Annotated in this window: 52 protein-coding genes and 7 tRNA genes (2 of these 59 cut by a window edge); 17 read left to right on the top strand and 42 right to left on the bottom strand. The window is 72.3% G+C overall.

Features of this window, described 5'->3' with window-relative positions; translation table 11 throughout:
- Both PUR26_RS09330 and PUR26_RS09325 read left to right on the top strand, forming a co-directional pair.
- Positions 1–385, top strand: partial view of a peptidylprolyl isomerase gene (locus PUR26_RS09330; RefSeq protein WP_329871022.1) — the end only. The gene continues 395 nt to the left of window position 1, outside the view; the window shows 385 of its 780 coding nt (coding positions 396–780); its start codon lies off the left edge, out of view; its stop codon occupies positions 383–385.
- Positions 386–537: 152 nt separating this feature from the next.
- Complete coding sequence (locus tag PUR26_RS09325) at positions 538–1,767, top strand: DUF349 domain-containing protein (RefSeq protein ID WP_329871021.1); 1,230 nt, start codon at positions 538–540, stop codon at positions 1,765–1,767.
- Between the two features lie 235 nt (positions 1,768–2,002).
- On the opposite strand, the gene PUR26_RS09320 is transcribed toward PUR26_RS09325, so the two are convergent.
- From PUR26_RS09320 to pgsA, 15 genes are all read right to left on the bottom strand, one after another.
- Positions 2,003–4,492, bottom strand: a complete 2,490-nt coding sequence (locus PUR26_RS09320; RefSeq protein WP_329871019.1) for a RelA/SpoT family protein — start codon at positions 4,490–4,492, stop codon at positions 2,003–2,005.
- Positions 4,493–4,647: 155 nt separating this feature from the next.
- Positions 4,648–5,190, bottom strand: a complete 543-nt coding sequence (locus tag PUR26_RS09315; RefSeq protein WP_329871017.1) for an adenine phosphoribosyltransferase — start codon at positions 5,188–5,190, stop codon at positions 4,648–4,650.
- Positions 5,187–6,287, bottom strand: coding sequence for a protein translocase subunit SecF (secF, locus tag PUR26_RS09310; protein ID WP_329871015.1), 1,101 nt, complete (start codon positions 6,285–6,287; stop codon positions 5,187–5,189). The genes PUR26_RS09315 and secF overlap by 4 nt, the downstream gene beginning before the upstream one ends.
- A 1-nt stretch (position 6,288) precedes the next feature.
- Complete coding sequence (gene secD, locus PUR26_RS09305) at positions 6,289–8,055, bottom strand: protein translocase subunit SecD (protein ID WP_329871014.1); 1,767 nt, start codon at positions 8,053–8,055, stop codon at positions 6,289–6,291.
- Positions 8,056–8,199: 144 nt separating this feature from the next.
- A complete protein-coding gene (yajC, locus tag PUR26_RS09300; RefSeq protein WP_329871012.1) occupies positions 8,200–8,673 on the bottom strand; it encodes a preprotein translocase subunit YajC in 474 nt (157 codons plus the stop codon).
- 164 nt (positions 8,674–8,837) lie between these two features.
- Positions 8,838–9,932, bottom strand: a complete 1,095-nt coding sequence (gene ruvB / locus PUR26_RS09295) for a Holliday junction branch migration DNA helicase RuvB (RefSeq protein ID WP_329871010.1) — start codon at positions 9,930–9,932, stop codon at positions 8,838–8,840.
- Between the two features lie 35 nt (positions 9,933–9,967).
- Positions 9,968–10,585, bottom strand: coding sequence for a Holliday junction branch migration protein RuvA (ruvA, locus tag PUR26_RS09290; protein ID WP_329871008.1), 618 nt, complete (start codon positions 10,583–10,585; stop codon positions 9,968–9,970).
- Complete coding sequence (gene ruvC / locus PUR26_RS09285) at positions 10,582–11,115, bottom strand: crossover junction endodeoxyribonuclease RuvC (RefSeq protein ID WP_329871006.1); 534 nt, start codon at positions 11,113–11,115, stop codon at positions 10,582–10,584. The genes ruvA and ruvC overlap by 4 nt, the downstream gene beginning before the upstream one ends.
- A gap of 131 nt (positions 11,116–11,246) precedes the next feature.
- On the bottom strand, positions 11,247–11,999 hold the full coding sequence (locus tag PUR26_RS09280) for a YebC/PmpR family DNA-binding transcriptional regulator (RefSeq protein WP_329871004.1): 753 nt from the start codon (positions 11,997–11,999) through the stop codon (positions 11,247–11,249).
- A 62-nt stretch (positions 12,000–12,061) separates the two neighbouring features.
- Positions 12,062–12,664: a pyridoxal 5'-phosphate synthase glutaminase subunit PdxT gene (gene pdxT / locus PUR26_RS09275; protein ID WP_329871003.1), complete on the bottom strand. Its 603-nt coding sequence runs from the start codon at positions 12,662–12,664 to the stop codon at positions 12,062–12,064.
- A gap of 6 nt (positions 12,665–12,670) precedes the next feature.
- A complete protein-coding gene (gene pdxS, locus PUR26_RS09270) occupies positions 12,671–13,594 on the bottom strand; it encodes a pyridoxal 5'-phosphate synthase lyase subunit PdxS (protein WP_329871002.1) in 924 nt (307 codons plus the stop codon).
- Positions 13,595–13,759: 165 nt separating this feature from the next.
- Positions 13,760–14,299, bottom strand: a complete 540-nt coding sequence (locus PUR26_RS09265; protein ID WP_329871001.1) for a hypothetical protein — start codon at positions 14,297–14,299, stop codon at positions 13,760–13,762.
- 247 nt (positions 14,300–14,546) lie between these two features.
- The gene (locus tag PUR26_RS09260) at positions 14,547–15,707 is read right to left on the bottom strand and encodes a glycosyltransferase family 4 protein (protein ID WP_329871000.1); all 1,161 of its coding nucleotides are present in this window, start codon (positions 15,705–15,707) and stop codon (positions 14,547–14,549) included.
- Complete coding sequence (locus tag PUR26_RS09255) at positions 15,704–16,690, bottom strand: phosphatidylinositol mannoside acyltransferase (protein WP_329870998.1); 987 nt, start codon at positions 16,688–16,690, stop codon at positions 15,704–15,706. Before PUR26_RS09255 ends, PUR26_RS09260 begins: the two co-directional genes overlap by 4 nt.
- Positions 16,687–17,346, bottom strand: coding sequence for a phosphatidylinositol phosphate synthase (gene pgsA, locus PUR26_RS09250; protein WP_329870996.1), 660 nt, complete (start codon positions 17,344–17,346; stop codon positions 16,687–16,689). Before pgsA ends, PUR26_RS09255 begins: the two co-directional genes overlap by 4 nt.
- Before the next feature lie 242 nt (positions 17,347–17,588).
- On the opposite strand from pgsA, the gene PUR26_RS09245 reads away from it, so the two are divergent.
- Complete coding sequence (locus PUR26_RS09245) at positions 17,589–19,799, top strand: elongation factor G-like protein EF-G2 (protein ID WP_329870994.1); 2,211 nt, start codon at positions 17,589–17,591, stop codon at positions 19,797–19,799.
- 213 nt (positions 19,800–20,012) lie between these two features.
- Positions 20,013–21,650 carry a hypothetical protein gene (locus PUR26_RS09240; protein WP_329871070.1) on the top strand — a complete coding sequence of 546 codons (1,638 nt, stop codon included), beginning with the start codon at positions 20,013–20,015 and terminating at the stop codon, positions 21,648–21,650.
- A 33-nt stretch (positions 21,651–21,683) separates the two neighbouring features.
- Here the strand turns inward: PUR26_RS09240 and PUR26_RS09235 are convergent, their stop codons facing one another.
- From PUR26_RS09235 to PUR26_RS09220, 4 genes are all read right to left on the bottom strand, one after another.
- Positions 21,684–22,250, bottom strand: coding sequence for an HIT family protein (locus tag PUR26_RS09235; protein WP_329870992.1), 567 nt, complete (start codon positions 22,248–22,250; stop codon positions 21,684–21,686).
- An 84-nt stretch (positions 22,251–22,334) separates the two neighbouring features.
- On the bottom strand, positions 22,335–24,311 hold the full coding sequence (gene thrS / locus PUR26_RS09230; protein ID WP_329870991.1) for a threonine--tRNA ligase: 1,977 nt from the start codon (positions 24,309–24,311) through the stop codon (positions 22,335–22,337).
- A gap of 120 nt (positions 24,312–24,431) precedes the next feature.
- The gene (locus PUR26_RS09225) at positions 24,432–25,649 is read right to left on the bottom strand and encodes a hypothetical protein (protein WP_443077016.1); all 1,218 of its coding nucleotides are present in this window, start codon (positions 25,647–25,649) and stop codon (positions 24,432–24,434) included.
- Positions 25,649–26,245, bottom strand: coding sequence for a DUF4365 domain-containing protein (locus PUR26_RS09220; protein ID WP_329870989.1), 597 nt, complete (start codon positions 26,243–26,245; stop codon positions 25,649–25,651). Before PUR26_RS09220 ends, PUR26_RS09225 begins: the two co-directional genes overlap by 1 nt.
- A gap of 256 nt (positions 26,246–26,501) precedes the next feature.
- Here PUR26_RS09220 and PUR26_RS09215 point away from each other — a divergent pair, with 256 nt between their 5' ends.
- Complete coding sequence (locus PUR26_RS09215) at positions 26,502–27,224, top strand: 3'-5' exonuclease (RefSeq protein WP_329870987.1); 723 nt, start codon at positions 26,502–26,504, stop codon at positions 27,222–27,224.
- 121 nt (positions 27,225–27,345) lie between these two features.
- On the opposite strand, the gene PUR26_RS09210 is transcribed toward PUR26_RS09215, so the two are convergent.
- Positions 27,346–27,417: transfer RNA gene (locus PUR26_RS09210), tRNA-Val, on the bottom strand.
- Between the two features lie 39 nt (positions 27,418–27,456).
- Positions 27,457–27,906, bottom strand: coding sequence for an SRPBCC family protein (locus tag PUR26_RS09205; RefSeq protein ID WP_329871067.1), 450 nt, complete (start codon positions 27,904–27,906; stop codon positions 27,457–27,459).
- 112 nt (positions 27,907–28,018) lie between these two features.
- On the opposite strand from PUR26_RS09205, the gene PUR26_RS09200 reads away from it, so the two are divergent.
- On the top strand, positions 28,019–30,649 hold the full coding sequence (locus PUR26_RS09200) for an SCO7613 C-terminal domain-containing membrane protein (RefSeq protein ID WP_329870985.1): 2,631 nt from the start codon (positions 28,019–28,021) through the stop codon (positions 30,647–30,649).
- A gap of 53 nt (positions 30,650–30,702) precedes the next feature.
- Here PUR26_RS09200 and PUR26_RS09195 read toward each other — a convergent pair.
- Together PUR26_RS09195 and PUR26_RS09190 are read right to left on the bottom strand one after the other, a co-directional pair.
- Positions 30,703–30,777, bottom strand: a tRNA-Val gene (locus tag PUR26_RS09195).
- A 66-nt stretch (positions 30,778–30,843) separates the two neighbouring features.
- Positions 30,844–31,308 carry a TIGR02611 family protein gene (locus PUR26_RS09190; protein WP_329870983.1) on the bottom strand — a complete coding sequence of 155 codons (465 nt, stop codon included), beginning with the start codon at positions 31,306–31,308 and terminating at the stop codon, positions 30,844–30,846.
- A gap of 190 nt (positions 31,309–31,498) precedes the next feature.
- On the opposite strand from PUR26_RS09190, the gene PUR26_RS09185 reads away from it, so the two are divergent.
- Both PUR26_RS09185 and PUR26_RS09180 read left to right on the top strand, forming a co-directional pair.
- Positions 31,499–31,912, top strand: a complete 414-nt coding sequence (locus PUR26_RS09185; RefSeq protein WP_003959770.1) for an SsgA family sporulation/cell division regulator — start codon at positions 31,499–31,501, stop codon at positions 31,910–31,912.
- 231 nt (positions 31,913–32,143) lie between these two features.
- On the top strand, positions 32,144–32,704 hold the full coding sequence (locus tag PUR26_RS09180) for a CGNR zinc finger domain-containing protein (protein WP_329870981.1): 561 nt from the start codon (positions 32,144–32,146) through the stop codon (positions 32,702–32,704).
- 22 nt (positions 32,705–32,726) lie between these two features.
- Here PUR26_RS09180 and PUR26_RS09175 read toward each other — a convergent pair whose 3' ends face one another.
- Together PUR26_RS09175 and PUR26_RS09170 are read right to left on the bottom strand one after the other, a co-directional pair.
- On the bottom strand, positions 32,727–32,879 hold the full coding sequence (locus tag PUR26_RS09175; protein ID WP_329870979.1) for a hypothetical protein: 153 nt from the start codon (positions 32,877–32,879) through the stop codon (positions 32,727–32,729).
- Positions 32,880–33,090: 211 nt separating this feature from the next.
- Positions 33,091–33,534 (bottom strand): hypothetical protein, encoded by a 444-nt coding sequence (locus PUR26_RS09170; protein ID WP_329870977.1) that lies wholly within the window; start codon positions 33,532–33,534, stop codon positions 33,091–33,093.
- 192 nt (positions 33,535–33,726) lie between these two features.
- On the opposite strand from PUR26_RS09170, the gene PUR26_RS09165 reads away from it, so the two are divergent.
- On the top strand, positions 33,727–34,248 hold the full coding sequence (locus PUR26_RS09165) for a DsbA family protein (protein ID WP_329870975.1): 522 nt from the start codon (positions 33,727–33,729) through the stop codon (positions 34,246–34,248).
- 94 nt (positions 34,249–34,342) lie between these two features.
- On the opposite strand, the gene PUR26_RS09160 is transcribed toward PUR26_RS09165, so the two are convergent.
- The 3 genes from PUR26_RS09160 to PUR26_RS09150 all read right to left on the bottom strand — a co-directional run bounded on the left by PUR26_RS09160 (position 34,343) and on the right by PUR26_RS09150 (position 37,106).
- The gene (locus PUR26_RS09160) at positions 34,343–35,179 is read right to left on the bottom strand and encodes a GNAT family N-acetyltransferase (RefSeq protein WP_329870973.1); all 837 of its coding nucleotides are present in this window, start codon (positions 35,177–35,179) and stop codon (positions 34,343–34,345) included.
- A 62-nt stretch (positions 35,180–35,241) separates the two neighbouring features.
- Positions 35,242–36,054, bottom strand: coding sequence for an aminotransferase class IV (locus PUR26_RS09155; protein ID WP_329870971.1), 813 nt, complete (start codon positions 36,052–36,054; stop codon positions 35,242–35,244).
- The gene (locus PUR26_RS09150; RefSeq protein ID WP_329870969.1) at positions 36,051–37,106 is read right to left on the bottom strand and encodes a chorismate-binding protein; all 1,056 of its coding nucleotides are present in this window, start codon (positions 37,104–37,106) and stop codon (positions 36,051–36,053) included. Before PUR26_RS09150 ends, PUR26_RS09155 begins: the two co-directional genes overlap by 4 nt.
- A 145-nt stretch (positions 37,107–37,251) precedes the next feature.
- On the opposite strand from PUR26_RS09150, the gene PUR26_RS09145 reads away from it, so the two are divergent.
- From PUR26_RS09145 to PUR26_RS09125, 5 genes are all read left to right on the top strand, one after another.
- A tRNA-Gly gene (locus tag PUR26_RS09145) sits at positions 37,252–37,324 on the top strand.
- Between the two features lie 35 nt (positions 37,325–37,359).
- A tRNA-Cys gene (locus tag PUR26_RS09140) sits at positions 37,360–37,433 on the top strand.
- Position 37,434: 1 nt separating this feature from the next.
- Positions 37,435–37,506, top strand: a tRNA-Val gene (locus PUR26_RS09135).
- Positions 37,507–37,525: 19 nt separating this feature from the next.
- A tRNA-Val gene (locus tag PUR26_RS09130) sits at positions 37,526–37,597 on the top strand.
- Between the two features lie 38 nt (positions 37,598–37,635).
- Positions 37,636–37,710 (top strand) — tRNA-Val (locus PUR26_RS09125).
- 51 nt (positions 37,711–37,761) lie between these two features.
- Here PUR26_RS09125 and PUR26_RS09120 read toward each other — a convergent pair.
- From PUR26_RS09120 to PUR26_RS09105, 4 genes are all read right to left on the bottom strand, one after another.
- Complete coding sequence (locus PUR26_RS09120; RefSeq protein ID WP_329870967.1) at positions 37,762–38,046, bottom strand: TFIIB-type zinc ribbon-containing protein; 285 nt, start codon at positions 38,044–38,046, stop codon at positions 37,762–37,764.
- A 40-nt stretch (positions 38,047–38,086) separates the two neighbouring features.
- Positions 38,087–39,229 carry a phosphotransferase gene (locus tag PUR26_RS09115; protein WP_329870965.1) on the bottom strand — a complete coding sequence of 381 codons (1,143 nt, stop codon included), beginning with the start codon at positions 39,227–39,229 and terminating at the stop codon, positions 38,087–38,089.
- Between the two features lie 487 nt (positions 39,230–39,716).
- Positions 39,717–39,923, bottom strand: a complete 207-nt coding sequence (locus tag PUR26_RS09110; RefSeq protein WP_329870964.1) for a hypothetical protein — start codon at positions 39,921–39,923, stop codon at positions 39,717–39,719.
- A gap of 188 nt (positions 39,924–40,111) precedes the next feature.
- Positions 40,112–40,369, bottom strand: coding sequence for a hypothetical protein (locus PUR26_RS09105; RefSeq protein WP_329870963.1), 258 nt, complete (start codon positions 40,367–40,369; stop codon positions 40,112–40,114).
- Between the two features lie 230 nt (positions 40,370–40,599).
- Between PUR26_RS09105 and PUR26_RS09100 the strand changes: the two genes are divergently transcribed.
- On the top strand, positions 40,600–41,757 hold the full coding sequence (locus PUR26_RS09100) for a serine/threonine-protein kinase (RefSeq protein WP_329870962.1): 1,158 nt from the start codon (positions 40,600–40,602) through the stop codon (positions 41,755–41,757).
- Positions 41,758–41,819: 62 nt separating this feature from the next.
- On the opposite strand, the gene PUR26_RS09095 is transcribed toward PUR26_RS09100, so the two are convergent.
- From PUR26_RS09095 to PUR26_RS09055, 9 genes are all read right to left on the bottom strand, one after another.
- On the bottom strand, positions 41,820–42,638 hold the full coding sequence (locus PUR26_RS09095) for a TrmH family RNA methyltransferase (protein ID WP_329870961.1): 819 nt from the start codon (positions 42,636–42,638) through the stop codon (positions 41,820–41,822).
- A 115-nt stretch (positions 42,639–42,753) separates the two neighbouring features.
- On the bottom strand, positions 42,754–43,986 hold the full coding sequence (gene cobA, locus PUR26_RS09090; protein ID WP_329870959.1) for a uroporphyrinogen-III C-methyltransferase: 1,233 nt from the start codon (positions 43,984–43,986) through the stop codon (positions 42,754–42,756).
- 459 nt (positions 43,987–44,445) lie between these two features.
- Positions 44,446–48,078: a nicotinate-nucleotide--dimethylbenzimidazole phosphoribosyltransferase gene (gene cobT / locus PUR26_RS09085; RefSeq protein ID WP_329870957.1), complete on the bottom strand. Its 3,633-nt coding sequence runs from the start codon at positions 48,076–48,078 to the stop codon at positions 44,446–44,448.
- Positions 48,079–48,383: 305 nt separating this feature from the next.
- Entirely contained in the window at positions 48,384–49,622 is a 1,239-nt protein-coding gene (gene cbiE, locus PUR26_RS09080; protein ID WP_329870955.1) for a precorrin-6y C5,15-methyltransferase (decarboxylating) subunit CbiE, read from the bottom strand.
- A gap of 91 nt (positions 49,623–49,713) precedes the next feature.
- On the bottom strand, positions 49,714–50,415 hold the full coding sequence (locus PUR26_RS09075; protein WP_329871065.1) for a GNAT family N-acetyltransferase: 702 nt from the start codon (positions 50,413–50,415) through the stop codon (positions 49,714–49,716).
- Between the two features lie 308 nt (positions 50,416–50,723).
- Positions 50,724–51,581, bottom strand: coding sequence for a MetQ/NlpA family ABC transporter substrate-binding protein (locus tag PUR26_RS09070; RefSeq protein WP_329870953.1), 858 nt, complete (start codon positions 51,579–51,581; stop codon positions 50,724–50,726).
- A gap of 122 nt (positions 51,582–51,703) precedes the next feature.
- Positions 51,704–52,372 carry a methionine ABC transporter permease gene (locus tag PUR26_RS09065; RefSeq protein WP_329870951.1) on the bottom strand — a complete coding sequence of 223 codons (669 nt, stop codon included), beginning with the start codon at positions 52,370–52,372 and terminating at the stop codon, positions 51,704–51,706.
- Entirely contained in the window at positions 52,369–53,427 is a 1,059-nt protein-coding gene (locus PUR26_RS09060) for a methionine ABC transporter ATP-binding protein (RefSeq protein WP_329870949.1), read from the bottom strand. Before PUR26_RS09060 ends, PUR26_RS09065 begins: the two co-directional genes overlap by 4 nt.
- Positions 53,428–53,814: 387 nt before the next feature.
- The gene (locus PUR26_RS09055) at positions 53,815–54,462 is read right to left on the bottom strand and encodes an HAD-IA family hydrolase (RefSeq protein WP_329870947.1); all 648 of its coding nucleotides are present in this window, start codon (positions 54,460–54,462) and stop codon (positions 53,815–53,817) included.
- 72 nt (positions 54,463–54,534) lie between these two features.
- On the opposite strand from PUR26_RS09055, the gene PUR26_RS09050 reads away from it, so the two are divergent.
- Both PUR26_RS09050 and PUR26_RS09045 read left to right on the top strand, forming a co-directional pair.
- Entirely contained in the window at positions 54,535–54,894 is a 360-nt protein-coding gene (locus PUR26_RS09050; protein WP_329870945.1) for a hypothetical protein, read from the top strand.
- A 1-nt stretch (position 54,895) separates the two neighbouring features.
- The gene (locus tag PUR26_RS09045; RefSeq protein WP_329870943.1) at positions 54,896–55,324 is read left to right on the top strand and encodes a hypothetical protein; all 429 of its coding nucleotides are present in this window, start codon (positions 54,896–54,898) and stop codon (positions 55,322–55,324) included.
- A 162-nt stretch (positions 55,325–55,486) separates the two neighbouring features.
- On the opposite strand, the gene PUR26_RS09040 is transcribed toward PUR26_RS09045, so the two are convergent.
- Positions 55,487–55,619, bottom strand: partial view of a GNAT family N-acetyltransferase gene (locus tag PUR26_RS09040; protein WP_329870942.1) — the final stretch only. Its footprint extends 344 nt past the window's final position; 133 of the gene's 477 nt are visible here — the last part of the coding sequence; the start codon falls outside the window, past its right edge; it ends in the stop codon at positions 55,487–55,489.

Below are 55,619 nucleotides of genomic sequence, written 5' to 3'. Positions count from 1 at the left end.
CAAGTGCCACCGTCTGACCGTCGAGGGCATCTTCGTGCTCCAGTGCGGTGACCCCAAGGGCGACGGCAGCGGCGGGCCCGGGTACAACATCCCGGACGAGAACCTGGACGCGCTGGGGAAGGCGGGCGCCGACGGTTCGGTGACGTTCCCGGCCGGGACGGTCGCGATGGCCAACACCATGCAGCCCAACACGGGTGGCAGCCAGTTCTTCCTGGTCTACAAGGACACCAAGCTGCCTCCGCAGTTCACCCCCTTCGGCACGATGGACGCGGCCGGCCTGAAGGCCGTCCAGGAGGTGGCGAAGGGCGGTGTCGCGGGTGATGCCAAGGACGGGGCGCCCAAGAAGGCCGTCACCATCGAGAAGGCCACCGTCAGCAAGGCGTGAACCGTGAATTTCGGTCGCGCTGAGAGCGGACAGCCGGGCGGCCGGTCGCCTAGATTGGCGTTGTGCAGGGCGGGCACAGCCCGCCCCCAGGAAACTGTGGACGATGCCCAGGGGGCAAACCCCCCTCGCCGGCATCATGTGGAGGAGGCGCTGTGAGCAGCGACCCGTGGGGCCGCGTCGATGAGACGGGCACCGTGTACGTGCGTACAGCCGATGGCGAGCAGGTCGTCGGATCGTGGCAGGCCGGCACTCCCGAGGAGGCACTGGCCTACTTCGAACGCAAGTACGAGGGCTTGGTTGTCGAGATCGGCCTCCTCGAGAAGCGGGTGAAGACCACCGACCTGTCGGCCAAGGATGCGACGGCCGCGATCGATCACATCCGTCATCAGGTCGACGAGCATCACGCCGTCGGCGACCTCGACGCGCTCCGCAAGCGGCTCGACGCGCTGGTGGCGACGGTCGAGTCGCGGCGCGAGGAGCGCAAGGTCCAGAAGGCCAAGCAGACCGACGAGGCGCGGCAGGCCAAGGAGAAGCTGGTCGTCGAGGCCGAGGAACTGGCCCAGAGCGAGCAGTGGCGCGCCGCGGGCGAGCGGCTGCGGGCCCTCGTGGACACCTGGAAGGGCCTGCCCAGGCTCGACCGGAAGTCCGACGACGAGCTCTGGCACCGCTTCTCGCACGCGCGGTCGGCGTTCTCCAAGCGCCGCAAGGCGCACTTCGCGTCGCTGGACGCGCAGCGCGAGGAGGCCCGCAAGGCGAAGGAGAAGCTGGTCGCCGAGGCCGAGTCGCTCTCGGGCTCCACCGACTGGGGTACGACGGCCGCCCGGTACCGCGAGCTCATGGCGGACTGGAAGGCCGCGGGCCGCGCGCAGCGCGAGCACGAGGACGACCTGTGGAACCGCTTCCGCGGTGCCCAGGACGTCTTCTTCGCGGCGCGGGGCGAGGTCTTCGCCGAGCGTGACGCGGAGCAGACCGAGAACCTCAAGCTGAAGGAGGAGCTCGCGGTCGAGGCCGAGAAGCTGGTGCCGGTGAGGGACCTGAAGGCGGCTCGCGCGTCCTTCCGGACCATCAACGAGCGCTGGGAGGCCATCGGCCACGTGCCGCGCGACGCCCGGCCGAAGGTCGAGGGCCGGATGCACGCCGTCGAACGGGCGATCCAGGAGGCGGAGGAAGCCGAGTGGCGCCGTACGAACCCGGAGGCGCGCGCACGTGCCGCGGGTCTGACCGGGCAGCTCCAGGACGCCGTCGACAAGCTGCAGAAGCAGATCGACGCGGCCCGGGCGGCGGGCAACGACGCGAAGGCCGACAAGCTCGCCCGCGAGCTGGAGGGCCGCCAGGCGCTGCTGGACCAGGCGCTGAAGGGCCTTGAGGAGTTCGGCGGCTGATCGTCCCGGCCGCGCCCCGCCCGGTGGTCCGGGCAGGGCGCGGCACGTCGAAGGGGCTCCCGTACATCGCGTACGGGAGCCCCTTCGGCCTCTGCGGACCTGCCAGGGCCGGCGGGCCGCCCGGGCCCGGGCCCGGCGCGCGTGCGCCTTACCCGGGCCGGCGGGCCGCCCGGGCCCGGGCCCGGCGCGCGTGCGCCTTACCCGGGCCGGCGGGTGCCGCTCCGGCCCCGTACGGTCATGACGGCCGGCGGGCCGAGGTCACGCGGTAGACGTCGTAGACGCCTTCCACACCGCGTACCGCCTTCAGGACGTGCCCCAGGTGCTTCGGGTCGCCCATCTCGAAGGTGAAGCGGGAGGTGGCCACCCGGTCGCGGGAGGTCTGGACCGCCGCCGACAGGATGTTGACGTGCTGGTCCGACAGGACCCGGGTGACGTCCGACAGGAGCCGGGAGCGGTCCAGGGCCTCGACCTGGATGGCGACCAGGAAGACCGAGGACTGGGTGGGGGCCCACTCGACGTCGAGGATCCGCTCGGGCTGCTGGGAGAGCGAGTCCACGTTGACGCAGTCGGCCCGGTGAACCGACACGCCACTGCCGCGGGTGACGAAGCCGATGATCGGGTCGCCGGGGACGGGCGTGCAGCAGCGGGCGAGCTTGACCCAGACGTCCTCGACGCCCTTGACGACCACGCCCGGGTCGGCGTTCGCGCGGCGCTTGCTGCGGCCGCGCGAGGGCGGCGCCGACTCGGCGATGTCCTCGTTGGCGGCCTCCTCGCCGCCCAGGGCCTGCACCAGCTTCTGGACGACGCCCTGCGCGGCCACATGCCCCTCGCCGATGGCGGCGTACAGCGACGAGATGTCGGGATAGCGCATCTCGTGCGCCAGCGTGACGAGGGAGTCGCCCGTCAGGATGCGCTGGATCGGCAGGTTCTGCTTGCGCATGGCGCGCGCGATGGCGTCCTTGCCCTGCTCGATCGCCTCGTCCCGGCGCTCCTTGGAGAACCAGGCACGGATCTTGTTGCGCGCCCGGGGCGACTTGACGAAGCCCAGCCAGTCCCGCGAGGGGCCCGCACCGGCGGCCTTGGAGGTGAAGACCTCCACCAGATCACCGTTGTCGAGGGTCGACTCGAGCGGCACGAGCCGCCCGTTGACCCGTGCTCCTATGGTCCGGTGGCCGACCTCGGTGTGGACGGCGTAGGAGAAGTCGACCGGCGTGGCCCCCGCGGGGAGCGCGATGACATCACCCTTGGGGGTGAAGACGAAGACCTCGTTGCGGGAGAGGTCGAAGCGCAGGGACTCCAGGAACTCGCTGGGGTCCTCGGTCTCCTTCTGCCAGTCCAGCAGCTGGCGCAGCCACGCCATGTCGTTGAGGTGGTCGTCCTTGCCGGTCCGCTTCGGGACGTCGGTGCGCACCTTGGAGGCGCCGGCGACGGCCTCCTGCTTGTACTTCCAGTGCGCGGCGATGCCGTACTCGGCGCGGCGGTGCATGTCGAACGTCCGGATCTGGAGCTCGACGGGCTTGCCGTTGGGGCCGATCACCGTCGTGTGCAGCGACTGGTACATGTTGAACTTGGGCATCGCGATGTAGTCCTTGAACCGCCCCGGAACCGGGTTCCAGCGGGCGTGGACGGTGCCCAGGGCCGCGTAGCAGTCGCGGACCGTGTCGACCAGGACACGGATGCCCACCAGGTCGTAGATCTCCGCGAAGTCACGGCCGCGGACGATCATCTTCTGGTAGACGCTGTAGTAGTGCTTGGGCCGGCCGGTGACGGTGGCCTTGATGCGGGCGGCGCGCAGGTCGGCCTGGACCTCGTCGGTCACTATGGCGAGGTACTCGTCGCGCTTGGGGGCCCGCTCGGCGACGAGTCGGACGATCTCGTCGTACATCTTGGGGTAGAGGATCGCGAAGGCGAGGTCCTCCAGCTCCCACTTGATGGTGTTCATGCCCAGCCGGTGCGCCAGCGGGGCGTAGATCTCCAGCGTCTCGCGGGCCTTCTTCTCCTGCTTCTCCCGCTTGAGGTAGCGCATGGTGCGCATGTTGTGGAGGCGGTCGGCGAGCTTGATCACCAGGACGCGCGGGTCCTTGGCCATCGCGACGACCATCTTGCGGACGGTCTCCGCCTGCGCGGCCTCGCCGAACTTGACCTTGTCGAGCTTGGTGACGCCGTCGACGAGGAGGGCGACCTGGTCGCCGAAGTCCTTGCGCAGGGTGTCCAGGCCGTACTCGGTGTCCTCGACCGTGTCGTGGAGCAGCCCCGCCATGAGCGTGGCCGGGTCCATGCCGAGCTCGGCGAGGATGGTGGTCACGGCGAGCGGGTGCGTGATGTACGGGTCACCGCTCTTGCGCTTCTGCCCGCGGTGCCAGCGCTCGGCGACCTGGTAGGCGCGCTCGACCTGTCGCAGGGTCGACGTCTCGATCTTCGGGTCGTTGCTCCGCACTATCCGGAGCAGCGGTTCGAGAACGGGGTTGTACGGCGACGAGCGCTGCACGCCGAGCCGGGCGAGGCGGGCGCGGACGCGGTTGGAGGAGCCTCCCCCGGTGCGCGCGGGCGTGGGCGGGGTGGGCTTGGGGGCCGAGACGGGAGCCGGACCCTGCGCACGCTGGGGGCCGGCGGACCTGGTGTCGTCCTCCGCGGGCTTCTTCTCGGGCGTGGCCGGGGCCGCCGCGGCCTTGTCGGCCTGCTGGTCGGGCTGCGCGGCGGAGAGTGGCTGGACCTCGTCTGGCAAGAGCGCTCCTCGTGCGGTCCGGGTCCCCCGGTCAGGCCCGGACACCCATGGTATCGACCCCGGGCGACACGCTCTTCCCGGGACGGGCTCCGCACAACGCGGGACGGGCACCCGGTGTTCCCGGATGCCCGTCCCGTCGAGGGTCGCCGTGCTGGTCAGACCGTGATCAGAGCCTCCAGCGGGGCGCCGCGCAGAGCGGGCTCCAGCCGTTCGCGGCCGGCGAGGAAGCCCAGCTCCATGAGGACCGCGACACCCGCGACCTCGGCGCCCGCGCGCCGGATGAGCTCCAGCGACGCCTCGGCGGTGCCGCCGGTGGCGAGGACGTCGTCGATGACCATGACGCGGTCACCGGCGGCGAGGTCCTCGGCGTGCACCTCGATCTCGGCGCTGCCGTACTCCAGCTCGTAGGCCTGGCGCAGCGTGGCGCCGGGCAGCTTGCCGGCCTTGCGCACGGGCACGAAGCCGAGCCTGGCGGAGACGGCGACGGGCGCGGCGAGGATGAAGCCGCGTGCCTCCAGGCCGACGATCTTCGTGGCGCCGTGCCGGACGCACAGCTCGGCGAGCGCGCCGGTGAGGGCGGCGAACGCCTCCGGGTCCGCGAGCAGCGGGGTGATGTCCTTGAACACCACGCCCGGCTTCGGGTAGTCCTCGACGTCCCTGATGCGGCTGAGCAGGAGTTCCTGCGTGGTCACGGTCATCGGTTCGTCCCCGTGGAGCGGCCGCGGCGGGAGCGCTGCCCCACCACGGAACCGGCGGCGGCATCCTCGGGCACCGCGTCGTGGTCCCCGTCGGCGCTGCCGTCGGCATCCGGGGACTCACCCTTGGCGGCCGCGGCGGCACGCTTGGCCAGGACGCGCTTCCTGAGCGCCTTCATCTGCGGCTCGCGCTCCTTGAAGTCGGCGACGAGCGGCGTGGCGATGAAGATGGAGGAGTACGCGCCGGCCGCGAGGCCCACGAACAGCGACAGCGAGATGTCGTTCAGCATGCCGGCTCCGAGGAAGCCGCCGCCGATGAAGAGCAGACCGGCCACCGGCAGCAGCGCCACCACCGTGGTGTTGATGGAGCGGACCAGGGTGCCGTTGAGGCTGCGGTTGGCGATCTCGCTGTAGGTCCAGCGGGTCTGCTTGGTGATGTCCTTGGCACCCTCCTTGAGACCGTCGAAGACGACGACGGTGTCGTAGAGGGAGTAACCGAGGATGGTGAGCAGACCGATCACCGTGCCGGGGGTGACCTCGAAGCCCACGAGCGCGTACACCCCGACGGTGATCGTGAGGTCGTGGACGAGCGCGATCAGCGCGGCGAGTGCCATCCGCCATTCGAAGGCGATCGCCAGGTAGATCACCACGAGGATCATGAAGATCGCGAGACCGGTCCATGCCTTGTTGGCGATCTGCTCGCCCCAGCTGGGACCGACGAGGTCGGCGTTGATGTCCTTCGCCTGGACGTCCAGGTCCTCGGCGAGCTGGGCCCTGACCTGGTCGGCCTGCTTGGTGTCCAGGCTGCTGACCTGGATCCGCAGACCGCCGGTGCCCAGTTCCTGGACGATCGCGTCGTGGCCCGCGGCCTCTTCGGCGGCGGTCTCGGCCTGGGCGGCGGAGACGGTCGTCCTGGGCGTGGTGAAGACGGCGCCGCCCTTGAACTCGATGCCCATGTTGAGACCGCGCACCGCCAGGCCGACGATGGCCGTGATGGTGATCAGGATCGAGATGCCGTACCAGATCTTCCGCTTGGCCACGAAGTCATAGCCGACCTCGCCGCGGTAGAGCCGGGCGCCGAGACTGCCGAGCTTCGACATCTCACGCCTCCTTCGGGTCGGTGGGGGCGGAGACACGGCGGGAACGGCGCAGCGGGGGCTTGGCGCCGAGCCGCTTCGGGTCCAGGCCGGACCACGGGTGTCCGTTGCCGAAGAACTTCGTACGGGCGAGGAGCGTCATCACGGGCTTGGTGAAGAGGAACACCACGACCACGTCGAGAAGGGTCGTCAGGCCGAGCGTGAAGGCGAAGCCCTGGACCTTGCCGACGGTGACCAGGAAGAGCACCGCGGCGGCGAGGAAGGACACGAAGTCGGAGACCAGGATGGTGCGGCGGGCGCGCGGCCAGGCGCGCTCGACCGCCGGGCGCAGGGTGCGGCCCTCGCGGATCTCGTCACGGATGCGTTCGAAGTACACGATGAACGAGTCCGCGGTGATGCCGATCGCCACGATCGCACCGCAGACCGCGGGCAGGTTCAGGGCGAATCCGATGGCCGGACCGAGCAGAGCCATGATCGTGTACGTCAGGATCGCCGAGGCGATGAGGCTCAGGATGGCGATCATCGCGAGGCCCCGGTAGTAGACCACCAGGTAGATGATGACCAGGGCGAGACCGATCGCACCGGCGATCAGACCGGCCTGGAGCTGCTCACCGCCGAGGGCGGCGGTCACGGTCGTGACGCTGTCCTCCTGGAAGGAGAGCGGGAGCGCACCGTACGAGAGGATGTTGCCGAGGTCCTGCGCGGACTGCTGGGTGAAGCTGCCGGAGATCTCGGCGCTGGCGCCCAGCGTCTGGTTCACCTGGGGCGCGGAGACGACCTCGCCGTCGAGCACGATGGCGAACTGGTTCATCGGCGGGGCCTGCTGCGACAGCTTGCCGGTGATCTTCTGGAACTTCTTGGTGCCGGCGTCGGTGAAGTCCATGGTGACGATCCACATGCCGCGCTGCTGGTCCAGCACGCCCTTGGCGTCGTCGACGTCCTTGCCGTCCACCTCGGCGGGGCCGAGGATGTACTTCTCCCACTGCCCCACGGAGTTCTTGCCGCACGCGACGATCGTGTCGGTCGGCTTGGTGTTCTTGCCGGCGGCCGAGCGCTGCTTCTTGTCGGTGCAGTCCAGCGCCGTGAACTGCTGCTGCAGCTTGGCGGTCGCGGGGTCGGCGGAGGGCGTCGCGGGGGCCCCGGGGGTCTCGGACGCCTTCGGCGCGGAGGCGGAGCCGCTCGGGGTGGGCGCCTTCTTTAGCGCGTCGGTCACCGCGCGGCCCTGGGTGGTGGCACTCGCCGTGGGCGTGGTGGCCTTGTCCTTGCCGTTCTCGCCGTCACCGCCCTTGCCCGAGGCGGACGGGCTCGGGGAGGAGCCGGCCGAGGGTGACGATCCGGCGGACGGCGTCGTCGTCGGCTCGCTGCCGGCGACGGTCAGGACGGGCCGGAAGTACAGCTGAGCGGTGGTACCGACCTGGTCACGGGCCTGCTGCTCGTTCGTCCCCTTGGGGATGTTGACGATGATGTGCTCGCGGCCCTGCGTCTGTACCTCGGACTCGGAGACGCCCAGACCATTGACACGGCGTTCGATGATCCCGACCGCGGTGTTCATGTTGGTCTCGTTGACGGCGTCTTCCCGTCCGGGCTCGCTCTTCGCCTTGAGCGTGATCGTCGTACCGCCGGCCAGGTCGATGCCCAGTCGCGGTGTGACGTGCTTCGACGCGAACATCCCGCCGGTGAGCGCGACCATGGCGATCAGGAACAACGCCAGGGTACGCCCCGGCCTGCCCTGGCCCCCCGACGGCCCTCTGCCCTTCTTCGGTGCTGCCACCTTGTCGATTCTCCCTGTCCAACCGCCCCGCGCCGGGTGTGCGCGAGGCGGCCACGAAGTGGTGTGGGGACCTGCCCCCGCAGATGTGGACACGGTCCGGGGATCGCAGGACGCCAGTGGGCGCCCCGCGATCCCCGGTCGTGACTACTTCGCGTCGCCCGTACCGTCGGCCTTGCCGTCCTTGGGCTCGGCGTCGTCCGCCTCGGCCTTCTTGGACAGGTTCGGCCTGACCTCGCCGGCGGTGTCGTCGGCCTTGCCGTCCTCGGGCTCGGCGCCGGCCGGCCCGGTCAGCGAGGAGGCGTCGTCGGGAACGACCGGGCTGTCGGCCTGGAGGTCGTCGCCGTGCACGATGCGGTTGTACTCCTCGTCCTCGAGGACCGCCCCGATCGCGTTCTTCGCGTAGAGGGCGTGCACCCCCGGGGCGACCTCGAGGAGGACCGTGTCGTCACCGACCTCCTTGACGGTGGCGTACATCCCCCCGATCGTCCGTACGCCGGTGCCGGGCTGCATCTGATCGCGCATCGCGGCCGCCTGCTGCTGCTTCTTCTTCGCAGAGCGGGTCATCAGGAACATGGCCCCGATGAGGACGATGAACGGGAGGAGGGTCACGATACTCACGGGACGGAAATCCTTCGCACGGTCGCGGAGCTCCGCGGCCTGATCTTCGGGGGTGGGCATGCCGGCCTGAAGGGTCGGCATCGGCGGAGTCTAGGCGAGTCCGCATCGATGGAACAACGCCCAGCATGGCACCGCGGTTCCTGCCCCGGCGAGTCTCCTCGCCGTCACGCCCCGAACAACCCCTGTTGTCCGCTTCCTGGTGCGCCTGCCTGCGGCGGTACGAGTCCGAGATGCGCCCATGCGGCGGGGGTGGCGACCCGGCCGCGGGGCGTACGCGCCAGCAGCCCCTCCCGTACGAGGAACGGTTCGGCGACCTCCTCCACCGTTTCGCGCTCCTCCCCCACCGCCACCGCGAGGGTGGACAGGCCGACCGGCCCGCCGCCGAAGAGCTTGAGCAGCGCGTGGAGGACGGCCCGGTCCAGCCGGTCGAGGCCGCGGCCGTCCACCTCGTACACCGCGAGCGCGGTGGCGGCGATCTCCTCGGTGATCGCTCCGTCGGCCTTCACCTGCGCGTAGTCCCTGACGCGGCGCAGCAGGCGGTTGGCGATACGGGGGGTGCCGCGCGAGCGGCCGGCGATCTCGGCCGCGCCCGCGGTGTCGATGGCCACGTCGAGGAGCTGGGCGGAGCGGTGGACGACGCGCTCCAGCTCGGCCGGGGCGTAGAACTCCATGTGGGCGGTGAACCCGAAGCGGTCGCGCAGCGGGGGCGGCAGCAGTCCGGCCCTGGTGGTGGCGCCGACCAGGGTGAAGGGCGGCAGCTCCAGCGGGATGGCGGTGGCGCCCGGGCCCTTGCCGACGATGACGTCGACCCGGAAGTCCTCCATCGCCATGTAGAGCATCTCCTCGGCCGGCCGGGACATCCGGTGGATCTCGTCGAGGAAGAGGACCTCGCCCTCCTGGAGGGAGGAGAGGATCGCGGCGAGGTCTCCGGCGTGCTGGATGGCGGGGCCGGAGGTGATGCGGATGGGGGCGCCCATCTCGGCCGCGATGATCATGGAGAGGGTGGTCTTGCCGAGGCCGGGGGCCCCGGAGAGCAGGACGTGGTCGGCGGTGGCGCCACGGGCCAGGGCGGCCTTGAGCACCAGATCCAGCTGCTCGCGCACCCGCTCCTGGCCGACGAACTCCCCCAGCGACTTGGGGCGCAGCGCCGCCTCGACGGCCTGCTCCTCACCGTCCGCCGCGGCGCCGACGAGTCGTTCCTCGGCGCCCTCCCCGCCGTCCGTGGCCCGTGTGCGGCTGCCGGTGTCGTCCCAGTCCATCAGGTCTGCCTCGCGGTCTTGTCTGTCGGCGCTGTTCAGCGGGTGCGGTTGAGCGTCTGGAGGGCCGCTTTGAGGAGCCGGCCGATCTGGGGCTCGCCCTCGGCGGCCTCCGCCTGCGGCGCGACGGCGGCGACCGCCTCGTCCGCCTCGCGGGTGGCGTACCCGAGGCCGATGAGCGCGGCGTGCAGCTGGTCGCGCCAGGAAGCGGCGACCGCGGTGCCGGCGCCCTGCCTGCCGATGTGCGCGCCGGTCGGCGAGCCGAGCCGGTCCTTCAGCTCCAGCAGCAGCTTCTGCGCGCCCTTCTTGCCGATCCCCGGTACCGCGGTGAGGGCCTTCTCGTCACCGGTGGAGACGGCGAGGCGCAGCGCGTCGGGGGCGTGCACGGCGAGCATGGCCTGGGCGAGGCGCGGCCCGACGCCGCTGGCGGTCTGGAGCAGCTCGAAGACCTGGCGCTCGTCGTCGTCGGCGAAGCCGTACAGGGTCAGCGAGTCCTCCCGTACGACCAGGGACGTCGCGAGTCTGGCGTCCTGGCCGATCCGCAGGCCGGAGAGGGTGTCGGGGGTGCACTGGACGGCCATGCCGATGCCTCCGACCTCGATGACCGCGGTGGTGGGGGTGAGCGCGGCGACCGGGCCGCTCACAGAAGCGATCATGACGGACGGCCTTTCGATGCGTGGTGCGCGGCGACCGCCTGCTGGAGGCGGTTCTGGGCGGGGGCGCGCCAGATGTGACAGATGGCGAGGGCGAGGGCGTCCGCCGCGTCGGCGGGCCTGGGCGGTGCGTCGAGCCGCAGCAGACGGGTGACCATCGCCCCGACCTGGGCCTTGTCGGCCCGGCCGCTGCCGGTGACGGCGGCCTTGACCTCGCTGGGGGTGTGCAGGGCGACGGGGATGCCGCGCCGGGAGGCGCAGAGCATGGCGATCGCGCTGGCCTGGGCCGTGCCCATGACCGTACGCACATTGTGCTGGGCGAAGACGCGCTCCACGGCGACCAGTCCGGGCCGGTGCAGATCCAGCCATTCCTCTATGCCGCGCTCGATCGCGACGAGACGTGCGCCGATGTCCGCGTCCGCGGGGGTGCGGACGACGCCGACGCCGAGCATGGTCAGCGGGCGGCCCGCGACGCCTTCGACGACGCCGACCCCGCACCGGGTCAGCCCTGGGTCCACCCCGAGAACGCGCACTCCGCCCCTCCCTGGCCGTCTTCGTTCATGTGTTTGTGCAGGCTATCGGCCTCCACTGACAACGGCCGACAACGCGACGGGCCGACGGGGTTCTCCCGTCGGCCCGTCGTGTGTGCGTGGGTCGGCCGTGCTCAGGCGTCGACCTTCTCCATGACCTCGTCCGAGACGTCGAAGTTGGCGAAGACGTTCTGCACGTCGTCGCTGTCCTCCAGCGCGTCGATCAGCTTGAAGATCTTGCGTGCGCCGTCCTCGTCGAGCTCGACCTGCATGGTCGGGACGAAGTTCGCCTCGGCCGAGTCGTAGTCGATGCCCGCCTCCTGGAGGGCGGTGCGGACCGCGACCAGGTCGGTGGCCTCGCTCATGACCTCGAAGGACTCACCGAGGTCGTTGACCTCCTCGGCACCGGCGTCCAGCACCGCTCCCAGCACGTCGTCCTCGGTCAGCTCGCCCTTGGGGACGATCACGACGCCCTTGCGGTTGAAGAGGTACGACACGGAGCCGGGATCGGCCATGGAACCGCCGTTGCGGGTCATGGCGACCCGTACGTCGGAGGCGGCACGGTTGCGGTTGTCGGTGAGGCACTCGATGAGCACCGCGACACCGTTGGGGCCGTAGCCCTCGTACATGATCGTCTCGTAGTCGACGCCGCCCGCTTCGAGACCGCCGCCGCGCTTGACCGCGGAGTCGATGTTCTTGTTCGGGACGGAGCTCTTCTTCGCCTTCTGGATGGCGTCGACGAGCGTCGGGTTGCCCTCGGGGTCGACACCGCCGGTCCGGGCGGCGACCTCGATGTTCTTGATCAGCTTCGCGAAGAGCTTGCCGCGCTTGGCGTCGATCACGGCCTTCTTGTGCTTCGTCGTAGCCCATTTAGAGTGGCCGGACATCTGCCTGTCTCCTTCGCGTAACCCAATTCTGAACGAACCCCAGAGATCCTACCGGGATCCCGTCAGCGGGCCGCGCGCACCATGTCGACGAACAGGGCGTGCATCCGGTGGTCTCCCGTGAGCTCCGGGTGGAAGGACGTGGCCAGGGCGTTGCCCTGCCGCACGGCGACGATATGGCCGTCGTGCTCGGCGAGGACCTCGGTCTCGGCACCGACCGACTCGACCCAGGGGGCGCGGATGAAGACACCCTCGACGGGGCCGTCGGTGATGCCCTCGACCCGCACGGCCGCCTCGAAGGACTCGTTCTGCCGCCCGAAGGCGTTACGGCGCACGATCATGTCGATGCCGCCGAGGGTCTCCTGGCCCGAGCGCGGGTCGAGGATCTTGTCGGCCAGCATGATCAGGCCGGCGCAGGTCCCGTAGACGGGCAGACCGGCCGCGACGCGCTCGCGCAGCGGTTCCATGAGGCCGAACAGGACGGCCAGCTTGGAGATGGTGGTGGACTCGCCGCCGGGTATGACCAGGCCGTCGACCTCGGCCAGCTCCTCGGGGCGCCGGACCGGCCTGGCCACGGCGTCCGCCGCGGCCAGGGCGATCAGATGCTCCCGCACATCGCCCTGGAGGGCCAGTACCCCGATGACGGGGTTCACGGGGGTGGTGCTCATCGGTGCTTACCAGCCCCGGTTCGCGTAGCGCTCGGTCTCGGGGAGCGTGTCGCAGTTGATGCCGACCATGGCCTCGCCCAGGTTGCGGGAGGCGTCCGCGATGATCTTCGGGTCGTCGTAGAACGTGGTGGCCTTCACGATGGCGGCGGCGCGCTTGGCCGGGTCGCCGGACTTGAAGATGCCCGAGCCGACGAAGACGCCCTCGGCGCCGAGCTGACGCATCAGCGCGGCGTCGGCCGGGGTGGCCACGCCACCGGCCGAGAACAGGACGACGGGCAGCTTGCCGAGCTCGGAGACCTCCTTGACGAGCTCGTACGGCGCGCGCAGCTCCTTGGCGGCGGCGAACAGCTCGTTGTTGTCGAAGCCGCGCAGCTTGGCGATCTCGTTCTTGATCTGCCGCAGGTGACGGACGGCCTCGACGACGTTGCCGGTGCCGGCCTCGCCCTTGGAACGGATCATGGCCGCGCCCTCGGCGATGCGGCGCAGGGCCTCGCCCAGGTTGGTGGCGCCACAGACGAAGGGGGTGGTGAACGCCCACTTGTCGGAGTGGTTGACCTCGTCGGCCGGGGTGAGGACCTCGGACTCGTCGATGTAGTCGACGCCGAGCGACTGCAGGACCTGGGCCTCGACGAAGTGGCCGATGCGGGACTTGGCCATGACCGGGATGGACACCGCGTCGATGATCTCTTCGATCATGTTGGGGTCGGACATCCGGGCCACGCCGCCGTCCTTGCGGATGTCGGCGGGGACCCGCTCCAGGGCCATGACGGCCACGGCGCCGGCGTCCTCGGCGATCTTGGCCTGCTCGGCGTTGACCACGTCCATGATCACGCCGCCCTTGAGCTGCTCGGCCATGCCGCGCTTCACGCGCGCGGTGCCGACGGCCGGAGACTCGGAGGACTGCGGGGTGGTGGGAAGCGTGCTGGACACGGAAAAACCTCACTCGGTGAAGAACGGGGGCGTTTCGACTACACCGAGGAAACCGGTCCGATCAGTCCACAGCAAGGGCCAATGGTGAGGCCGTGGCTCGTTTTGCCGGCACGCCGCCGGGCCGGCCGCCGTACCGGCGCAAGGACCGGTGGAAGGGCGGAGGGGCTACGGGCGGTCCGCCAGGGCGACCGGCGGCTCGTCGTCCATCTCGAACGCCAGCGGGAAGGGGGCGTGGCCCGCCAGCCGGAACCAGCGCACCGTGCGGTGCCTGCGCAGGGCGCGGGCGGCGCGCACGGCGTCGTTGTGGAAGCGGCGGGCCATCGGCACCCGGCGTACCGCCGCCGCGAGCTCCCCGGCCGCCTCCTCGCCGCCCGGGGCCTCCCGTACGGCCTCCATCTGCTCGGGCTCCCCGAACACGGCCCGCAGTGCCTGGCTGAGCTCGCTCTCGGCCACCTCCCGCTGCTCCTCCTCCGCCTGCCGGGCCGCGTGCGCGGCCTGGTACAGCACGATCGAGGCGGCCGGGTCCAGGACCCCCGAGGTGGCCAGTTCCTGGGCGACCGAGGCGCGGCGCACGAGCTGTGCGTCGAGCGCGGCGCGGGCGGCGTCGATCCGGGCGTGCAGCCGGTCGAGCCGTCCGGCGGTCCAGCTCAGGTACAGGCCGATCGCGAACAGGGCGACGGCGATCCAGATGAGGGTTTCGATCACGGGCCGAAAGGCTACCCGGGCGCCGGCCCGCCCCCTGCCGCCGGAGCGTGCCGCGGCGACCGGCCGGGTCCGCTCCCGTACCGGCGCCGGGCCCGAGCGGGGCGCGAACCGGGTCCGGGTGCGCCGGAGCGGCTCCGACGAGGCCCGGCCGGCCGGGCGCCGGGGCCCCGTGCCGGCGCCGGGCCCGAGCGGGGCGCGAACCGGGCGCGCGCCGACCGGGCCGGCCCGCTCCGGCCCTTGGCCGCGCCTACTCCCGAGTCAGGCCGAACCGGGCCCGCAGCCCCAGGCGCTCGTCCGTCGCCACCGAGGCCGCGCCGTCGGTCACCGTCTCGTAGACCGCCAGGATGTCCGCGCCCACCGTCGACCAGTCGAAGCGGCGGACGTGCGCGCTGCCCCGGTCGTGCAGTTCCCGGCGCCGGTCCGGGTCGCCCAGCAGCCGGATCGCCGCCCTGGCCAGGGCCTGCGCGTCCTCGTTGGCGAACAGCTCGCCCGCCGCCCCCTGGTCCAGGACCTGCGCGAAGGCGTCGAGGTCGCTGGCGAGCACCGGCGCGCCCGCCGACATCGCCTCGACCAGGATGATCCCGAAGCTCTCCCCGCCGGTGTTGGGCGCCACGTAGACATCCACGCTGCGCAGCAGCCGCGCCTTGTCCGCGTCGCTCACCATGCCGAGGAACTCCACCCGTCGCCTCATCTCCACGGGCAGCGACGCGACGGCCTCCTCCTCGTCGCCGCGGCCGGCGACCAGCAGCCGGGCCCCGGGACGCGCCGTGAGGATCTCCGGCAGCGCCTTCATGAGGACGGGCAGGCCCTTGCGGGGCTCGTCGATGCGGCCGATGAACCCGAGCGTGTCGCCCTGCCACTCCGCCTTCGGCTCGGCCTTGGCGAAGAAGTCCACGTCGACGCCGTTGGGGATGACCACCGCGTCGCCCCCGAGGTGTTCGACCAGGGTCCGGCGGGCGTACTCGCTCACCGCGATCCGGGCGCTGATCTTCTCCAGCGCGGGCTGGAGGATCGGGTACGCCGCGATCATCGCGCGCGACCGGGGGTTCGAGGTGTGGAAGGTGGCGACGATCGGTCCCTGCGCCGCCCAGCAGGACAGCAGACCGAGCGACGGCGACGCGGGCTCGTGGATGTGGATCACGTCGAAGGTGCCGTCGTGCAGCCAGCGCCGCACCCGCGCCGCCGACAGGAAGCCGAAGTTCAGCCGGGCCACCGAGCCGTTGTACGGGACCGGGACGGCCCGGCCCGCCGACACCACGTACGGCGGCAGCGGCGTCTCGTCGTCGGCCGGAGCCAGTACGGAGACCTCGTGCCCGACCCGGATGAGATGTTCCGCCAGGTCCCGGATGTGGAACTGGACGCCGCCCGGCACGTCCCAGGAGTACGGGCAGACGATGCCGATCCTCACGCGCGACGCTCCCCGGGGGCGTCGCCCGGCGCGTCCTCGCGCGCCGCGCGCGTCCCGCCCGCGGAGCTCCCGGCCGGCTGCCCGGGCCCCTCCTCCAGGTCGGCGAGCCACACCCGCTGAAGCATGTGCCAGTCCTCCGGGTGTTCGCTGATTCCGGCGGCGAAGGCATCGGCCAGCGCCTGTGTCATCGAGGACGACTTCTCGGCCCGGGTCCCCGTCCCGGGTACCTCGACGGGCGGGTGCAACCGGCCCCTCATCGTCGTGGGGCTGTCGTACCAGAGGGTCGCCGGCATCAGCAGCGCCCCGGTCTGCTGCGCGAGCAGCGCGGGGCCCGCGGGCATCCGCGCCGTCTCGCCGAAGAACGTCACCTCGACGCCGGAGGCCGACAGGTCGCGGTCGGCCACCAGGCAGACCAGTCCGCCCGCCCGCAGCCGCCGGGCCAGTGCGCCGAAGGCGGCGCCGCCGGTGTGCGGCACCACCTCCATGCCCAGTGACTCGCGGTAGGCCACGAACCGGTCGTACAGCGTCTCCGGCTTGAGCCGCTCGGCGACCGTGGTGAAGGGCACGCCCAGCGCACGGGTCGCCCAGACCCCCGCCAGGTCCCAGTTGGCCAGGTGCGGCAGTGCCAGCACCACCCCCCTGCCCGTGGCCAGGGTGTCGGTCAGGCGGTGCGCGTCCTCTATGACGACGTCGTCCTTCACCCGCCGCGCGTCCCACGTCGGCAGCCGGAAGGACTCCATCCAGTACCGCATGTACGAGCGCATGCCGGCCCGCGACAGCTCGGCCAGCCGTTCCGGCGTGGCGCCGGGCACCACGCGCGCGAGGTTGGCCTCCAGGCGCAGCACGCCCTTGCCCCGCCGCTTCCACGTCAGGTCGGCGATCCGCCTGCCCAGGCCGGTGGCCACCGGCTCAGGAAGCTTCTTGACGGTGCTCCAGCCCAGCCCGTACAGCGAGTCGGTCAGCCGGTCCCTGGCCCCGCTCATGACGCGGCCCCGCTTCCCGGGGCCGCGGCGTCGGCCTCGGCGGCCTCGCGGCGCACCGTCACGACGCGCTGTCCGAGCGTGACCGCGCTGCCCACGGCGACGATCCACAGCGCGATCGGCAGCAGCACCTGGACGCCCGGGACGCCGAAGCCGTGCAGGCCGGCCAGACCGGCCGCGACCAGCGAGATCACCAGGCGCTCGGCCCGCTCGACGAGACCGTTGACCGCCACCGGCAGGCCGATCGCCTCGCCCCTGGCCTTGGTGTACGAGACGACCTGGCCGCTGGCCAGGCAGAAGATGGCCACGGCGCACAGCACGTTGTCGTCGCCCCGGCCCGCGTACCAGAGCGCGAAGCCGCCGAAGATCGCGCCGTCGGCCACCCGGTCCAGCGTGGAGTCCAGGAAGGCGCCCCACCGGCTGGAGATCCCGGCCTGGCGGGCCATGTTCCCGTCCACCAGGTCGGAGAAGACGAACAGGGTGATGACGATGGTGCCCCAGAAGAACTCTCCCCGGGGGAAGAAGACCAGCGCACCCGCGACGACACCGGCCGTACCGATGAGGGTGACGGCGTCGGGACTCACCCCGCGGCGGAGGAGAAACGCGGCGAACGGTGTGAGAACACGCGTGAAAAACGCACGCGCGTACTTGTTCAGCATGGCCTTCCCGAGGGTCGGTGGGCCGCGTGGCCCCAACGGCCACCGGCTGGCCCATCGTAGCCAGGCCCGCGGCGCTCCAGCGCCGGGCACCCGCGGGTGCGCGCGCGGCGTCCGACGTATGGACGCAACCTTGCTGGAGTGGAAAGCTCGAAAGACCACCGCGGGCCTCGCCGGAGCCGCTCGCGGCTCCCCGGCCCCGCGCCCCCACCTCACCGTGCACGATGCGATCGGGAGGAAGAATCATGGGTGACAAGGCGAACGCACACCCCGGAGCCGCCGGCAGGGCGATAACGGCCGACCAGCCCTCATCGGTACGGAACGTGGTGCTGGTCGGCCACAGCGGATCCGGCAAGACGACCCTGGTCGAGGCCCTCGCGCTGACCGCCGGAGCGGTCAACCGGGCGGGCCGGGTCGAGGACGGCGGCACGGTCTCCGACTACGACGAGATCGAACACCGCCAGCAACGCTCCGTACAGCTCTCCCTGGTGCCGCTCGAATGGGGCGGCTGCAAGATCAATCTGCTGGACACCCCCGGATACGCCGACTTCGTGGGCGAGCTCAGGGCCGGTCTGCGGGCCGCCGACGCGGCCCTCTTCGTCGTCTCCGCCGCCCAGGAGGCCGACGCGGTCGCCGGCTCCTGCCGCGCGGTCTGGGAGGAGTGCGCGGCGGTCGGCATGCCCCGGGCGATCGTGGTCACCCACCTCGACACGGCCCGCACCGACTTCGAGGAGCTCACCGGGGTCTGCTCCCGGATCTTCGGCGACGACGACCCCGACGCGGTGCTCCCGCTCTATCTGCCCGTCCGGGGGCCGGAGGGCCCCGACGGACACGCCCCGGCGACGGGTCTCGTCGGGCTGCTCACGCAGAAGATCTTCGACTACTCGACCGGGGAAAGAAAGGAAAACCCGCCGGACGACTCGCAAGTTCCCCTCATCGAGACGGCTCGTAACCGGCTGATCGAAGGAATCATCGCGGAGAGCGAGGACGAGACCCTCATGGACCGCTATCTCGGCGGTGAGGAGATCGACCTCGGCACGCTCATCGAGGACCTGGAGAAGGCCGTCGCCCGCGGCGCCTTCCACCCCGTGCTCGCCGCCGCGCACGCCGCTCCCGGCGCCAGGCAGGGCCTGGGCACGGTCGAGCTGCTCGACCTGATCACCCGCGGCTTCCCCAGCCCGCTGGAGCGCGAGGCGCCCCTGGTCACCACCCCGCAGGGCGCCATGCGCCCCCCGATCAGCTGCGACCCGGAGGGACCGCTGGTCGCCGAGGTGGTGAAGACCGCCTCCGACCCGTATGTCGGACGGATCTCGCTGGTACGGGTCTTCTCCGGCACCCTGCGCCCCGACGAGACGGTGCACGTGTCGGGGCACGGGCTCGTCGACCGGTCGCACAACGGGCACGCCTCCCACGACCTCGACGAACGGGTCGGCGCCCTCTCCGCCCCCTTCGGCAAGCAGCAGCGCCAGCTCGACCGCTGCATCGCCGGCGACCTCGCCTGCGTGGCCAAGCTGGCCCGGGCCGAGACCGGCGACACCCTCTCCGGCAAGGACGACCCGCTCCTCATGGAGCCCTGGGCCATGCCCGACCCGCTCCTGCCGCTGGCCATCCAGGCGCACAGCAAGGCGGACGAGGACAAGCTCTCGCAGGGACTCGCCCGGCTGGTCGCCGAGGACCCCACCATGCGCCTCGAACAGAACCAGGACACCCATCAGGTGGTGCTGTGGTGCCTCGGCGAGGCCCACATGGACGTCGCTCTGGAGCGGTTGCGCAACCGGTACGGCGTCCAGGTCGACGCCGTACCGCACCGGGTGTCGCTGCGCGAGACCTTCGGCGACAGCTCGGCGGGGCGCGGACGGCACGTGAAGCAGTCCGGCGGCCACGGCCAGTTCGCCATCTGCGAGATCGAGGTCGAACCGCTGCCCCCGGGTTCCGGCATCGAGTTCGTCGACAAGGTGGTCGGCGGGGCCGTGCCGCGTCAGTTCATCCCCTCCGTCGAGAAGGGCGTGAGGGCCCAGGCGGCGCGTGGCGTCGCCGCCGGGTACCCGCTGGTCGACGTGCGCGTCACGCTGCGGGACGGCAAGGCCCACTCCGTCGACTCCTCCGACGCCGCGTTCCAGACGGCCGGCGCCCTCGCCCTGCGCGAGGCGGCGGCGGACACCCGCATCCACCTTCTGGAGCCGGTCGCCGAAGTGCGGGTCCTGGTGCCCGACGAGTACGTCGGTCCCGTGATGAGCGATCTGTCGGGACGGCGCGGCCGGGTGGTCGGAACCGAACAGGCCGGCCAGGGGCGCACTCTCGTACGGGCCGACGTCCCGGAGATCGAGATCGGCCGGTACGCCGTCGACCTGCGTTCCCTCACCCACGGGACGGGCCGTTTCGACCGTAGCTACGCCCGTCACGAGGCGATGCCCCCGCAGGTCGCGGACAGGGTCCGCGAACGCGTCGCCCACTGAGGCCGGTTACCGGTGCCGTCCGTCCAACTCCACCGGGACGGACGGCATTCCGAGGTCCCCTGACGCGCGCCCCCTGCCCCCGATAGGCTGTAGTGCCCAGCTCAGCAGGTGTGCGGAGCGGGCTCGTTGGGAAGAGGCCGGAACAAGCCGCAGTGCCGCGGTACGACATCCGCGGCAGCGGCGGAACACGCGGCGATGGGGGCGGCAGTGACAATGGACAGTTTCGGCCCCGGGGCACAGGTCCCGCTCCAGGGGTCGGCCGGACAGACGGTGGCCACGCACGCGCTGGCCTCCGCCGCGTACCGCGACAGCCCGGTCGAGGAGATCCTCAAGGCGAACAACGAATGGCACGAATCGGCCGTCAAGAAGGGCAAGTTCTCCCTTCTCGAACCCAATCTGGGGGAGGCCTTCTCGCGTGCCGTGCAGGTCCGCATGCTGGGCGGTGGCCGCAAACCGCTGATCCAGTCCTTCGGCACCGAGCCCCAGCCCGTCGTCGAGCACTGCCTCGCCGCGACCGGCATCCGCAAGCAGCGGGACAGGACGCTGACCCTGATCACCCTGGTCTGCGGCGTCCTCTTCCTGCCGGGCCTGCTGATCTGGCTGGCCGTCTTCCAGTTGCGCCGCACCCTGGCCGGCGCCTCCGACAAGCGCGCGGGAGCTCTCGGCACCGCGCTCCTCGCCGCCGTCGGCTTCCTGGCCGTGATCTTCCTGATCAAGCTGCCCTTCACCGGCGTCCTGGCGGTCTATCTGCGCCTCATGGTCGTCGCCCCGGTGGTGGGCTGGTTCCTCGCCAAGCGGGTCTGCGAATCCACCGCGAAGGACCTGCGCGCGCGCTGGGACGGACTGCTCAGCGGCGGCGGCGTGGGCCCGAAGATCCCCGAGGCCGTCCCCCAGGACCCCAACGAGACGGCGGCCGAGGAGCTGCGCCAGTCCCTGGAGAAGCTCACCGCCGAACAGCGGTCCAACGTCGTCTTCTACGCGGGCCCCAAGGGGATACTCGGCATGGGCACCCGCTGGGGCGGCTGGCACCTCGCCGAGGAGCTCGTCCCCCAGGCCGGCAAGGAGATCCACGCCTTCCGCACCTGGGACGTCATCCGCCCCATCCACGACCAGCTGAAGATGCTGGAGCGCGGCACGCTCAAGACCGGCTTCCCCACCCCGTCCGTGAACCACTGGATCGTCTCGCCGGTCGGCGAAGGCGCCAAGGAGGTCGCCCGGCCGGAGGGCGAGAACATCGTCACCTACCTGGTGAAGCCGCACGAGATACAGCGCATCTGCAACGAGAACCAGTTCGGCAAGGGCAACCGCCACTACCTCGGCGTCCAGTTCACCCTCTGGGACGGCCAGCTGGTCCTGACGATGATGGTCACGGTCACGGCACTCCTGCACACGCTGCGCATCGAGGTCACCGGTCACGCCCTCGGCCCGGTCCACCCGCTCTTCACCACCAAGCCGTCGCCCAAGGTCAAGGAAGTGGCCAAGTCCGTCCGGTTCTGGGAGACCAAGGAGATCCCCCAGCCGCTGGTCGAGACCAACGAGGTCGTGCGGCTCGCCGTCCGCGCCCCGCTGACCTGGTTCCCGCCGGTCCTGGACTTCCTCGGCGGCAAGCTGGTCCTGCCGGAACCGTTCGGCCTGCGGCACGCCTGGGCCGACAAGCCCTGGCGCCACCGCTTCATGGCCGATGACGCGATCCGCGCCGCCACTCCCGTGATGCGGGCGGTGCACACCGCCACCATCAAGATGCTGGAGGAGCACGGCGTCGACACCGAGCGCTTCGCGAACCGCTCCATGGTGCTCAGCGGCTTCGTCCAGGACCCGGCTCCGAGGAAGGCCGACGTCTACGACGCCTGAGCGGCGGCGCGGGGGCCCGGACCGACCGCGAGGTCAGGCTCCCGCGCTCGGCCAGGCCTCCGCGAGCATCTTGCGGGTGTCCCCCAGGAGCTGCGGCAGGACCTTGGTGTTGCCGACGACCGGCATGAAATTGGTGTCGCCGCCCCACCGCGGCACGATGTGCTGGTGCAGATGGGCGGCGATGCCGGCGCCGGCCGCGGCGCCCTGGTTGAGCCCGATGTTGAAGCCGTGCGCGCCGGAGGCCGAGCGCAGCGCGACCATGGCCTGCTTGGTCAGCACCGCGAGCTCCGCGGTCTCGGCCTCGTCGAGCTCCGTGTAGTCGGCGACGTGCCGGAAGGGCACCACCATGAGGTGGCCGCCGTTGTACGGGTACAGGTTCAGCACCGCGTAGACCCGCTCACCGCGCGCGACGATCAAGCCGTCCTCGTCCGATGCGGACGGAATGGAGCAGAAGGGGCAGCCGTCGCCGGCCCCCGGGCCGGTCGGCTTGTTCTCCCCCTGGATGTACGCCATCCGGTGGGGCGTCCACAGGCGCTGGAACGCGTCAGGCGTCCCGACTCCGATCTGCTGCTCCGGCTCAGTCGTCATGCGGGCCAGCATATTCGCTGCCGATGACGGGGGAAGCGGCGAGGGGCGGCCCCGGATGGAACCGCCCCTCGGGACCCCGCGGGCGCGGGGATCCGCTCACACCTGTACGCGGCGCTCCACGACGTCGAGGAGCTTGGCCAGGGCCGCCTCGCGGGCGATCCCGTTCTCCTGGGAGCCGTCCCGGTAGCGGAAGGAGACGGTGCCCGCGTTCATGTCGTCGTCACCGACGATGATCATGAAGGGGACCTTCTGCTTCTGCTGGTTCCTGATCTTCTTCTGCATCCGGTCCGAGGAGGAGTCCACGTCGACCCGCAGGCCCTTCTTCCTGGCCTCGGCGGCGAACGCCTGGAGGTACTCCACGTGCGCGTCGCCGATCGGGATGCCGACCGCCTGGACCGGGGCCAGCCACGGCGGCATGGCGCCCGCGTAGTGCTCCAGCAGGACGGCGAAGAACCGCTCGATCGAGCCGAACAGCGCGCGGTGGATCATGACCGGACGCTGCTTGGTGCCGTCCGGGCCGGTGTACTCCAGGTCGAAGCGCTCGGGCAGGTTGAAGTCCAGCTGGACGGTCGACATCTGCCAGGTCCGGCCGATCGCGTCCTTGCACTGGACGGAGATCTTCGGGCCGTAGAAGGCGGCGCCGCCCGGGTCCGGGACCAGGGGCAGGCCCTGCTTCTCGGCGACCTGCCGCAGGGTCTCGGTCGCCTCCTCCCACACCTCGTCCGAGCCGACGAACTTGGTCTCGTCCTTGGTGGACAGCTCCAGGTAGAAGTCGGTCAGACCGTAGTCGCGCAGCAGGTCCAGGACGAAGGTGAGCGTCCGGTCGAGCTCCGCCGCCATCTGCTCCTTGGTGCAGTAGATGTGCGCGTCGTCCTGGGTGAAGCCGCGGGCCCGGGTCAGGCCGTGCACGACGCCCGACTTCTCGTAGCGGTACACCGTTCCGAACTCGAACAGGCGCAGGGGCAGCTCGCGGTAGGACCGGCCCCGGGCGTCGAAGATCAGGTTGTGCATGGGGCAGTTCATGGGCTTGAGGTAGTAGTCCACGCCCTCGTCGAGCTGCATGGGCGGGTACATGCCGTCGGCGTACCAGTCCAGGTGGCCCGACTTCTCGAACAGCTTGCCCTTGGTGGCGTGCGGCGAGTAGACGAACTCGTAGCCCTCCTCCTCGTGCCGCTTGCGGGAGTAGTCCTCCATGACCCGGCGGATGATGCCGCCCTTGGGATGGAAGACCGCGAGGCCGGAGCCGATCTCGTCCGGGATGGAGAAGAGGTCCAGCTCGTTGCCGAGCTTGCGGTGGTCGCGCTTCTCGGCCTCGGCGAGGAAGTCCAGGTGGGCCTTCAGCTCGTCCTTCGACGGCCACGCGGTGCCGTAGATGCGCTGGAGCATCGGGTTCTTCTCGCTGCCGCGCCAGTAGGCGGCGGCGTTGCGCATGAGCTTGAACGCCGGGATGTTGCGGGTGGTGGGCAGGTGGGGACCGCGGCAGAGGTCCTTCCAGCACAGCTCGCCGGTCTTGGCGTCCAGGTTGTCGTAGATGGTCAGCTCGCCGCCGCCCACCTCGACGTCGGCGCCGTCGTCGCTCGACGCGGAGCCCTTGATGCCGATGAGCTCCAGCTTGTACGGCTCGTCGGCCAGCTCCTCGCGGGCGGCCTCGTCGGTCACCACCCGGCGGGAGAAGCGCTGGCCGCGCTTCTGGATCTCCTGCATCTTCTTCTCGATGGCCTTGAGGTCATCGGGGGTGAAGGGCTTGTCGACGTCGAAGTCGTAGTAGAAGCCGTCCTTGACCGGCGGGCCGATGCCCAGCTTGGCCTCGGGGAAGAGCTGCTGCACGGCCTGCGCCATGACGTGCGCGGCGGAGTGGCGCAGGATGTTCAGGCCATCCTCGGAGGAGATCTCGACCGGCTCGACGCTCTCGCCGTCCTTGATCTCGTACGCGAGGTCCTTCAGCTCGCCCGCGACCCGCGCGGCGACCACGGTGCGCTCACCGGCGAAGAGGTCGGCGGCCGTAGTGCCCGTCGTCACCACGCGCTCTTCCCGCTCGGAATCGCGTTGGATGATCACACGGACGTCTGACACCGGTCTCTCCTGACTGAAGGGGAAGCGCCGCGTTGCTCGGCGACTGTTCGACTGGCCATGCTACCGAGCCGCCGCCCCGCCCCGCGAAACGGTTTCCCCCGCGTCCGGCGCGGGCCCCGCTCACTCTCCGGGTCCGCACGCCTCCCCGAAGAGTCCCAGGTTCTCGTGCAGGGATTTCATCAGCCGGTCCCGTTCCGCCTCGTCGACCTGCACCGGGACGACTCCGGAGGCGTCGGTGAGCCGCCGGAAGCCGCCCCGGCTCTCCAGCCGGCCCACCACCCGGACGGGCAGCCCGACCAGATGGGCGTGGCCGGCCGTGCGGTACGACTCCTCGTCCAGCGCCACCCGTACGTGCGGCACGTCGGCCCCCTCCAGCACCCGCAGGCGTACGGTCCCCCCGCCCCGCGGCCCGGACCTGCGCATCCGGACCACCGTGCCGGTGATCCCCACGTGCACGGACGGCTCGCCGCTGAGGTAGCGGACGCCCGCCTCGCGCAGGGCGGGCAGGTCCCCGGGCGAGAAGTCGACGGGTTCGGGGCGGGCGGCGCAGCCGTCGGGCACACCGGCGGCGGGGGCCCACTCCAGGGCGATCCTGGCACCCTCGGCGCCTCGTACGAGCGCGATCAGCGCGTCGGTCAGCTCCCGGCTCACGCCCGCCTCGACGGCCGAGTCGAAGACGTCCATCCCGCCGGTGGCGCGCCGGTAGTCGACGGCCTCCCGGGCGGCGTACAGCGCGTGGTAGAGCCGTACCGCGAGGCCCCGGCCGGGGTCCACGGGGACGAAGGCGGTCAGGCCCCGGCCGTCGGGGGCCGCCCCGACGAGGACGCCGTCCAGTACCGCCCGGGCCTGCCGGCGGTGGCGCGCACCGTGGTAGCCGACCCGGCCGCACACCGCGAGCGCCCCGGCCAGCAGGATCTGGCGGGCGGCGGAGCGCAGCTGTTCCTGCACGGTCCAGGGGACCGTCCCGGAGGCGCCCGGGGGGACGTCGCGCCACCAGCGGATCTCGTCGCTGGGGACGCTCAGGCCGATGAGGACCTCACGTGCCGAGGGCGAGCCACAGCGGGCGAGGGCGCTGAGCGCCTCGCCGACGAGGTCCTCGCAGTCGGGGAAGGCACGGCTCTCGGGGACGAGGAGGCTGGTGGCGTCGGCCCCCGGGCCCGGGGGGGTCCAGCGGTGGTAGCGCCCGGCGGCGCCGCCCCGTCGCCGCCAGCCGTGACGGCCCAGCAGGGCGCCGAGGACGCGGGGGTCGACCTGGCCGGGATCGGGGGTGCCGGTCCAGGCCAACGGGGTGTCGCTCGTGGGGTGTTGCCGCATGGGTTCGTCGATCGGCCGGTGCATCAGGGTCTCCCTCCCGCCCCGACCCGGGTCATGATCTCGCAGAGCGCCCGGTCGTCGAATATCCGCGAGGTGGGTACGCGCACGGTGGTGCGCCGCCTGCCGGTGACGGGATGCCCGGCGAGGTTGGTCCAGTAACAGCAGTGCCGCAGGTCGAGCCGGTCATGGCCGGCCCGCAGCCATTCGTCCTGGGTCCGGGGGACCAGCATGACGACGAGGATCTTGTGCACCGAGACGGGTGTGCGGGCCAGCTTCACCAGGTGGTCGTTGTCGAGGGTGAACGAGAAGGCGGCGCCCGGCGGGCGGGGCGGGATCTGGTACGTGCATTTGAGCTGCACCTTGATGGTGACTTCGTCGTCGACGACATGCCCGGGGGCACTGTGGCTGACGTGCCAGTCGATGCCGTTGTCCGGAAAGGGTTGTGACAGCGAGCATCCGGCCGCGGCGGCCACGGCGTGGAGGTAGCCCACCTGGAGGGTCTCCATGCACGCGGTGGTGGCGAGTGCGCCGCGCTGCGGTGCCGACTGCTCGGGAAGCAGTCCACCCCTGCGGCTTTCGGCGCGTGAGGTGCCCCCAGGTTCGGGCTGCGCGAGCGCCATGGCTCTTCGGGCCTCCCGGGCTGTTCGACGGGTTCACCGCGGTGGTCCAGCGGCGGTTCGAGATGAATAGGGGTGAATTGGGGTAAATCGGCGAGGTGTTCGCGGTGCTGCCACGGAGCTTTCGCGACGGAGCGTCATGCTTCGCGCTCCCCACCTGTGTTGTCACCGGTCGGCGTACGGCGCAAACAGCCCGGGTATCACCGTTTCGGGCAGAGGGATCGAGCCATCTGCCGGGTAGGCGCGAGGAGTTCGGAGTATGACGCTCTGGTACGAGGGGCCCCTGGCCGCATTTGACACGGAAACCACTGGAGTCGACGTCGAGGAGGACCGGATCGTTTCGGCCGCCGTGGTGGTGCAGGACACCGCGGGCGGGCGCGTGCGCACCAGCCGCTGGCTGGTGAACCCGGGAGTGCCGGTGCCACCCGGCGCCACCGAGGTGCACGGGCTGACGGACGATCACCTGCAGCGCAACGGCAGGTGGCCGGCGCCCGTGATGGAGGAGATAGCGCGGGTGCTGGCCGAGCAGTGCGCGGCGGGCCGGCCCCTGGTGGTGATGAACGCGCCGTTCGATCTGACGCTCCTGGACCGTGAACTGCGCCGCCACCGCGCCTCGTCGCTCTCCCGCTATCTGAGTGCTCCGCTGTGCGTGCTGGATCCGCGGGTACTGGACAAGCACCTGGACCGCTACCGCAAGGGACGCCGGACGCTGACCGACCTGTGCGCGCAGTACGAGGTGGCACTGGAGGGCGCGCACGACGCGGCCGCCGACGCGACCGCGTCGCTGGAGGTGGTGCGGGCGGTGGGGCGCAGGTTCGCCTCGCGGCTGGAGCGGCTGACGCCGGCGGAGCTGCACACCTTGCAGTCCGTGTGGCACGCGGCCCAGGCGCGCGGTCTCCAGGCGTGGTTCGCGCGCAACGGGTCGGAGGAGCGCGTGGATACGGCGTGGCCGTTGCGGCCGGAGCTCCCGGCGGCCGCGTGAGGCGCCGCGGCCGGAGCTTCCGGCGGCCGGGTGGGGCGCCGCGGCCCGGGATCCGCGAGGGCGGCCGTGGGGGCGGCATGCAAGAAGGCCGGTCCGTGACGCACGGACCGGCCTCTCCCGGTGGGCGATACTGGGTTCGAACCAGTGACCTCTTCGGTGTGAACGAAGCGCTCTCCCACTGAGCTAATCGCCCGGGAACGGACTGAACCATACAGGCCCCCGCGGGTTTCGTTCAAACCGATCGGAGGAGTCCGGCCAGGCCGCGGCGACCGGCCCTCATCATCAGGGCGTGGTTGGCGAGGAAGACCGGCCGGCCGGGCACGGCGAATCTGCGCATGAGCCGGCTGCGGACGTCGACCTCCTGCTCGTACAGGGCGCGCGAGCCGCCCTCGCCGTGGGCGGTGACCGTCCAGCGGGCCCATCCTTCGAGGTCGCCGCCGAGGGCGATCTCCAGCACGCGCGCGGCGGGGTCGTTGTGCCGTTCGGCGACGGTGACGACGAGGTCGTACGGGAGGAAGGAGCGGAAACGGGCCCGGCCGGTCCGCCCGTCGAGGCGGGTCGCCTCCCGCACCTGCGGCCACCAGCGGGGGTACTCGTCGGCGCGTTCCAGTACGGCGAAGACCGTGTCGGGCGGCGCGGGCAGGGCCCAGACGCTACGGAAACGGAAGTGGCACCAGTCCATGGTCCATACATGCTCCGGCGGGGCGTACTCATGCGGGGCGGCGGACATGAGTAGCGGATCTGAGTACGGGCGCGCATGCCGGGCGGTGTGGCCGCCACCACACTCCCCCCTCATGGAGAACGTTCCGCCGCCCGCCGAGGAGTTGGCGATCCTCGACCACGAGCTGGCCCTACTCGACGCACGCCGCGCACGATTGCTGGCCCGCAGGGCCTGGCTGCTGGGTGTGCTGAACGGGGCGACCGTGCCTCCGGCCCCCCTGCCCGCCCCCTGGCCGGACGGACCGAGGGGTTCGTCCACGGGCTCACCGTCGCCGTTCGCCGCTCCGCGGCCCGCGGAGACCACCGCGCATGGTGCGCAGAACGTCCTGCTCACCCTGGGCGGGGTGCTGCTGGCCGTCGCCGCGATCGCCTTCACCCTGTTCAGCTGGGGTCACCTGGGGATCGGCGGCCGCGCCGCCGTGCTCGCCACGGTGACGGTCGCGGCGCTGGCGGCGCCGGTGACACTGCTGCGGCGGGGGCTGGCCGCGACCGCGGAGTCGGTGGCGGCCCTGGGGCTGGTGCTGATGGTGCTGGACGCGTACGCGTTGCACCGGGTGGCGATGCCGGAGGTGGACGGCCCCGGGTACGCGGCGGTCGTCTCGGGCGTGCTCGCGGCGGTGTGGGCGGCGTACGGCACGAGGGTCGGCGCTCTGCGTCTTCCGCTGCCGGTGGCGGTGGGGACCGCGCAACTGACACTGCCGCTCGGAGCGCTGGCCTCGGCGGGCGGCGGGCTGACGGCGGGCTGGGCGCTGCTGGTGACGGCGGGGCTCGATGTGCTCGCGGTGCTCGCGGTGTGGCGTCGGCCGGGTGCCGCGCGGGACGTGGCGGGTGCGGGGGCGGTCGTCACGGGTGGCGGCGCTGTCCTGACGGGCACCTGGCTGTCGCTGGTCCAGGGGGGCGCCGCCCCGGCGGTGCTGCTGCTGGTGGCCTCGGCCGTGTCGGTGGGCGTGGCGTGGCGGGTTCCGGCGGTCGCGGTGGCCTGCGCTGCGGCGGGCGGCGCGGTGGCGGTGGCGGGCGCGGGCGGTCTGGTCCGGGAGGTCGCCCCCGCCCACTGGGGGGTGCCGGGCTATCTGCTGTGCGCGGTGATCCTGGCGGCGGCGGTGCGCGGTGTGCCGGCGCGCGGGGTGCGGCTCGGCCTGGCGGGGGCGTCGGCGGCCGTCCAGGGTCTGACCCTGGTGTGGGCGCTGCCTCCGGTGGCGGCCGCGCTGATGACGCCCGCGACGCAGGTGGCGCACGTCTGGTCGGACGTTCCCGTCCGGATTCCGGAGGTGCCCTGGACGTCACTGGTGGTGGTCCTGACGGTGGCCGGTAGCGCGGCGTTCGTCCGGATCGCGGCGGCCCGGTGCGCGGCCCTCGTACTGGCGTGTACGGCGCTGATGGCGCTGCCGGTGACCCTGCCCCTGCCGTACGCGGCAACGGTGGCGGCGCACACGCTGGTGGTGGCGGTGTCGCTGGTGGCCGCGGTCCGGCCCGCGGCACTGACGTGGCGCCTTCCCGCGCCGGCCGGCTCGGCGGGCCCGGATGGTGCCGCTGATACGCCTGATGCTTACGGCTCTGAGGGTGCCACTGGGGTGGCCGCTGCTTCCGGCACCGCCGATGCCTCCGGTGCTTCCGACGCGGCCGGCCCCGCTCTCGCCCAGCCCGGTCCGGACGCCCAGGCCGGCCCTCCCGCCGGGCCGCGCTCCGCGGTGGACGCGGTACGGATCACGGTTGTGGGGTGCGCGCTGGCGGCGGCGGTGGCGGTCGCGGTGTCGGCGCTCGCCGTGGAGACGGCGTCGCTCTCGGTGGCGGCGGCGCTGACCGTCCTGTTCGCGGGCGCCGCGCTCACGGCCCGGCCCCCGCACGGGGCGGACGCCGGGCCCGCCGCCGGCCTGCCGGAAGCGGCTCGGACCGTCCAGACGCTGCTGGCGTGCGTGACCGTCGCCGCGGCCACCGGCTTCGTGGCGGCTGCCGCCGTCTCCGCGGGGCTGCCGGTGCACGGCGTCGCCCTCGCCCTGCTCGCCGTGCCGGCGGCGACGGCCGCGCTGGGCGCGCGGCTGCGGCGCCACCCGGTCGCCCTCCCGGTCGAGCTGACCGGCGCGGGTGCCGCTCTGCTCGCGGTGGGTCTGGCGACGCCCCGGCCGGCCGTGCTGGCGCTCGTGCTGGGTCTGTGCGGTGTGATCGCCGCCGCCACGGCCGTACGCCCCGAGCGGCGCCCGGCCGCCGGCTGCGCGGCCACCGCGCTCCTCGTACTGGCGGCCTGGGTACGGCTGGCGGTCTGGGAGGTCTCGGTCCCGGAGGCGTACACCCTGCCGGTGACCGTGCCCGCGGTCGTGGTGGGCGCGCTGCGCCGTCGGGGCGACCCGGGGGCGTCGTCCTGGAGCGCGTACGGACCGGGGCTGGCCGCCACGCTGCTGCCGAGCCTGTTCGCCGCGTGGACCGACGCACAGTGGGTCCGGCCCCTGGTGCTGGGTGGTGTGGCGCTCGCGCTGACACTGGCCGGGGCACGGCTGCGTCTGCAGGCCCTGCTGGTCCTCGGCGGCGCGGTGCTCGCCCTGGACGGCCTCCACGAGCTGGCGCCGTACGTGATGCAGGTGGTCGGTGTGCTGCCCCGATGGCTGCCCCTGGCCGTGGCGGGTCTGCTCCTGCTCGGTGTGGGCGCGACGTACGAGCAGCGGCTGCGGGACGCCCGGCGTCTGCGGGAGGTCTTCGGCCGGATGCGGTGAGGAACGCCGAAGGCCCCGGAGACTGAATCGGTCTCCAGGGCCTTCGGTCCGGGTGGTGGGCGATACTGGGTTCGAACCAGTGACCTCTTCGGTGTGAACGAAGCGCTCTCCCACTGAGCTAATCGCCCGGGCGCACCGCAAACATTACCCCATGTCAGCGGGGCCCCCGACCACCCGCGGCCGGTGCCGGGGCGTCACTCGTTGATCTTCCAGGGCATCACGAGACCGAACTTCCACAGATAGATACCGACCAGCACCACCACGATCACGAAACCGATCGTGGTGAGGATGATGTTGCGCCTGCGCACCCGTGGGTCGAGGGCCCGCTGCGCCGCCTCCGTGACCTTGCGCTTGGTCCAGCGCAGCACGAGCTGGGCCCAGACGAACTCGGTGGCCCAGATCGCCATGCCGCCGAAGATCACCACCCAGCCGGGCCCCGGAAGCACCAGCATGGCCACACCGGCCCCGACGACCGCCAGACCGACGATGAACACGCCGACCTGCCAGCTGACGTGCAACGTCCGCCGCGCCTTGATGAACTGGGGCGCACGAGAACCGAGTACCGGTTCCGCGTCCGCGCCTTCCGTCACGTCCCCCGTCGCGGGTTCCTTGGCCACCGGCTGGGCGCCCCTTTCCCGCTCGTCACTCTCCGCATTCATGAGGCCCAACTTACCCGACAGCCCCCCGTCACCGAAATGGCCGTATAACCACCGGTTACATACCGCCGTACGAGGTACCTCAACAATCACAAAACAGACAGAGGGGTTTACAACGGCACCGTAGGTGGCATGTCGATTTCGCCGACGTGCGAATCCCCGAGCGCACACTGAGCGAAAGGCCCTGGCGCTTATGAACACCACGGTCAGCTGCGAGCTGCACCTGCGCCTCGTTGTGTCGAGCGAGTCCTCACTGCCTGTACCGGCGGGCCTGCGGTATGACACGGCCGATCCCTATGCCGTGCACGCCACCTTCCACACCGGAGCCGAGGAGACGGTCGAGTGGGTATTCGCCCGCGACCTTCTCGCCGAGGGGCTGCATCGGCCCACCGGCACCGGCGACGTCCGAGTCTGGCCGTCCCGCAGCCACGGTCAGGGCGTCGTCTGCATCGCGCTGAGCTCCCCGGAGGGCGAAGCCCTGCTCGAGGCCCCGGCGCGGGCCCTGGAGTCGTTCCTGAAGCGGACCGACGCCGCGGTGCCACCAGGCACCGAGCACCGTCACTTCGACCTCGACACGGAGCTCTCGCACATCCTGGCCGAAAGCTGAGCCAGGCCGAGAGCCGCACGGCGCCGTCCGACTCGGGGCGACGGCGCCGCGTGGACAACCGCATACCGCCACCACACGGCGGACGCCCACGCCGTCACCGCGCCTCCACCGCGGTGGCGGCGCCGGTGCGTTTCAGCCCGCTTCCGGCGCGATCCCGGCGCCGTGCGCCCAAGCGACTAGAGTCAGCGCAATCCGGCGGGCGCCCGCCCGCAGCAGGCCAGGGAGCGAATCGTGCTGATCCCCCACGACACCCGGATCGCCCTCGACACCGTCGTCGATCTGATGAACACCGCGCCGGAGGGCGAGCGGGGCGACGAACTCGGGGACATCGCGTCGTTGTACGCGTTCGTGCGGAGCCATGACATCAGCGGGGTCGGCGAGCTCGGCGCGCAGGACCTCGGGGCGGTACTGAACGTACGAAAACAGTTCGCCGACGTCTTCTCCGCGCCGAACACCCGGACCGCCTCCGAGCTGATCAACCGGCTGGTGGCCGCCGCGGGCACCACGCCCCAGCTCACCGACCACGACGGCTACGACTGGCATGTGCACTACTTCGCGCCGGGCGCGTCGGTCGCCGACCATCTGGCGGCCGACTGCGGCATGGCGCTGGCCTTCATCGTCGTGGCGGGCGAGCGGGAACGGCTGCGCCGCTGCGAGGCGCCGGACTGCGGGCGGGCCTTCGTCGACCTCTCCCGCAATCGCTCGCGCCGCTACTGCGACAGCCGTACCTGCGGCAACCGGCTGCACGTGGCCGCGTACCGGGCCCGCCGCAAGGAGGCCGCCGCCGACTGAGCGGCCCGCCCGGCGGCGGCGTTCACAGCACATAGAGATCGTGCACGGCGGCCATCAGCAGCAGACAGCCGATCACCGCCAGAAAGATCATCAGCGGCGGCTGGGAGAGCGCGAAAAGGCAGCCGCGCGGCTCTTCGGTGGGGGCGGGGGGGCGATCCCGCGAGGTATCCAGCATCTCGGCAGAGATGATGGCGCAGCAAAGTGACCAGTGATCACCGAACCCACCCCCACGGGTGCGTAGTTCATCACTTCCCGTGCCTGTGGGCCGATACGCGCTCCATGAGACGGCCCGACGTGGGATAAAGCGGGGTCCCGGTGGCGACTCCGGCCCTCGGCCCGGATCCGCAGACCGGGCCGGCAGGCGGCACCGCCGACCGCGGGCCGCCTCAGATGCCGTGCTTCTTGAGGATGGCCTCGATGTCGCTGAAGTCGTCGGCCTGGCCCGTGGCACCGGCACCCGGCTTCGCCGCCGGGCGGGCGGCCGGGGCCTTCGCACCGCCCCCCAGCGAGGGCGCGGACGCGGCGGGCGCGACCGCGGCGCGCCGCGTGGCCCGCGCCTCCTTGCGCGTGCCGCCCCTGCGCCGCTCGACGACCCGGGTCGCCCAGAGCAGCAGCCACGCCAGTCCCAGCACCCCGACACCGGCCCACGCCATCGGGCTGAACGCCGTTCCGGCCGCCCACTCGACCACGCCGGTCAGCACCAGCCCCACCGGCACGAGCGCGTACCCGGCGATACGCGCCGCCGCCACGAAGCGCTTGCGGTACGCCGTGATGGCGGCGATGCCCAGCCCGGCGGCGGACACCGCGGAGCAAATGGTCTCGGCAAGCATCCGGGCCTCCAGGCGGCGCGCTCGATACGTCCCTTCCATCCTGCACCGTCGCCTCCCGCGGCGGCCATGGTGCGGGGGTGATCTCAGGGAGATCTCCGGGTGGCTCCTCCCCCGCCCCCCCACCGGGCTCCCCCGGAACCGGACCGCAGGTCCCGGTTGGGGCAGTGGGGCTCCTGCTGGAAGACTGCCCCCATGAGCGACTCCACCACCGACAGCACCACCGCCCCCGTCGTCCTCGATGTGTGGTGCGAGCTCCAGTGCACCGACTGCCACGCCGCCCTCGACGACCTCCACGCCCTGCGCGCCCACTACGGGGACCGGCTGGAGGTGCGTCTGCGCCACTTCCCGCTGGAGAGGCACAAGCACGCCTACGCCGCGGCGCAGGCGGCAGAGGAGGCGGCGGAGCAGGGACAGGGCTGGCCCTACGCGGAGGCGGTCCTGGCCAGGGCCGAGGAGCTGGCGTCCCGGGGCGAGCCGCTCCTGCTGGATGTCGCGCGGGAACTGGGCCTGGACGCCGAGGAGTTCGACACGGCGCTGATCGACGGCCGGCATCTGCTGATCGTCGACGCCGACCAGGCCGAAGGCAAGGCCATCGGCGTCACCGGCACCCCCACGTACGTGATCGGCGGCGAGCGGCTGGACGGCGGCAAGAGCCAGGAGGGCCTGCGCCGACGCGTCATGGAGATCGCCGACGGCCTGCTGGCCCGGGCCTAGGGTGTGTCCGGGAGTATCCGTCCGCCCGCAGGGGCGTCGCGGCCCGGGCGGGACCTCCCGGACACGGCCCGGGGCCGGCGCCCCGCCCCGTGCCTCAGAGCAGCGGCTTGAAGCTGTTGACGTGGGTCGTCGCGTAGCCCAGGGACTCGTAGAGGCGGATCGCGGGAGTGTTGCCGGTGAAGACGTGCAGACCCAGCAGCCGCGCCCCCGAGTCCCGCGCGGTGCGTTCGGCGAGCAGCATCAGGGCCCGGCCGTACCCCTTCCCGCGCTGCTCCTCGACGACGTCGATGTCGTACACGAACGCGGACTGCTCGCCGGGCGTCAGCTCGCGCCGCCCGGTCCACAGGTGCCCGACGACGGTGCCGTCGCGCACGGCGACGTGGAGTCCGGCCCCCTCGGTCGCCAGCCCGTCGGGCAGGTTCTCCCGGGTGCTCGCCTCGGCCTTGGCCCGGGCCTGCTCCACCGGCACGCCGCGGTCGATCCAGCTCTGCGCGAAGCCTTCCCTGGACGCGGCTTCCCAGCTGTCGAACTCCTCCGGCGTCATGCGCCGCAGGACGACATCGGTGACCGGTGCGGGGCCGGCACCCAGCCGCTTCACCATGTTGCGGCTGCGCTCCCGGTAGCCGAGCGAGGCCGTCATCCGCAGGCCGACGGCGGCCTCGACCGGTACGGAGACCAGGACCTGGTCACAGCCCCAGCCGCGCAGCACCTCCTCGGCCGCGAGCGCGGCCACCGTGCCGCGGCCGCGGCCGCGGTCCGCCTCGTCGATGCGCAGGGAGCGGATCGCCCCCGCGCCGGGTCCGAATCCGGGCATGGTGCCGAGCTCGACCGCGCCCACGGGACGGCTGTTGACGCAGACGTCGTAGGCACGGGAGGTGGTGCCGTCGGTTGCGCGCTGAAGCGGCCCGGCCGGCCGCAGGGTGGTGGTCATCAGGGGAGTTCTACCCACCGTGCGGCCGCACGTCATCATGTTTTACGGACGGATCGTCCCCGCTACACGAGCGGCGCCCGCTCGGCGAAGACGCGCATGGCCTCGGCGGTCACCGGGCCGGGCGCGCCGGGGAGCCGGCGGTCGTCGACACGGTGGACCGCCTGGACGTCGCGGAGGGTGGAGGTCAGGAAGATCTCCTCGGCGTGCTCCAGGACGTCCAGGGGCAGGTCCGTCTCCTTCGCTCCGGTCCACTGCACGGTCAGGGCGCGGGTGATGCCGGCCAGACAGCCGGAGGAGACGGGCGGGGTGTGCAGTTGCCCGTCCAGCACCACGAAGACGTTGGAGCCCGTGCCCTCGCAGAGCTGTCCGACGGTGTTCCCGAAGAGCGCCTCCGAGGCGCCCCGCTCGTGCGCCCTGGCGAGGGCCACGACGTTCTCGGCGTACGACGTGGTCTTGAGCCCGGTCAGGGCACCGCGCTCGTTGCGTGTCCAGGGCACGGTGATCACGGCGGTGGTGCCGGGGCGCGGCGAGGTCTCGCCGACGGCCACGATGAGGCTGGGGCCCGCGTCGCCGCGGTCGGAGCCGAGCGGGGAGAGGCCACCGGTGTAGGTGACGCGCAGGCGGCCGAGCTCGACGGGGTTGGCGTCCAGGACGGCCGCGCAGGCCCGGCGCACCTCGTCGAGATCCGGGTCGGGCAGGCCCAGCCCCCGTGCGGAGCGGGTGAGCCGTTCCAGGTGGAGTTCGAGCGCGAACGGCTTGCCCCGTACCGCCTTGAGCGTCTCGAAGACGCCGTCGCCCACGGTCAGGCCGTGATCCAGGACGGAGACCCTGGCCGCGTCCGCGTCGTGCAGCCCGCCGTTGACCCACAGCTTCATTTCCCGATGGTCCTTCCGCTCGCCTCGTACGTTCCCGACGCTACCGCGAGCAGCCGGGCCGCCTTCAGCTCGGTCTCCTGCCACTCACGCTCCGGGTCGGACCCCCAGGTGATCCCGGCTCCGGTGCCGAAGCGCAGGACTCCCTCACCCTCGCTCCTGTCGATCCAGAAGGTGCGTATGCCCACCGCGAGCTCTCCTGCGTGGCGGTCGGCGTCCACCCAGCCGATCCCGCCGCAGTAGGGGCCGCGGGGCGCGGTCTCCAGCGCTTCGATGATGCGCAAGGCGCTGGATTTGGGCGCTCCGGTCACGGAGCCGGGCGGGAAGGTGGCGTCGAGCAGGGCCGGCCAGCCCGCCGTCGGCGCGAGCTCGCCGCGCACCGTGGAGACGAGGTGGACCAGCCCCGGGTGCTCCTCGACGGCGCAGAGCGAGGGAACGGTGACGGATCCGGTGGCGCAGACCCGTCCGAGATCGTTGCGGACCAGGTCCACGATCATCACGTTCTCGGCATGGTCCTTGGGCAGCAGGTCGGCGGCCGTCCTGCCGGTGCCCTTGATGGGCCCGGACTCGACGGTGCGCCCCTCGCGCCGCAGGTAGAGCTCGGGTGAGGCGGTGGCGATCTCCACGCCGTGCGCGGGCAGGCGAATCGTTCCGGCGTAGGGAGCGGGGTTGCCGCGCGCGAGCAGGGCGGTCAGGGCGTCCACATCGGCGGCGGCGTCGGCCAGCGGCGCGGACAGCACCCGGCAGAGGTTCGCCTGGTAGACCTCACCGGTCGCTATGTGCGCGCGGATCGCGCGCACCCCCGCCATGTACGCGGCGCGGTCGAGTGAGGACGTCCAGTCACCGGCCGCGGGCCCCCGCCATGCGCCGGGGACGGGCGCGGGTACCGGCGCCGTCCGGACATCCCCGAAGCGGGCGCACGTCAGGCGGCCCTCGAAATCCGCGGAGACGGCCCAGAAGCCGGAGGAGTCGAGGGCCTCGGGGTCACTGGTGACATCCCGCAGGTCGGTTGCGACGAGGCCGCCGAAGCGGGCCAGAGGAGCGAGGTTGTGCACGGGTGCGAGTCTAGGGCGGGGGCCGATGGGACGGTGCGCGCCGAGGTCAGCGCAGCACGCTGGGCAAACGCGTTTTTGTACTGGCCCGGGAATCCGCTAGAGTTCAACACGTCGCCGGGACGCGCAAGCGAAACGGAAACGACAAGCGGACGTGGCTCAGTTGGTAGAGCATCACCTTGCCAAGGTGAGGGTCGCGAGTTCGAATCTCGTCGTCCGCTCGAAGTGGGGGATCTTCCCGAACCCCTGCACTCCGGGTGGAGTGGCCGAGAGGCGAGGCAACGGCCTGCAAAGCCGTCTACACGGGTTCAAATCCCGTCTCCACCTCCAAGGACGATTAGCTCAGCGGGAGAGCGCTTCCCTGACACGGAAGAGGTCACTGGTTCAATCCCAGTATCGTCCACTGATCCGCAAGGATCCCCGCGCGATTAGCTCAGCGGGAGAGCGCTTCCCTGACACGGAAGAGGTCACTGGTTCAATCCCAGTATCGCGCACGCAGTACTCGCACCCGATGTTCCGGGTGCATCATCCCGCGCGATTAGCTCAGCGGGAGAGCGCTTCCCTGACACGGAAGAGGTCACTGGTTCAATCCCAGTATCGCGCACCACCAGGAACCCCCGATCGCTTCTCGCGGCCGGGGGTTCCGTCGTTCCTCCGGTCAGGAGGAGAAGAGCATCCGGCCGAAGCCGCGGTGGCCGTGCTGACCGTGCTGGCCATGGTGGCCCTGGTGCGGGGCACCCCAGGCCGGGGCGGCCGGTGCCGGGTAGGCCTGCGGAGCCGGCGGGGCGGGCGGGGCCTGCTGCACCCACTGGGACTCCAGACGGGTCAGCGCCTCCAGCTCGCCGTAGTCGAGGAATATCCCCCGGCAGCCGCTGCACTGCTCGATCTGGACGCCATTGCGGTTGTAGGTGTGCATGGGCGCATGGCACTTGGGACACTGCATGCTCGGCTCAACTCCTCGCCGTACGGATGGTGCCATCACCTTACGACGTGGCCATGGGTTCCAACTCGGGCGGGAGAGCGGCAATTCGGGCACAGGCGTCCACCACGGTCACTTCGACCTCATCCAGGACACGCTGCTCGGTCGCGCTCCTGGCGATGGCGAGCGCGGCGGTCTGCACGGTCAGGGCGCGGGCGGCGACGTCGAGTCGGGGCCAGGGGTCCGCCTCGGGGGGCACGGCGCGGCCGCCCTCGGCACGGTAGGCGTCCAGGAACCTCGTCCACACCCGCGGGGCGAGCAGTCCGGCCGCGTACCAGGCCGCGGGGCGGGCCAGGTCCCAGGTGGGGTCGCCCACGCCGAGGTCGTCGATGTCGATCAGCAGCCAGGGGCCCGTGGCGGCGGGGTGGCGGACGAGCTGGCCGAGGTGGAGATCGCCGTGGCAGAGCGCGGCGGCCGCCGGTGCGGGGGCGTCGCCGCGGGCCCAGGCGGGCAGTCCACGCCAGGCCGCCTCGACGGCGGTGGCGGCGGCCAGGAGCCCGGCCGGGGCCGGACCGGCGTCCGTGCCCGTGGTCGCCGCGGCCTCCGGTGTCCCGGCAGGGTGCGCTGCGCCCGTCGTGTCCCTCGCGCCCGGCACGCCCCTCGCGCTCGCGGTGTTCCGCGCGCTTGCGGTGTTCCTCGCGCCCGTCGTGCTTCCGGTGTCCGTCACGGCCCGGAGCCTGGCCATGGCGCGGGCGACCTTGGCGGGACCCCGCATCGGCGGTATCGGGCCGGGAAGCTCCGGCACCGGTACGGCGTGGAGACGGGCCAGCAGGGTCGCGGCCTCCTCCCAGGGGGCGGCGTCCGGGGCCTCAGGGTCGACGGGGGTGCCGTACGGCCAGGCGGTCACGGGGCGGCCGCGAACGTCGTCCACGGCCGCCGGGAGGGGCGGCAGCAGGATGCCGGCGAGCCGGGGGTGGGCGGCGAGGGCGAGGCGGGCGCGGTGCGCCCGTGCGTCGGTGCCGGGGGCATGGGCCTTGGCGACGGCCCGGCCGTGCCGCACGACGGTGCCGTCGGGCCGGTCGGCGAGAACGGCGCCGCTTCCCCCGCGGCCGCAGGCATGGCACGGCTCCCCCGCGTCGGCGGGATGCGCGGCGCCCCTGGCGACGCCGGCGAGCTCACGGAGGAAGGATGCGGTGGCCTGCTGCACGCCCGCGAGCCTACGCGCCCGCTCCCCGGGGCTGCCCGGCCCGGCGGGCGGCCCCTCGGCCGCGACCACACGGCACCCGGCGCACCCGGCGCGCTCGACCCCCGGCCGCCCCGCTCCGTCACCACCGCGGGCCGGGGGCACACCGTGGACGCACAACGCTCAGGAGCCGGGCGTGCGGATCACACCGGCGCCGGACACGTCCGGGTGACCGGGTCCGTGTGACCGTGCGACCGTGCGACCGCGCCGGTGTCCCCCAGGGGCGGGCAGCGCCCGTGTCCGGGGCGGTGGCGGAGCGGTGGCGGTGCCGGTGGCGCCCGCGCGGTTCCGGTGGCCGACGGGTGCCGCCGGGGCGGGGAGCGGGAAAAGCGTCGGCCGGTCAGCTCCCCAGCTGACCGGCCGACGCTGCCGTCCGCCGCACCCCCGTCCCCACGGGGTCATAGGCCGATGTCCCCCGACCCGGGCCGCTCTCCCGGGCTCGGGGCGCCGCTCAGCGCCCCAGCATCACGCCCACGGACGACGCCTGTGTGACCACCGCTTCCCAGCCGCCGAAGACGACCACCAGCAGCGCGGCCAGCGGGAGGACCATCGCGGTCGCCACCAGCGGGTGACGCCGGCCGGACGGACGGCCGCCGAACGAGGCGAAGGCCTTGCGTCCCTGCGTGCCGATCATCGTCCGCGGTGCCGTGTCCGCCATGGTCCCTCTCCTGTCATGTCTGGCAGCGGCGGGTGTCTGACCTCGGGGGACGAGTGCTGCACCCGCCGCTTGACCTCAACATTAGGGAAGCGGGAAGCCCCGGTCGTCATGCCCGCGTACCGATTGGCGGGCCTCCCGGAGGATGAGCCGCCGCCCCGTCGCGTACTCCCCTGGGTGGAGACGCCGCGCTACGGCTGGGGGACTTCCCTGAGGGAACGCTCCGAGGAGTCCTCCCTGGGCACGGGCTGTTCGACCAGTGCCAGCACTCGGTTGGCCATGAAGCGGGCCGTCCGCACCACGGTGCCGTTCCGGGTGACTTCGCTCACTTCCACCACCCCTCTGCGTACCGCCGTCTCCACCCTTCGACCGGCCCGGCCGGCCACCACCTCGTAGGTGCGAGTCGTGTCTCCCGCGTCCACGACTATCTCCACACGGTCACCCTTCATCGATCCAATCCCCCTTCTGCGACGGTCCATTGAGAAATCGCACGGGTCGGCAGGCGTGGATCCCCGGCCTCCTGACCACTCCTCAAGTTTCCCACCCGGCACTGACAATCGATCGGATCGCGAGGGCGCGGCCTATGAGCACGCCGGGGCGCGGGTACGTAAGCTGTGCCACGTCAAACGGACGACCGCGGCAGCGGGGTGGGGCCTCCCACCGTAGGTAGGGGACGGACATGGCGATGATGCGGCTCCGGCGCGAGGACCCGCGTGTCGTCGGCTCGTTCAGGCTTCACCGGCGGCTGGGCGCGGGCGGGATGGGGGTCGTGTACCTCGGTTCCGACCGGCGCGGGCAACGGGTGGCCCTGAAGGTGATCCGGCCGGATCTCGCCGAGGACCAGGAGTTCAGGTCGCGCTTCGCCCGCGAGGTGTCGGCCGCCCGGCGTATCCGCGGCGGGTGCACGGCGCGCCTGGTGGCGGCGGACCTGGAGGCCGAGCGTCCCTGGTTCGCCACGCAGTACGTCCCCGGCCCCTCCCTGCACGACAAGGTCGCCGAGGACGGCCCCCTCCTGGCGGCCGATGTCGCGGCGATCGGCGCGGCGCTCTCCGAGGGGCTCGTGGCGGTCCACGAGGCCGGCGTGGTGCACCGGGACCTGAAGCCGTCGAACATCCTGCTCTCCCCCAAGGGGCCGCGGATCATCGACTTCGGCATCGCCTGGGCCACCGGGGCGTCCACGCTCACCCACGTCGGTACGGCGGTGGGCTCCCCCGGCTTCCTCGCGCCGGAGCAGGTGCGGGGTGCGGCCGTCACCCCCGCGACCGACGTCTTCGCGCTGGGCGCCACACTGGCGTACGCGGCGATGGCCGACTCGCCCTTCGGGCACGGAAGTTCCGAGGTCATGCTCTACCGGGTGGTCCACGAGGAGCCGCAGCTGCACGGTGTGCCGGACGCGCTCGCGCCGCTCGTACGGGCCTGTCTGGCCAAGGACCCCGAGGAGCGTCCCAGCACCCTGCAACTGTCCATGCGGCTCAAGGAGATCGCTGCCCGCGAGGCCCAGGGCCTGCCGGACGGGCGTCCGCCCGCGCCGCGCCCCCAGCGGGCCGACGAACGCCCGACGGGCCGGCTCACCGAGCGGTACACGGAGCGGACCCCGCAGGACCGTACGCCCCCCCGCCCGCAGGCGTCGCGCCCGTCGTCCCCGCGCCACCCGTCACGGCCGGGCGGCCGTACGCCGTCCAAGCCGGGTGTACGGACCGGATCGGGTGTACGGACCGGAGCGAACGGGCGGATGCCGGCGAACCCGCGGCTGCTGCGCCAGCGGATCTTCGTCTTCGTCGTGGTGACACTGATCGTCCTGTTGGGGATCGCCGCGGCCCAGGGCCTGCAGGGCTAGGCCGTGTCGATCAGGCCGGATCGGTGTGGTGTCCCCCGCCCCGGCCGGGGCGGGACGGACCGTCAGCCCTGGGGTCGCCCGGTGGCCACCGCGTAGAAGGCGACGGCCGCGGCCGCGCCCACATTGAGCGAGTCCACCCCGGCCGCCATGGGGATGCGCACCCACTCGTCGGCCGCCCTCAGGGCCTTGGGGGACAGTCCGTCGCCCTCCGCGCCCAGCATCAGGGCGACGCGCTCCAGGCGGTGGGGAGCGGCCTCGTCGATCGAGACCGCCTTCTCGTCCGGGGTCAGCGCGAGCAGCCTGAAGCCCGCCGCGCGCACCGGTTCGAGATCGCGCGGCCAGGTCTCCAGGCGGGCGTACGGGACGGAGAACACCGCTCCCATCGACACCTTCACCGAACGGCGGTAGAGCGGGTCCGCGCAGTCCGGCGAGAGCAGCACCGCGTCCATGCCGAGGGCGGCGGCGCTGCGGAAGATCGCACCGATGTTGGTGTGGTCGTTGACCGACTCCATGACGACCACGCGGCGGGCCGTGCCGAGCAGCTCCCCGGCGGTCGGCAGCGGCTTGCGCTGCATGGAGGCGAGCGCGCCGCGGTGCACGTGGTAGCCGGTGACCCGCTCGGCGAGGTCGGGGCTCACGACGTACACCGGCGCGGGGGCCTCGTCGATGACGTCACGCATGACGTCGACCCACTTGGCGGAGAGCAGCATCGACCGCATCGTGTAACCGGCCTGCCCGGCGCGCCGGATGACCTTCTCGCCCTCGGCGATGAAGAGGCCCTCGGCGGGCTCGCGCCTGCGCCGCAGTTCGACGTCGGTCAGGCCGGTGTAGTCGCGCAGGCGCGGGTCGTCGGGGTCGTCGACGGTGATGAGATCTGCCACGGGGTGATACTGCCTTGTCCGGGAAAGAGGATGCCGGCGGGCGGAGAGAAGAGCGGTTCCCGCCGGTCACTTGCTGCTTCGGTCCGTGGAGGACCGGATGAGGTGGTGCGGCCGGTCACCGGACGTTCTTGTGCGGAGCCTCCGCCACGACGTCGCCGACCACGATCACCGCGGGCGGGCGGACGTCCTCGGCCCTGACCCGCTCCGCCACCGTCGCCAGCGTCGCGTCGACGCGACGCTGGGCCGCCGTCGTGCCTTCCTGGACCAGCGCCAGCGGCGTGTCGGGCGCCTTGCCGTGCGCGACGAGGGCCTCGGCGATGGCCCCGATCTTGTCGACGCCCATCAGGATCACCAGGGTGCCGCGCAGCTTGGCCAGCGAGGCCCAGTCGACCAGCGAACGCGGGTCGTCGGGCGCGACGTGGCCACTGACCACGGTGAACTCATGGGCGACGCCCCGGTGGGTGACCGGGATACCGGCCGCGCCGGGCACCGAGATCGAGCTGGAGATGCCCGGGACGACGGTGCAGGCGATGCCCTGCTCGGCGAGGGCCTGCGCCTCCTCCATGCCCCGGCCGAACACGAACGGGTCACCGCCCTTGAGGCGGACCACCGACCGGCCCGCCTTCGCGTGCTCGATCAGCGCGTTGTTGATGGCCTCCTGCGCCATGAACCGGCCGTACGGGATCTTCGCCGCGTCGATCACCTCGACGTGCGGGGGGAGCTCGTCCAGCAGGTCGCGCGGGCCCAGCCGGTCCGCGATGACCACGTCGGCCTCGGCGAGCAGGCGGCGGCCGCGGACCGTGATCAGGTCAGGGTCGCCGGGGCCGCCGCCGACCAGGGCGACGAAGGGGGTGCGGGAGCGGTGCTGCGGCGCCGCGAGGGAGCCGTCGCGCAGGCCCTCGACGATCGCGTCCCGCACGGCGGCCGAACGGCGCGGGTCGTGGCCGGTGAGCACCGCGACGGTCACGCCCTCGCTGCGTCCGGTCGCCGGGGTCCAGGCGGTGGCCGCTTCGGCGTCGTCGGAACGCACGCACCACGTCTTGGTGCGCTCGGCCTCGGCGGAGGCGCGGGCGTTGGCCTCGGCGTCGGTGGAGGCGATGAGGGCGTACCAGGCGTCGGCGATGTCCCCGTCCTCGTACCGGCGCCGCTCCCAGCGGATCTCCCCCGCCTCCGCCATGGCCTCCACGGAAGGGGTGGCGGACGGCGACACGAGGGTGACGTCGGCGCCGGCCGCGATCAGGGCGGGAAGACGGCGCTGGGCGACCTGGCCGCCGCCGATGACGACGACACGGCGCCCGGAGAGGCGAAGTCCGACGGGGTAGGCGGGCTGCTCGGCGTACTCGACCATGGCGGGGCGGGCTCCTCGGCGGGGCGTGCGATGTGCGGAGGCCGCTGCGACGGTGAAGCGGCTGGTGGAGCGGGGGTGGAACGTAGTCGACCACGATACGGGGCGGGGGTGGTCCGATGAAGGTTCGGGTGACGTCGGCAACATCTCTCCGGAGGGTCCGACTCCGGTCCCCTGGCCCGGACCGTCGCACGGTCATCGCCGTTCATCGCCCGGTCATCCCCGGTCGTGGTTCGTCGCGCCCCGGGCCGCCCGGCCGCCGGCCTGTGGGGCCTGCCGGGTCTCCGGGCCGCCGGGCCTCGGGAGGCGGCATGTGCTGGGGAGCGCACCGCGTGCGTACGGCCGGGGAGGGGCGGCGCCTGCCGGGCGCAGGCCGGGCCCCGGGGCGCGGCGTCGGTCCGGCGCGGCGGCTGTTCCCTCCCGGCCGCGCGGACGGACCGTGCGGCCGGGAGGGGCGAGCGGCTACTTCTCGGTGACGCCCGCGGAGTCGAACGTCGCCACCTCGTGCATGGCGCGGGCCGCGCTCTGCACCACGGGGAGGGCCAGGAGCGCGCCGGTGCCCTCGCCGAGGCGGAGGTCGAGGTCCACCAGCGGGCGCAGGCCCAGCTTGTTGAGCGCCGCCACATGGCCGGGTTCCGCGCTGCGGTGGCCCGCGATGCAGGCAGCCAGGGCCTCGGGGGCGATCGCCCGGGCGACCAGTGCCGCCGCGCCGGCCGAGACGCCGTCGAGGATGACCGGCGTACGCAGGGAGGCCCCGCCGAGGATCAGACCGACCATGGCCGCGTGTTCCAGGCCGCCGATCGCCGCGAGGACGCCGATGGGGTCGGCCGGGTCGGGCTGGTGCAGTTCCAGCCCCCGGCGGACGACGTCGACCTTGCGGGCGTGCATCTCGTCGTTGATCCCGGTGCCGCGGCCGGTGACCTCGACCGGGTCGACACCCGTGTACACGGAGATCAGCGCGGCGGAGGAGGTGGTGTTCGCGATGCCCATCTCCCCGGTGAGGAGGGCCTTGTTGCCGGCGGCGACGAGGTCACGGGCGGTCTCGATACCGACCTCGACCGCGGCCAGGACCTCCTCGTGGGTGAGGGCGGGGCCCGTGGTGAAGTCGGCCGTGCCCGGGCGCACCTTGCGCGGAAGGAGGCCGGGGGTGGCGGGCAGGTCACCGGCGACACCGACGTCGATGACGCAGACCTCCGCGCCGACCTGGTTGGCGAACGCGTTGCAGACGGCTCCCCCGCCGAGGAAGTTGGCGACCATCTGGGCCGTCACCTCCTGCGGCCATGCGGTGACGCCCTGGGCGTGCACCCCGTGGTCCCCGGCGAAGATGGCGACCGCCGCGGGCTCCGGGATCGGCGGCGGGCACATCCGGGACAGCCCGGACAGCTGCGCGGAGATGATCTCCAGCATGCCGAGCGCACCGGCCGGCTTGGTCATCCGCTTCTGCCGCTCCCACGCCTCGCCGAGCGCCTTCGCGTCCAGCGGGCGGATGTTGGCGACGGTCTCCTGGAGAAGGTCGTGCGGCTCCTCGCCGGGCAGCGCCCTACGGCCGTACGTCTCCTCGTGGACGACCCACGACAGCGGACGGCGCTTGGACCAGCCCGCCTGCATCAGCTCGGGCTCCTCGGGGAATTCGTCGACGTAGCCGACACACAGGTACGCGACGACTTCGAGGTGCTCGGGCAGTCCGAGGGCGCGGACCATCTCCCGCTCGTCGAAGAAGCTGACCCAGCCCACACCGAGACCCTCGGCACGGGCGGCGAGCCACAGGTTCTCCACGGCGAGGGCGGAGGAGTACGGCGCCATCTGCGGCTGGGTGTGCCGGCCGAGGGTGTGACGGCCGCCGCGGGTGGGGTCGGCGGTCACGACGATGTTCACCGGAGTGTCGAGGATGGCCTCGATCTTCAGTTCCTTGAACTGCTTGGCCCGGCCCTTGGGCAGCGACTTGGCGTACGCCTCGCGCTGACGCGTCGCCAGTTCGTGCATGGTGCGGCGCGTCTCGGCCGAGCGGATGACGACGAAGTCCCAGGGCTGCGAGTGGCCGACGCTGGGGGCGGTGTGCGCCGCCTCCAGGACGCGCAGCAGCACCTCGTGCGGGATCGGGTCGCTGCGGAACCCGTTGCGGATGTCCCGGCGTTCCCGCATGACCCGCAGGACGGCCTCACGCTCGGTGTCCTCGTACGCGGGGGCCGGGGCCCCGTTCCCGGCGGGCGCGACGGGCTCCTCGTCCCCGGCGCCCTCCGGCGCTTCGGCGTCCTCCACCGGCTCCACCGCGTCCAGCGCTTCCGGCTGCTCGGCCACGGCTTCCGCCGCCTCGGCAGACTCGACCGCCTCGGCAGACTCGACCGGCTGGGCCGTCTCGACCGGCTGGGCCGCCTCGGGGGCCGCCACGTGCTCCACCTCGACGGCGGACTCGACGGACTCGACCGCCTCGATGGACTCGGGCTCTCCCTCCTCGACCGTCCGCGCCGCCTCGACGGCCTCGGGCTGCTCCTGCGGCGCGGGCTGCTGCTCCTCGGCCTCAGGAGCCTCGGGCGTCTCCTGCGCCACCGGCTCGGGCGCGAACACGGCGGCGGGACCGCCGTCGCGCGGTGCGGGCACGGTCGCCACCGCGTCGGCCTGCGGTACGGGCTCCGCCTCCGGAGCCGCTTCCACCACCACGGCCCCCGGGGCGGTGTGGACCGCCTGCTCGACCGGCACGGCCTGCGCCTCGGGCAACGCGTGCCCGGCGACCGGCGCGGGCGGCTGCTCCACCGGTGCGACGGCGGGCTCCGCCTCGGGCGCGGCGGGCGCCTCCTCCGCTGCGTCCGGCAGGGCTGTCCCGGCCGGGACGGACTGCTCGACGGGCACGGATGCCTGGTCCACGGCCACGGCAGCGACGGCCTGCTCCGGAACGACCGTTTCTGCTGAGGCACCAAGCGGCATCTGAGGTTGCTGTGACTCGTGTGACTCATGCGTCACAGGGAACGGCTGAGGCTCAGAAGCGGCCTGAGGTTCGGGGGCCGCCTGAGGCTCATGGGCGGCCGCCTGGGGCTCTGGGGCCTGCTGCACGGCCGCGTCCACCTGTACCGCGGGCTCCGGCTCGGCCGCGACCGGCTCCGGATGGACCGCGGCCGGCTCCGGCTCGACCGCCGGGACGGGCTGGACGGGCTCCGGCTGGACGGGCTCGGGCTGCGCCACGGGAACCGGCGGCACCGCCTCCGGCTGCGCCGCCCACGGCTCCCCGGCCTGCGGCGGGGTCTCGCCGAGCTGCGGTCCGGCCGGTGCGGGCACGGGCTCCTCGCGGGGCACGTCCAGGTACTCCGGTCCGGCCGTGGCCGGAGCCGCGTGGTGCACCGGGGCCGGGGCTGCCGGCGCACCGGCCGGGCCGCGGTCGGCGAGCGAGCGCACGACGCCGACGGTGCCCTCGGGCATCGGGGGGCCCATGTGAAGCGGCCGTCGCGCGGGCGGCGCGGTCTGGGCGGGTGCGGGAGCGGGCGGGATGCGCACACCGTTGAGGTCGACCGACCCGGAGTCGCGGCCACCGGCCTCGTGGGCACCGGTCTCGTGCACGGCCGCCTCGTGGGTCCCGGGGGCGTACCCGGCTCCCTCGTACGTCGCGGCCTCGTAGGTCGCGGCCTCGGGCAGCGGGGACTCGTGGAACACGTGCGCGCCGGACTCGTGGAGCGCCGGCTCGTAGGCGTGCGGGGCCTGGGCGGCCTGCACCGGCTGCTCCTGCGTCCCGTGCTGGTCCGGCGTCATCTGCTGCTCCTGGATCACCTGCTGTTGCGCGAGCGGCTCCGCGGGCGGCTGGGCCATCCGCTCGTGCCCGGCCTGCTCGTACCCCGCCTGCGGATAGGACCCGTCGGCCGGGACATGGCCCGGGCCGGCGAAGGGCGCCGCCATCGGCATCGCCATGGGGGCCACCGGGGCGACACCGGCCTGCGGCTCGCCCCAGGCCCCCTGCGAACCGGGCATCAGCAGCAGATCGTCGTCCTCGGCAGCGCCTTCGGAGGGATCCAGGAAGGTGTACGCGCCCGGAGCGGGGATGCCCGGCTGCTCCACCATGCCTGCGGCCTCCGGCTGTCCCTCGCCCGGGACCTGGCCGGTGTCGGTCATGCGTACCCCTCGCCCATCGCTTGTGCTCCTTCAGACCTTCGCCCGCCAACAAGAACGAGCGTGCGCGCCGCGCGGCACGAACGGCGCGCGGACATCAAGCATTCTCGCGGCCATCGGACCTCGTGACAGCGAGATCCGCCACGGTCGGCTGTGGACTGCGCCACGTCGCGCATCCCCCGATTGCGCTTTACCACATGGTGACCTCGAAGGGAGGCCCCTCCTCCGGATATTGACGAACAAATCGCCGAAAGACCGGGTGCGGTACAACAATCGGCCAGCCTACCTGGCGTTGTGTAGCGGCAGGGTCACGGGGCGGGGGCCGGCCGGTGGCCGGAGAGCAGGAAGACCACCGCGCGCTCGCGTTCCGTCCAGGCGACGGGGTCGAGTTCGACGGACTGCAGCAGCGCGCACTCGACGGTGTATCCGCCGTCGGCGAGGGCGGCGCCGATCGCCTCGGCCTCGTCCCGGGTGGAGGCGTGCGCGACGATCCGTTCGGGGCGGCGGTCGGCGCAGGCCGTGACGACCGGCACGCCCCCTCCCCCGACCCGTACGACATCGGGCTCGGGCAGCCGCTCCAGTACATGGGGCGCCCGTCCGGCCACGGTCTGGACCTGTACGCCGAAACGCCGGGCCGCCGCCTCCGTGCGGGCCCGGGCGCCGGGGGCCTCGTCGACCGCGATCACGGCCGCGCCGAGCCGGGCGGCCTCGACGGCCAGCGCTCCCGATCCGCAGCCGACGTCCCAGACCAGGTCGCCGACGCGCGGTCCGAGCCGGGCCAGCTGGGCGGCGCGCAGGACGGCCGACTCGCCCGTGCCGGCGCCCGGTCCCCTACCGGTCCCCGTCCCGTGCTCGTCCGCGTACGCCCCCGGGGGCAGGCCCCAGCCGCGTACCGGACCCGGGTCACGGCCCATCAGCCAGCCCCCGGAGCCCTGCGACGCGGCGGTGCCGCCGATGACGATGACGACATTGGGGTCGCGCCAGGCGTGGTCGGCCGCCTTCTCCGAGGTGAGGACGGTGACCTGTTCGCGCTCGGTGCCCAGTTCCTCGCAGATGACGAAGGTGCGGTGGACGCCTTCGAGCAACAGGGCGAGTTCGGCGGGGCCTGCGCCCGGGGAGGTGAGGACGGCGACCTTGGGGTGGGCCCGGCACACATTGACGGCCCGGCGCAGTGTGCGGCTGTGGGCGACGACGATCTGGGCGTCGTCCCAAGGCATGCCGGCCCGGGCGAAGGCGGCGGCCACGGAGGAGACCGCGGGCACCACCTCGACCTCCAGGCCGTGTTGCGGGTGGCGCAGGGTGCGCACCACGCCGAAGAAGCCCGGATCTCCGTCGGCGAGGACCACGGCGGTACCGCGGTGGCCCGCGATGCGGCGGGCGGCGAGGTCGACACTGCCGAGCCGGATGCGTTCGGCGCCGGGTGGTATCTCCGGGAGCGCCAGGTGGTGCCCGGCCCCGGCCACCAGCGTGGCGGCCGAGAGGGCGGACCTGGCGGCGGCGGTGAGGGGCGAGCCGTCCCAGCCGATCACCGTGACCCGGTCGGCCATCTTCGTCTGTCTCCTGGGGTGGTGGTGCGGGTCGGGGCAGAGTGAGGGTACCTCCGCCACCTGAGGAGCGCGGTCTCCCGGGGGTGCGGAATCAGTTCCAGTCGGCGTACGAGGAGTACCCGGCGCCGGCCGGCCGGCCGTCGTTTCCCTCGAGGTCCTCCGGGAGGAGGCTCCACACGATCAGATCGGTCCTGATGTCGGTCCAGCCGCCGTCGGGATCGTCGTCCGGCCGGGTCCGCGCTATCCAGGCGTTGCGCAGGACGCCCTCGCTGATACAGCCGATCTTCTGGGCGACCTGCTGCGCGGCGGTGTTGTCGGCGGCGGTGCGCAGCTCCAGGCGTTCGAACCCCTGGTTGCGGAAGAGCCACTGGGCGACGGCGAGGACCGATTCGGTGGCGTATCCCTCACCACGGGCCCAGGGGGCGGTCACATAGGCGACCTCGGTGGCGCGGGCACGCCAGTTGGTGTGGCGCAGCCGGATGGCGCCGACGAGCCGCTGGGTGAGGAACTCGGTGACGGCGAGGGCGACGCCGTGGCCCTGGGTGCGTTGCGCGGGAGCGATCCTGCGCACCCATTCCTCGGAGTCGGCGGTGGTGTACGGGTGGGGTACGGGGGTCCAGGCGACGACCATCTCGTCGTTCATCATCTCGGTGTGCGCCGGGATGTCCGCTTCCTCGAAGGGGCGCAGCACCAACCGTTCCGTGCTGATGGAGATATCCGGAAAGGTGGTAGTCATGCGCAGCTCCATGCCGAAGACCGTCCGTAAAGGCCGTGAACGCACAGCATGCAGCATGGCGTACGCCGTGCGCATGGCCGGGTCGGCACGGCTGCGGCGGACGCGGAAGGCCCCCGCGCACCGGAGCGGTGTGCGGGGGCCTGCGGGACGGGGCGCGGGCTTCGGCGGCCGTCGGCGGCGGCGGGCGGGGGCCCTGTCCGCGCGTGCGGCCGGGCGTCCCCGCCACTCGGACGGCCTGCTCACGCCCGGCCGGTCATGGGACGCGAGCGCGGTCCGGCCGCCTGACCGGGCACCTGCTCGACGGCTGCCGGACCGCCGCTGCGGCCCCTCCGTGAGCGACTGCCCGGAGGGGACCGTCCGGGCGACTACTTGGGGGCGCCGAAGGCCGGGGTGACCGAGCCGGCGTAGGTGTCCTCGATGAACTTCTTCACCTCGGGCGAGTTGAGGAGCTTGGCGAGCTTCTGCACGCGCGCGTCCTTCTCGTTGCCCTCCTTGACGGCGAGGAAGTTGGCGTAGGGGTTGCCCTCGGACTTCTCCAGCGCCAGGGAGTCGGTGGCCGGCTTGAGCTTGGCCTCGATGGCGTAGTTGCCGTTGATCACGGCGGCGTCGACGTCGTTCAGGGCGCGGGGCACGGTGGCGGCCTCCAGCTCCTTGAACTCCAGGCCCTTCTTGTCCGTGATGTCGGACAGCTTGGCCTCGGCCCCGACACCGTCCTTCAGGGTGATGACGCCGTTGTCGGCGAGCAGCTTGAGCGCGCGGCCCTCGTTGGTGGTGTCGTTGGGGACGGCGATGGTCTGGCCGGCCTTGATGTCCTTGAGGGACTTGATCTTCTTGGAGTAGAGGCCGAGCGGCTCGAGGTGGACGTCGACGACCGGGACGATGGTGGTCTTGTTCTTCTTGTTGAAGTCGTCCAGGTACGGCTTGTGCTGGAAGTAGTTGGCGTCGACCTGGCCCTGCTGGGTGGCGGTGTTCGGCAGGACGTAGTCCGTGAACTCCTTCACCTCCAGCTTCAGGCCGGCCTTCTCGGCCAGGTTGTCCTTGACGAAGTTGAGGATGTCTGCGTGCGGCGTCGGGGACGCGGCGACGACGAGCGGCTTGGACTCGTCGGCCTTGCCGGAACCGGTTCCGGAGGACGGGTCGGAGGCCGTGCCGCAGGCGGAGAGGCCGAGGGCGAGGGCGGCGGTGGCGGCGGCGGCCGCGGTGAGCTTGATGTTCTTACGCACGAAAAGTGCCTCTTTCTGGTGGAGCGGACAGCGCCCGGACAAGGAGTGCGGGCTTCTTCGTGAACGAGGTGACGAAGTCTGGGGAGCCGTGGGCGGGACGGCCGGCCGTCGGGGGCCGGAGGTCAGGCGGTGCGGCCGCGGCGGGCCAGCAGCCGGATGATCCCGTCGCCGACGAGCTGGACGATGGTGACGATCGCGATCAGCACCACGACGGTGACCAGCATGAACTGGGTGTCGAAGCGCTGGTAGCCGTAGGTGATGGCCTTGGAGCCCAGGCCCTCGCCGCCGACCGCGCCGGCCATGGCCGAGTAGCCGACGAGGACGATCACGGTGGTGGTGACGGCGGAGACGAGTGACGGCAGGGCCTGCGGAAGCAGAACCTTGCGGATGATCGTCGAGACGGACCCGCCCATCGACTGGACGGCTTCCACCAGCCCGTGGTCGACCTCGCGGATGGCCGTCTCGACCAGCCTGGCGAAGAACGGGATGGCGCCGATGGCGAGCGGCACGATCATCGCGGAGGGGCCGATGAAGGTGCCGACCACGAACGTGGTGAAGGGGATCAGGGCGATCAGCAGGATGATGAACGGCAGCGAGCGGCCGATGTTCACGATCACGCCGACGACCTTGTTCACGACGGTGTTCTGGAGCAGCCCGCCCTTGTCGGTGAGGACCAGCAGGACGCCGAGCGGCAGTCCCCCGAGCACCGAGACGACGGTGGCCCACAGGACCATGTAAAGGGTGTCGATGGTTCCCTGCGACAGCAGGGGCTGCATCTCCGACCAGGTCACTTGGCACTCTCCTTGGCCAGCGTGCGGTTCTGGGCCGGCACCAGGGCCGGCTCGTCGTCGACGAGGTCGACCTGGAGGCCCTGCTCGCGCAGGAAGCCGACGGGTACGACGTTCTCCTCGTAGCGGCCGGGCAGCTCGATCCGCATCCTGCCGATCTGCCTGCCGGCGACGGTGTCCATCGCGGCGCCCAGGATCGAGATGTCGATGTTGTACGTCCGTGAGAGCTGCGAGATCACCGGCTGGGTGGCCGCCTCGCCGTGGAACGTGACGTCGATGACGGTGCGGTCCGGGCCGGAGGCGGTGCCGCCGACGGGGAAGAGCTCCTGGGCGAGTTCCGAGCCGGGCGTGGCCAGCAGCTCGCCCACGGTGCCGGACTCCACGATCCGCCCCTTCTTCATCAGTGCCGCCGAGTCGCAGATGGTCTTGACGACGTCCATCTCGTGGGTGATGAGCAGGACGGTCAGACCGAGCTGCTGGTTGAGGTCGCGCAGCAGCTGGAGGATGGAGCGGGTGGTCTCCGGGTCGAGGGCGCTGGTCGCCTCGTCGGAGAGCAGGACCTTGGGGTTGCCGGCCAGGGCGCGGGCGATGCCGACGCGCTGCTTCTGGCCGCCGGAGAGCTGGCCGGGGTACGCCTTGGCCTTGTCGGCGAGGCCGACGAGGTCGAGCAGTTCGAGTGCGCGGCGGGAGCGCTCGGCGCCGGAGACGCCGAGGATCTCGAGCGGCAGCTCGATGTTGTCCTTGACGGTGCGCGAGGACAGCAGGTTGAAGTGCTGGAAGACCATGCCGATACGGCTGCGGGCGGCGCGCAGGTCCTTGCCGGCCCGGCGGCTGCGGCCGGCCAGGGCGGTGAGGTCGGTGCCGTCGACCGTCACGGTGCCGGAGGTGGGACGTTCGAGGAGGTTGACGCAGCGGATGAGCGAGGACTTGCCGGCGCCGCTCTGGCCGATGACGCCGAAGACCTCGCCCTCACGGACGTGCAGGTCGACGCCGTCCAGAGCGGTGACCTGGCGGCCTCGCGACTCGTAGACCTTGGTCAGGCCCGAAGTGGTGATCACAGGGGTTTCCGTCACTGTCGAGTGCACGGCGCGGTGTCCGCCGGCACGGGGCATTCGTCGTTCCGACGCGCGGCACGGCTGTTCGGCGGGTGGCCGGGGGGCGGCACGTGCGGCGGGGCAGCCGGGTCCGGCTCCATGCGGGTGCTGGAATCGGGGCGCGGCTCGGCTGTCGGTCTCGCTTCGGGGCGCGAGGCTCAGGCAGGGGCCCTCAGAAGTCGCACATTCGACACATACAACGAGCACCGGGCGTCGTGATCGCCTCGGTCGCAAGGGTGCGGCTGCTCGTCGTGGTCATGTGTGCCAGTAAACCAGACGCCTCTTCGAACACCGACCCGCTGTCCGAATAGCGGACATAAAATGAACGCCATTCGGACAGCGGGGCGGGGGTCACTCGCCTGCGGTGATCTCCACCGCTCCGCCCGTGGCCTGCACGGACACCGCGGAGAGGTCCTCGACGACGACATCGGCCACGAGCTCGGCACGGCTGTGTGTTGTGGTCAAGGCCACGGTCCTCATACCGGCCGCGCGGCCGGCGGCCAGCCCGGCGGGGGCGTCCTCGAAGACCACGCACGCCGCGGGGTCGACGCCGAGCCTGCGGGCCGCGAGCAGGAACGGCTCGGGGTCGGGCTTGCCCCGGGTGATGTCGTCGGCGGCGACCATGACGGGGAAGTCGATGCCGGCCTCGCGCAGCCGAGCCTCGGCGAGCGGCCGGGTGGCGGAGGTGACGACGGCCCACCGCTCGCGCGGCAGCGCGGAGAGCAGCTCCTTGGTGCCGGGGAGCAGCTGGACGCCGCCGGGGACGTCCTCGACCTCCAGCTGTTCGATACGGGCCAGGGCCGCGGGTATCCGCCCGGCGGGCAGCAGCTCCGCGATGATCTCGACGGCGGGCCGGCCGTGCAGCTCGACGCGGGCGAACTCCTCGGCCGTGATGCCGTGCTCCTCGGCCCAGCGGGTCCAGCAGCGGTGGACGGATTCCAGCGACGAGACGAGCGTTCCGTCGTTGTCGAACAGCAGGGCCTGGGCGGAGATCTTCATGGTCCTCGACCCTACGTGCGGTGCACGGGGGCGGCCGCATCAGGTCTTTTGGTCCGTAATAGTCTCTGGCACATGCTTGACGCCCTGACGGTCGCGGTCTCCGTGGCCGCGCTCGCTCTCGCCGCCTGGTGCGGCTTCGCCGCGTACCGGGACCAGCCGACCAAGGACTGGCACTTCATCGGCATGGCCGTGGTGACGGTGCTCGCGCTGGGGCAGCTGGTGGTGGGCATCGTGCAGCTGGCGCGGGGCCAGCAGGCCGACGAGGGCACGGCGATCTTCGTGGCGTACCTGATCGGTGCGTTCTGCGCCGTTCCGGCGGCGGGCTTCATGTCGCTGGCCGAGCGGACCCGCTGGGGTTCGGCGACCGTGGCGGCCGGCGCGATCGTGCTGGCCGTGCTGGAGGTCCGCCTCTTCGACATCTGGAAGGGCTGAGATGACCGGGACGACCACGGACGAGGCACCGAGGACCCGGCTGGTCCAGGGGCCCGGCATGCTGCTGGTCTGGCTGTACGGGGTGATGTCGGTCGGGGCGGTGTCCCGGTCGGTCTACCAGATCGCGACGGAGTTCGACCGGGCGCCGCTGGCGTACTCGCTCTCCGCCGTCGCCGCCGTCGTCTACGCGTTCATCACGTACACGCTGGTACGGGGCGGGGAGACGGCCCGCAGGGCGGCGCTGGTGTGCTGTGCCGCCGAGCTGGTGGGCGTGCTCACCGTGGGGACGTGGACGCTGCTGGACCCTGCGGCCTTCCCGGACACCACGGTCTGGTCGGAGTACGGCTACGGCTACGTCTTCATCCCCGTGCTGCTGCCGGTCACCGGTATCGCGTGGCTGCGCCGGTCCCGCCGGACCACGGACCACTAGGGAGCGTCCGGATGCCGCCGGGCTCGCGTGCCCCCGGCGCCGGCCCGCCCCGGGCCCGAGGCCCCCGGGCCGTTCCCGCGGGTCCCGGCCGGACACCGGCACCCTCCGGGCACTCGGCTGTGCACTCGCCGGCCCGCGTGCTCGGCGCCCGGCCCCGGCTCGTCAGGCGGCCTTCTCCAGGGTCACCAGGGTGAGGCGCGGGCCCGCTTCGTACGTCGCGACGGCTTCGTACCCCTTCTTGCGGTAGAGCCGCAGGTTGCCCTCGCTGCGGTGGCCGGTGAAGAGCTGGAAGCGC

This window comes from Streptomyces sp. SP18CS02 (assembly GCF_036322365.1).
GTDB lineage: Bacteria > Actinomycetota > Actinomycetes > Streptomycetales > Streptomycetaceae > Streptomyces.
This window is presented reverse-complemented; position numbering and strand designations above follow the sequence as displayed.

Coding starts and splice junctions, on each gene's coding strand:
- PUR26_RS09175 (WP_329870979.1), bottom strand. CDS start 32,879: ATGCTGGATACCTCGCGGGATCGCCCCCCCGCCCCCACCGAAGAGCCG.
- PUR26_RS09205 (WP_329871067.1), bottom strand. CDS start 27,906: ATGGACTGGTGCCACTTCCGTTTCCGTAGCGTCTGGGCCCTGCCCGCG.
- PUR26_RS09075 (WP_329871065.1), bottom strand. CDS start 50,415: ATGCTGCATGCTGTGCGTTCACGGCCTTTACGGACGGTCTTCGGCATG.
- cobA (WP_329870959.1), bottom strand. CDS start 43,986: ATGGTCGAGTACGCCGAGCAGCCCGCCTACCCCGTCGGACTTCGCCTC.
- PUR26_RS09185 (WP_003959770.1), top strand. CDS start 31,499: ATGAACACCACGGTCAGCTGCGAGCTGCACCTGCGCCTCGTTGTGTCG.
- PUR26_RS09110 (WP_329870964.1), bottom strand. CDS start 39,923: ATGGCGGACACGGCACCGCGGACGATGATCGGCACGCAGGGACGCAAG.
- ruvA (WP_329871008.1), bottom strand. CDS start 10,585: ATGATCGCTTCTGTGAGCGGCCCGGTCGCCGCGCTCACCCCCACCACC.
- PUR26_RS09315 (WP_329871017.1), bottom strand. CDS start 5,190: ATGACCGTGACCACGCAGGAACTCCTGCTCAGCCGCATCAGGGACGTC.
- cobT (WP_329870957.1), bottom strand. CDS start 48,078: ATGACCGACACCGGCCAGGTCCCGGGCGAGGGACAGCCGGAGGCCGCA.
- pdxT (WP_329871003.1), bottom strand. CDS start 12,664: ATGAGCACCACCCCCGTGAACCCCGTCATCGGGGTACTGGCCCTCCAG.
- PUR26_RS09055 (WP_329870947.1), bottom strand. CDS start 54,462: ATGAAGATCTCCGCCCAGGCCCTGCTGTTCGACAACGACGGAACGCTC.
- PUR26_RS09155 (WP_329870971.1), bottom strand. CDS start 36,054: ATGAAGCTGTGGGTCAACGGCGGGCTGCACGACGCGGACGCGGCCAGG.
- PUR26_RS09235 (WP_329870992.1), bottom strand. CDS start 22,250: ATGCTGGCCCGCATGACGACTGAGCCGGAGCAGCAGATCGGAGTCGGG.
- PUR26_RS09165 (WP_329870975.1), top strand. CDS start 33,727: ATGAGCGACTCCACCACCGACAGCACCACCGCCCCCGTCGTCCTCGAT.
- PUR26_RS09160 (WP_329870973.1), bottom strand. CDS start 35,179: ATGACCACCACCCTGCGGCCGGCCGGGCCGCTTCAGCGCGCAACCGAC.
- PUR26_RS09045 (WP_329870943.1), top strand. CDS start 54,896: ATGACCGGGACGACCACGGACGAGGCACCGAGGACCCGGCTGGTCCAG.
- PUR26_RS09200 (WP_329870985.1), top strand. CDS start 28,019: ATGGAGAACGTTCCGCCGCCCGCCGAGGAGTTGGCGATCCTCGACCAC.
- PUR26_RS09100 (WP_329870962.1), top strand. CDS start 40,600: ATGGCGATGATGCGGCTCCGGCGCGAGGACCCGCGTGTCGTCGGCTCG.
- PUR26_RS09255 (WP_329870998.1), bottom strand. CDS start 16,690: ATGAGCGGGGCCAGGGACCGGCTGACCGACTCGCTGTACGGGCTGGGC.
- PUR26_RS09105 (WP_329870963.1), bottom strand. CDS start 40,369: ATGAAGGGTGACCGTGTGGAGATAGTCGTGGACGCGGGAGACACGACT.
- PUR26_RS09245 (WP_329870994.1), top strand. CDS start 17,589: ATGGGTGACAAGGCGAACGCACACCCCGGAGCCGCCGGCAGGGCGATA.
- secF (WP_329871015.1), bottom strand. CDS start 6,287: ATGTCGAAGCTCGGCAGTCTCGGCGCCCGGCTCTACCGCGGCGAGGTC.
- PUR26_RS09190 (WP_329870983.1), bottom strand. CDS start 31,308: ATGAATGCGGAGAGTGACGAGCGGGAAAGGGGCGCCCAGCCGGTGGCC.
- PUR26_RS09225 (WP_443077016.1), bottom strand. CDS start 25,649: ATGCACCGGCCGATCGACGAACCCATGCGGCAACACCCCACGAGCGAC.
- PUR26_RS09050 (WP_329870945.1), top strand. CDS start 54,535: ATGCTTGACGCCCTGACGGTCGCGGTCTCCGTGGCCGCGCTCGCTCTC.
- PUR26_RS09215 (WP_329870987.1), top strand. CDS start 26,502: ATGACGCTCTGGTACGAGGGGCCCCTGGCCGCATTTGACACGGAAACC.
- pgsA (WP_329870996.1), bottom strand. CDS start 17,346: ATGCTGAACAAGTACGCGCGTGCGTTTTTCACGCGTGTTCTCACACCG.
- cbiE (WP_329870955.1), bottom strand. CDS start 49,622: ATGGCCGACCGGGTCACGGTGATCGGCTGGGACGGCTCGCCCCTCACC.
- PUR26_RS09240 (WP_329871070.1), top strand. CDS start 20,013: ATGGACAGTTTCGGCCCCGGGGCACAGGTCCCGCTCCAGGGGTCGGCC.
- PUR26_RS09220 (WP_329870989.1), bottom strand. CDS start 26,245: ATGGCGCTCGCGCAGCCCGAACCTGGGGGCACCTCACGCGCCGAAAGC.
- PUR26_RS09170 (WP_329870977.1), bottom strand. CDS start 33,534: ATGCTTGCCGAGACCATTTGCTCCGCGGTGTCCGCCGCCGGGCTGGGC.
- ruvB (WP_329871010.1), bottom strand. CDS start 9,932: ATGGACTGGGACGACACCGGCAGCCGCACACGGGCCACGGACGGCGGG.
- PUR26_RS09120 (WP_329870967.1), bottom strand. CDS start 38,046: ATGCAGTGTCCCAAGTGCCATGCGCCCATGCACACCTACAACCGCAAT.
- PUR26_RS09280 (WP_329871004.1), bottom strand. CDS start 11,999: ATGTCCGGCCACTCTAAATGGGCTACGACGAAGCACAAGAAGGCCGTG.